Source organism: Myceligenerans cantabricum, assembly GCF_054777735.1.
On sequence record NZ_BAAHAJ010000011.1, the window covers coordinates 1 to 57671 of the forward strand.

Annotated in this window: 53 protein-coding genes and 1 pseudogene (1 of these 54 running past the window's edge); 20 read left to right on the forward strand and 34 right to left on the reverse strand. The window is 70.0% G+C overall.

Going from position 1 to position 57671, the window contains the following annotated elements:
- The first annotated feature begins 122 nt into the window (after nt 1-122).
- The 3 genes from ACYU96_RS14590 (at nt 123) to ACYU96_RS14600 (ending at nt 2490) form a co-directional block, all read left to right on the forward strand.
- Nucleotides 123-854 carry a class F sortase gene (locus ACYU96_RS14590; protein ID WP_460754863.1) on the forward strand — a complete coding sequence of 244 codons (732 nt, stop codon included), beginning with the start codon at nt 123-125 and terminating at the stop codon, nt 852-854.
- Between the two features lie 68 nt (nt 855-922).
- Complete coding sequence (locus ACYU96_RS14595) at nt 923-1090, forward strand: hypothetical protein (protein ID WP_460754867.1); 168 nt, start codon at nt 923-925, stop codon at nt 1088-1090.
- Entirely contained in the window at nt 1087-2490 is a 1404-nt protein-coding gene (locus ACYU96_RS14600) for a cryptochrome/photolyase family protein (protein ID WP_460754870.1), read from the forward strand. Before ACYU96_RS14595 ends, ACYU96_RS14600 begins: the two co-directional genes overlap by 4 nt.
- Before the next feature lie 81 nt (nt 2491-2571).
- Here ACYU96_RS14600 and ACYU96_RS14605 read toward each other — a convergent pair whose 3' ends face one another.
- From ACYU96_RS14605 to ACYU96_RS14635, 7 genes are read right to left on the reverse strand one after another with little or no spacing between them, the layout of a single operon-like run.
- Complete coding sequence (locus ACYU96_RS14605) at nt 2572-3918, reverse strand: TIGR01777 family oxidoreductase (protein WP_460754873.1); 1347 nt, start codon at nt 3916-3918, stop codon at nt 2572-2574.
- Nucleotides 3919-3932: 14 nt separating this feature from the next.
- Nucleotides 3933-4793, reverse strand: coding sequence for a prenyltransferase (locus ACYU96_RS14610; protein ID WP_460755868.1), 861 nt, complete (start codon nt 4791-4793; stop codon nt 3933-3935).
- Nucleotides 4783-5145, reverse strand: coding sequence for a lycopene cyclase domain-containing protein (locus ACYU96_RS14615; RefSeq protein WP_460754876.1), 363 nt, complete (start codon nt 5143-5145; stop codon nt 4783-4785). The genes ACYU96_RS14610 and ACYU96_RS14615 overlap by 11 nt, the downstream gene beginning before the upstream one ends.
- Nucleotides 5142-5498: a lycopene cyclase domain-containing protein gene (locus ACYU96_RS14620; RefSeq protein WP_460754879.1), complete on the reverse strand. Its 357-nt coding sequence runs from the start codon at nt 5496-5498 to the stop codon at nt 5142-5144. Before ACYU96_RS14620 ends, ACYU96_RS14615 begins: the two co-directional genes overlap by 4 nt.
- Nucleotides 5495-7078, reverse strand: a complete 1584-nt coding sequence (gene crtI, locus ACYU96_RS14625) for a phytoene desaturase family protein (protein ID WP_460754882.1) — start codon at nt 7076-7078, stop codon at nt 5495-5497. Before crtI ends, ACYU96_RS14620 begins: the two co-directional genes overlap by 4 nt.
- A complete protein-coding gene (locus ACYU96_RS14630) occupies nt 7075-7956 on the reverse strand; it encodes a phytoene/squalene synthase family protein (protein WP_460754885.1) in 882 nt (293 codons plus the stop codon). The genes crtI and ACYU96_RS14630 overlap by 4 nt, the downstream gene beginning before the upstream one ends.
- Complete coding sequence (locus ACYU96_RS14635) at nt 7953-8996, reverse strand: polyprenyl synthetase family protein (protein ID WP_460754888.1); 1044 nt, start codon at nt 8994-8996, stop codon at nt 7953-7955. Before ACYU96_RS14635 ends, ACYU96_RS14630 begins: the two co-directional genes overlap by 4 nt.
- Before the next feature lie 84 nt (nt 8997-9080).
- Between ACYU96_RS14635 and ACYU96_RS14640 the strand changes: the two genes are divergently transcribed.
- Nucleotides 9081-9629 carry a MarR family winged helix-turn-helix transcriptional regulator gene (locus ACYU96_RS14640; RefSeq protein WP_460754891.1) on the forward strand — a complete coding sequence of 183 codons (549 nt, stop codon included), beginning with the start codon at nt 9081-9083 and terminating at the stop codon, nt 9627-9629.
- 53 nt (nt 9630-9682) lie between these two features.
- Here ACYU96_RS14640 and ACYU96_RS14645 read toward each other — a convergent pair whose 3' ends face one another.
- Complete coding sequence (locus ACYU96_RS14645; protein ID WP_460754894.1) at nt 9683-11926, reverse strand: MMPL family transporter; 2244 nt, start codon at nt 11924-11926, stop codon at nt 9683-9685.
- A 188-nt stretch (nt 11927-12114) separates the two neighbouring features.
- Here ACYU96_RS14645 and ACYU96_RS14650 point away from each other — a divergent pair, with 188 nt between their 5' ends.
- Nucleotides 12115-12672 (forward strand): MarR family winged helix-turn-helix transcriptional regulator, encoded by a 558-nt coding sequence (locus ACYU96_RS14650; protein WP_460754896.1) that lies wholly within the window; start codon nt 12115-12117, stop codon nt 12670-12672.
- A gap of 63 nt (nt 12673-12735) precedes the next feature.
- On the opposite strand, the gene ACYU96_RS14655 is transcribed toward ACYU96_RS14650, so the two are convergent.
- A complete protein-coding gene (locus ACYU96_RS14655; RefSeq protein WP_460754898.1) occupies nt 12736-13299 on the reverse strand; it encodes a TetR/AcrR family transcriptional regulator in 564 nt (187 codons plus the stop codon).
- 117 nt (nt 13300-13416) lie between these two features.
- On the opposite strand from ACYU96_RS14655, the gene ACYU96_RS14660 reads away from it, so the two are divergent.
- Together ACYU96_RS14660 and ACYU96_RS14665 are read left to right on the forward strand one after the other, a co-directional pair.
- Nucleotides 13417-14925: an aldehyde dehydrogenase family protein gene (locus ACYU96_RS14660; RefSeq protein WP_460754901.1), complete on the forward strand. Its 1509-nt coding sequence runs from the start codon at nt 13417-13419 to the stop codon at nt 14923-14925.
- Nucleotides 14926-15197: 272 nt separating this feature from the next.
- Entirely contained in the window at nt 15198-15329 is a 132-nt protein-coding gene (locus tag ACYU96_RS14665) for a hypothetical protein (RefSeq protein WP_460754904.1), read from the forward strand.
- Between the two features lie 96 nt (nt 15330-15425).
- Here the strand turns inward: ACYU96_RS14665 and ACYU96_RS14670 are convergent, their stop codons facing one another.
- Complete coding sequence (locus ACYU96_RS14670) at nt 15426-15917, reverse strand: CGNR zinc finger domain-containing protein (protein WP_460754907.1); 492 nt, start codon at nt 15915-15917, stop codon at nt 15426-15428.
- 85 nt (nt 15918-16002) lie between these two features.
- Here ACYU96_RS14670 and ACYU96_RS14675 point away from each other — a divergent pair, with 85 nt between their 5' ends.
- From ACYU96_RS14675 to ACYU96_RS14695, 5 genes are all read left to right on the forward strand, one after another.
- Nucleotides 16003-16890, forward strand: coding sequence for an alpha/beta fold hydrolase (locus ACYU96_RS14675; protein ID WP_460754910.1), 888 nt, complete (start codon nt 16003-16005; stop codon nt 16888-16890).
- Between the two features lie 107 nt (nt 16891-16997).
- Nucleotides 16998-17243 (forward strand): hypothetical protein, encoded by a 246-nt coding sequence (locus tag ACYU96_RS14680; RefSeq protein WP_460754913.1) that lies wholly within the window; start codon nt 16998-17000, stop codon nt 17241-17243.
- Between the two features lie 105 nt (nt 17244-17348).
- Complete coding sequence (locus ACYU96_RS14685; protein ID WP_460754916.1) at nt 17349-19085, forward strand: FAD-dependent oxidoreductase; 1737 nt, start codon at nt 17349-17351, stop codon at nt 19083-19085.
- Between the two features lie 80 nt (nt 19086-19165).
- Nucleotides 19166-19519 carry an ArsR/SmtB family transcription factor gene (locus ACYU96_RS14690; RefSeq protein ID WP_460754919.1) on the forward strand — a complete coding sequence of 118 codons (354 nt, stop codon included), beginning with the start codon at nt 19166-19168 and terminating at the stop codon, nt 19517-19519.
- Between the two features lie 75 nt (nt 19520-19594).
- Nucleotides 19595-20551, forward strand: a complete 957-nt coding sequence (locus ACYU96_RS14695) for an arsenate-mycothiol transferase ArsC (RefSeq protein WP_460754922.1) — start codon at nt 19595-19597, stop codon at nt 20549-20551.
- Between the two features lie 8 nt (nt 20552-20559).
- Here ACYU96_RS14695 and ACYU96_RS14700 read toward each other — a convergent pair whose 3' ends face one another.
- From ACYU96_RS14700 to ACYU96_RS14720, 5 genes are all read right to left on the reverse strand, one after another.
- Nucleotides 20560-21246 (reverse strand): winged helix-turn-helix domain-containing protein, encoded by a 687-nt coding sequence (locus tag ACYU96_RS14700; RefSeq protein ID WP_460754925.1) that lies wholly within the window; start codon nt 21244-21246, stop codon nt 20560-20562.
- An 83-nt stretch (nt 21247-21329) separates the two neighbouring features.
- Nucleotides 21330-22127, reverse strand: coding sequence for a phosphate ABC transporter ATP-binding protein PstB (gene pstB / locus ACYU96_RS14705; protein ID WP_460755870.1), 798 nt, complete (start codon nt 22125-22127; stop codon nt 21330-21332).
- A gap of 154 nt (nt 22128-22281) precedes the next feature.
- The gene (gene pstA, locus ACYU96_RS14710) at nt 22282-23205 is read right to left on the reverse strand and encodes a phosphate ABC transporter permease PstA (protein ID WP_460754929.1); all 924 of its coding nucleotides are present in this window, start codon (nt 23203-23205) and stop codon (nt 22282-22284) included.
- A complete protein-coding gene (gene pstC, locus ACYU96_RS14715) occupies nt 23202-24158 on the reverse strand; it encodes a phosphate ABC transporter permease subunit PstC (protein ID WP_460754932.1) in 957 nt (318 codons plus the stop codon). The genes pstA and pstC overlap by 4 nt, the downstream gene beginning before the upstream one ends.
- Before the next feature lie 72 nt (nt 24159-24230).
- Nucleotides 24231-25199 (reverse strand): PstS family phosphate ABC transporter substrate-binding protein, encoded by a 969-nt coding sequence (locus ACYU96_RS14720; protein ID WP_460754935.1) that lies wholly within the window; start codon nt 25197-25199, stop codon nt 24231-24233.
- Nucleotides 25200-25867: 668 nt separating this feature from the next.
- On the opposite strand from ACYU96_RS14720, the gene ACYU96_RS14725 reads away from it, so the two are divergent.
- The gene (locus tag ACYU96_RS14725; protein WP_460754938.1) at nt 25868-26638 is read left to right on the forward strand and encodes a polysaccharide lyase family 7 protein; all 771 of its coding nucleotides are present in this window, start codon (nt 25868-25870) and stop codon (nt 26636-26638) included.
- Nucleotides 26639-26713: 75 nt separating this feature from the next.
- Here ACYU96_RS14725 and ACYU96_RS14730 read toward each other — a convergent pair whose 3' ends face one another.
- From ACYU96_RS14730 to ACYU96_RS14765, 8 genes are all read right to left on the reverse strand, one after another.
- Nucleotides 26714-27895, reverse strand: coding sequence for an MFS transporter (locus ACYU96_RS14730; protein WP_460754940.1), 1182 nt, complete (start codon nt 27893-27895; stop codon nt 26714-26716).
- Complete coding sequence (locus tag ACYU96_RS14735; protein ID WP_460754943.1) at nt 27892-28551, reverse strand: hypothetical protein; 660 nt, start codon at nt 28549-28551, stop codon at nt 27892-27894. The genes ACYU96_RS14730 and ACYU96_RS14735 overlap by 4 nt, the downstream gene beginning before the upstream one ends.
- Nucleotides 28548-30530, reverse strand: a complete 1983-nt coding sequence (locus ACYU96_RS14740; RefSeq protein ID WP_460754946.1) for a DUF4962 domain-containing protein — start codon at nt 30528-30530, stop codon at nt 28548-28550. The genes ACYU96_RS14735 and ACYU96_RS14740 overlap by 4 nt, the downstream gene beginning before the upstream one ends.
- Entirely contained in the window at nt 30527-32275 is a 1749-nt protein-coding gene (locus ACYU96_RS14745) for a heparinase II/III domain-containing protein (RefSeq protein WP_460754949.1), read from the reverse strand. Before ACYU96_RS14745 ends, ACYU96_RS14740 begins: the two co-directional genes overlap by 4 nt.
- Nucleotides 32272-33036, reverse strand: coding sequence for an SDR family NAD(P)-dependent oxidoreductase (locus ACYU96_RS14750; protein ID WP_460754951.1), 765 nt, complete (start codon nt 33034-33036; stop codon nt 32272-32274). The genes ACYU96_RS14745 and ACYU96_RS14750 overlap by 4 nt, the downstream gene beginning before the upstream one ends.
- Nucleotides 33037-33062: 26 nt before the next feature.
- A complete protein-coding gene (locus ACYU96_RS14755; RefSeq protein WP_460754954.1) occupies nt 33063-33881 on the reverse strand; it encodes a carbohydrate ABC transporter permease in 819 nt (272 codons plus the stop codon).
- Between the two features lie 131 nt (nt 33882-34012).
- The gene (locus ACYU96_RS14760) at nt 34013-34936 is read right to left on the reverse strand and encodes a carbohydrate ABC transporter permease (protein ID WP_460754956.1); all 924 of its coding nucleotides are present in this window, start codon (nt 34934-34936) and stop codon (nt 34013-34015) included.
- 71 nt (nt 34937-35007) lie between these two features.
- The gene (locus ACYU96_RS14765; RefSeq protein WP_460754959.1) at nt 35008-36312 is read right to left on the reverse strand and encodes an ABC transporter substrate-binding protein; all 1305 of its coding nucleotides are present in this window, start codon (nt 36310-36312) and stop codon (nt 35008-35010) included.
- Between the two features lie 121 nt (nt 36313-36433).
- Here ACYU96_RS14765 and ACYU96_RS14770 point away from each other — a divergent pair, with 121 nt between their 5' ends.
- On the forward strand, nt 36434-37585 hold the full coding sequence (locus tag ACYU96_RS14770) for a LacI family DNA-binding transcriptional regulator (RefSeq protein WP_460754961.1): 1152 nt from the start codon (nt 36434-36436) through the stop codon (nt 37583-37585).
- 48 nt (nt 37586-37633) lie between these two features.
- Nucleotides 37634-38515, forward strand: a complete 882-nt coding sequence (locus ACYU96_RS14775) for a hypothetical protein (protein WP_460754964.1) — start codon at nt 37634-37636, stop codon at nt 38513-38515.
- A gap of 136 nt (nt 38516-38651) precedes the next feature.
- Here the strand turns inward: ACYU96_RS14775 and ACYU96_RS14780 are convergent, their stop codons facing one another.
- Together ACYU96_RS14780 and ACYU96_RS14785 are read right to left on the reverse strand one after the other, a co-directional pair.
- The gene (locus tag ACYU96_RS14780; protein WP_460755907.1) at nt 38652-39089 is read right to left on the reverse strand and encodes a hypothetical protein; all 438 of its coding nucleotides are present in this window, start codon (nt 39087-39089) and stop codon (nt 38652-38654) included.
- Nucleotides 39090-39248: 159 nt separating this feature from the next.
- A pseudogene (locus ACYU96_RS14785) lies at nt 39249-39370 on the reverse strand (aldo/keto reductase); the annotation flags it as partial.
- 163 nt (nt 39371-39533) lie between these two features.
- Between ACYU96_RS14785 and ACYU96_RS14790 the strand changes: the two are divergent.
- Nucleotides 39534-40268, forward strand: a complete 735-nt coding sequence (locus ACYU96_RS14790; RefSeq protein ID WP_460754966.1) for a GOLPH3/VPS74 family protein — start codon at nt 39534-39536, stop codon at nt 40266-40268.
- 217 nt (nt 40269-40485) lie between these two features.
- On the opposite strand, the gene ACYU96_RS14795 is transcribed toward ACYU96_RS14790, so the two are convergent.
- The 5 genes from ACYU96_RS14795 to ACYU96_RS14815 form a co-directional block, all read right to left on the reverse strand.
- On the reverse strand, nt 40486-45180 hold the full coding sequence (locus ACYU96_RS14795) for a glycoside hydrolase domain-containing protein (RefSeq protein WP_460754969.1): 4695 nt from the start codon (nt 45178-45180) through the stop codon (nt 40486-40488).
- A 28-nt stretch (nt 45181-45208) separates the two neighbouring features.
- On the reverse strand, nt 45209-46273 hold the full coding sequence (locus tag ACYU96_RS14800; RefSeq protein WP_460754972.1) for a COG1470 family protein: 1065 nt from the start codon (nt 46271-46273) through the stop codon (nt 45209-45211).
- 88 nt (nt 46274-46361) lie between these two features.
- Nucleotides 46362-46973 (reverse strand): hypothetical protein, encoded by a 612-nt coding sequence (locus ACYU96_RS14805; RefSeq protein WP_460754974.1) that lies wholly within the window; start codon nt 46971-46973, stop codon nt 46362-46364.
- A 75-nt stretch (nt 46974-47048) separates the two neighbouring features.
- On the reverse strand, nt 47049-49688 hold the full coding sequence (locus ACYU96_RS14810) for a fibronectin type III domain-containing protein (protein ID WP_460754977.1): 2640 nt from the start codon (nt 49686-49688) through the stop codon (nt 47049-47051).
- Between the two features lie 277 nt (nt 49689-49965).
- On the reverse strand, nt 49966-50580 hold the full coding sequence (locus ACYU96_RS14815) for a hypothetical protein (RefSeq protein ID WP_460754979.1): 615 nt from the start codon (nt 50578-50580) through the stop codon (nt 49966-49968).
- Between the two features lie 365 nt (nt 50581-50945).
- Here ACYU96_RS14815 and ACYU96_RS14820 point away from each other — a divergent pair, with 365 nt between their 5' ends.
- Nucleotides 50946-52088: an amidohydrolase family protein gene (locus ACYU96_RS14820; protein WP_460754982.1), complete on the forward strand. Its 1143-nt coding sequence runs from the start codon at nt 50946-50948 to the stop codon at nt 52086-52088.
- Nucleotides 52089-52239: 151 nt separating this feature from the next.
- Here ACYU96_RS14820 and ACYU96_RS14825 read toward each other — a convergent pair whose 3' ends face one another.
- From ACYU96_RS14825 to ACYU96_RS14840, 4 genes are read right to left on the reverse strand one after another with little or no spacing between them, the layout of a single operon-like run.
- Complete coding sequence (locus tag ACYU96_RS14825) at nt 52240-52896, reverse strand: hypothetical protein (RefSeq protein ID WP_460754985.1); 657 nt, start codon at nt 52894-52896, stop codon at nt 52240-52242.
- Nucleotides 52893-53597: a SigE family RNA polymerase sigma factor gene (locus ACYU96_RS14830; RefSeq protein ID WP_460754988.1), complete on the reverse strand. Its 705-nt coding sequence runs from the start codon at nt 53595-53597 to the stop codon at nt 52893-52895. The genes ACYU96_RS14825 and ACYU96_RS14830 overlap by 4 nt, the downstream gene beginning before the upstream one ends.
- Nucleotides 53594-54697, reverse strand: a complete 1104-nt coding sequence (locus ACYU96_RS14835) for an amidoligase family protein (protein ID WP_460754991.1) — start codon at nt 54695-54697, stop codon at nt 53594-53596. Before ACYU96_RS14835 ends, ACYU96_RS14830 begins: the two co-directional genes overlap by 4 nt.
- Before the next feature lie 10 nt (nt 54698-54707).
- Nucleotides 54708-55220, reverse strand: a complete 513-nt coding sequence (locus ACYU96_RS14840) for a hypothetical protein (RefSeq protein WP_460754995.1) — start codon at nt 55218-55220, stop codon at nt 54708-54710.
- A gap of 679 nt (nt 55221-55899) precedes the next feature.
- Between ACYU96_RS14840 and ACYU96_RS14845 the strand changes: the two genes are divergently transcribed.
- The 3 genes from ACYU96_RS14845 to ACYU96_RS14855 all read left to right on the forward strand — a co-directional run.
- Complete coding sequence (locus tag ACYU96_RS14845) at nt 55900-56376, forward strand: hypothetical protein (protein WP_460754996.1); 477 nt, start codon at nt 55900-55902, stop codon at nt 56374-56376.
- Between the two features lie 33 nt (nt 56377-56409).
- Nucleotides 56410-57015 (forward strand): hypothetical protein, encoded by a 606-nt coding sequence (locus ACYU96_RS14850; RefSeq protein ID WP_460754999.1) that lies wholly within the window; start codon nt 56410-56412, stop codon nt 57013-57015.
- 211 nt (nt 57016-57226) lie between these two features.
- A protein-coding gene (locus tag ACYU96_RS14855; RefSeq protein ID WP_460755002.1) for a hypothetical protein crosses the window boundary here: on the forward strand, nt 57227-57671 show its 5' portion. Its footprint extends 104 nt past the window's final position; the window shows 445 of its 549 coding nt (coding positions 1-445); its start codon is at nt 57227-57229; its stop codon lies off the right edge, out of view.

Here is a 57671-nt window from a genome sequence, read left to right on the forward strand (position 1 = left end):
CGAGACCGGTGGCAGCAACACCACCGGCATCGAGCACCCGACCGCACTCGGCCTGGGCGCCCTGGCCCTGGGCCTGGGCACCGCCGGACTCCTCGCCAACCGCCGCCGCGCCACCAAGTGACATGACACCCATCAATTCCCAGCACGACCACGCACGCCGCCGCCACCTCACCGTGGCGGCGGCATGCGCCGCACTGGTCGCCGCCGGGGGCGGGGCCGTGGTGTGGGCCGCCACCCAGCAGGTGGGGCCCCCGCCGGCACCGCCGGCGGCTGTCGGCACCCCGACGAGCGACGCTCCCCGGGAGGGGACGGAGCGGCGGTCCACACCGGCTCCCTCGACGTCGCCGGCTCCGGCGACGCAGGCTCCGGACCAGTCGGCCGGGGCGAAGCCCCTGTCCGCCTCGCCGCCCACCGCGGTACGTATCCCGAGCATCGACGTCGAGTCCTCCGTGCACGGCCTCGGGCTCGACTCCGAGGGAAGGCTTCAGGTCCCCTCCGGAGCGCGCTACGACGAGGTCGCCTGGTACGACGGCTCGCCCACACCCGGCGAGACGGGCCCGGCCGTCCTGGAGGGACACGTGACCGGGACCGGCTACGCGCCCTCGGTCTTCTACGACCTCGGCAACACCCGCCAAGGCGACCGGATCGAGGTGGACCGCGCCGACGGCAGCACCGCCACCTTCGAGGTCACCGAGGTCAAGAGCGCCCCCAAGGCCAACTTCCCACGCATCGACGTCTACGGCGCGACCGACGGCCCGGAGCTCCGGGTCATCACCTGCGGCGGCACGTTCGACGAGAGCACCGGCCACCACCTGGACAACGTGATCGTCTTCGCGGAGCTCGTCGCCGGATGACGGGCCGGAGCACGCCGGAGGGTTCTCCCGCGGGTCTCCGGAGTCCGGTCTGTCCGCACGGGTCGCGGATGGTAACGCCGCTCGGGCGGCGCTATGTTGGTGGAGTGCTCGGCGGGGCCCGCGGTCCCGCCGACACCGCCGAGTTCGTCGTCCGCGATGAGGAGCTGGTCGAGCTCATGTCCGAGGTCACCGCCGGGCGCCGGCGCGGCTGCTGCGCCACCCCGGCCGCGCCATGACCGATTCCGCCGCGGTCGTGTGGTTCCGCCGCGACCTGCGCGTGGCCGACCAGCCGACGTTCCTCGCCGCGGGCCGGGACCGCCGCGCGCTGGCCCTGTTCGTGCTGGACCCGCGCCTGCTCGGACCGGCCGGCGCGCCGCGCCGGTGGTTCCTCCACGGCTGCCTGCGAGACCTGGACGAGAGCCTCGGCGGACGGCTCCTGGTGGTCGAGGGCGACCCGGTCGACGTCGTGCCCCGGGTGGCCCGCGAGATCGGTGCCGAGGACGTCCACGTCGCCGCCGACTTCGGCCCCTACGGCCGGACCCGGGACGACGACGTCGAGCGTGCGCTCGCCGAGGAGGAGCGGAGCCTGGTGCGCACCGGTTCGCCGTACGCGGTGGCGCCGGGGCGGGTCCGGTCGGGCGACGGCGGCCGCTACCGCGTGTTCACCCCGTTCAGCCGGGCCTGGGCCGATCACGGGTGGCGGCTCCCGGCGGACACCGACGCCGGCTACCTGGACTGGATCGATCCTGCGACGGTCGGCGTCGCGGCCACGGCGGTCCCCGGCCCCGACCAGGTCGCCGTGGACGCCGACCTGCCCGCGCCCGGTGAGGCCGCGGCCCGGCGGCGCTGGGAGGAGTTCGTCCGCGACCACCTCGCCGACTACGCGGACGGCAGGGACCGGCCCGGCAGCCCGGGCACCTCGCGCATGTCCGTCTACCTCAAGTACGGCTGCGTCCACCCGCGCAGCCTGCTCGCGGACCTCTCGACCCGACGATCGGAGGGGGCGGGAGCGTTCCGGAACGAGCTCGCGTGGCGGGACTTCTACGCCGACGTCCTGGACCAGCGGCCCGATTCCGCGCGCCGCAACTACGACCGTTCCTACGACGCGCTGCGGACCGACAGCGGGCCGGACGCCGAACGACTGTTCGCCGCCTGGCAGGAGGGCCGGACCGGCTTCCCCGTCGTCGACGCCGGGATGCGGCAGCTGCTGGCCGAGGGGTGGATGCACAACCGCGTGCGCATGATCACGGCGTCGTTCCTCGTCAAGGACCTCCATCTGCCCTGGTGGTGGGGTGCGAGGCACTTCATGCGACTGCTCGTCGACGGCGACCTGGCCTCGAACCAGCACGGCTGGCAGTGGGTGGCCGGCAGCGGCACCGATGCCGCCCCCTTCTTCCGGGTCTTCAACCCGGTGCTGCAGGGCGAGCGGTTCGACCCGGACGGCGCCTACGTGCGTACCTACGTCTCCGAGCTCGCCGACGTGGCCGGCAAGGCCGTCCACCAGCCCTGGAAGCTGGCCGGGGGCCTGCCGACCGGATACCCGGCACCCGTCGTCGACCACAAGGACGAGCGCCTGGTGGCGCTGGACCGCTACGAAGCCGTCCGAGAGGCCCGGCGCCACCGCGCGGCGCCCTGACGGCGTCCTCGGCCGCCGGGCGGGCGCCCGGACGGCTCCGCCGCCGGACCGCCGGGACCGTCCGTGCGGGCCGGGTGCCGCTCAGTGGCGCGCTCCGGCGCGCTCCCGGCCGAGCAGGTGCCGCAGGGCCGGTTCCAGCGTGGCGTGCCGGAACCGGTGCCCCCGTGCGAGCAAGGCGTCCGGGGACACGCGCTGGCTGGCCTCCGCGAGCTCGGTCGCGCCTTCCTGGCCGAGCAGCAGCCGCGGCCCCAGCGCGGGGACCGGCAGCACGGCAGGCCGGCCGAGGACGCCGGCCAGCGTCCGGGCGTAGGCGGCGTTCCGCACCGGCTCGGGCGCGACGGCGTTCACCGCACCCGACAGCCCGGTGTCGTAGAGCGCTCGGTGGTAGATGTCGACGAGGTCGTCGATCCCGATCCAGGACTGCCACATCCGCCCGTCGCCGAGCCTGCCGCCCAGGCCGGCGGCGAACAAGGGGCGGAAGAGCTGCAGCGTCCCGCCGCGCGGGGACTGCACGATCCCGGTCCGCACCTGGACCACCCGCAGCCCTGCGTCAGCGGCGGTCGACGCGGCGTTCTCCCAGTCCGCGACGACGTCCGCGAGGAAGCCGTCGCCGGGCGCGCTCGCCTCGTCCAGCACCTCGTCGCCACGGTCCGAGCCGTAGTACCCGATGGCCGAGGCGCAGACGAAGACCGCCGGCCCGCCGCGGGTGCGCCCGGCCAGCTCCGCGAGCGCCCGGGTCGGCCCGATCCGGGAGTCGCGGATCGCGGCGCGGTGCGACGCGTCGAACCGGCCCGCTATCGAGGCGCCGGCGAGATGGATCACGGCGTCGACGCCCTCGAGCAGGTCCTCGGCGGGGGCCTGCGGGTCCCAGCGGCGCTGGTCGGGTCCTCGCGGACGGCCGCGCACCAGCCGCACGACGCGGTGGCCGGCGGTGGTGAGGTAGGCGTCGAGGGCGCTGCCGACCAGGCCGCTGCTGCCGGTCAGCGCGACGACTCCTGGCTGGTCGCCCTCGTTCCGGGCCGTGGCCTGCGCCGTGAGGTCCAGGGCGAGCTGCCGGTGCCGGTAGGCGAACATGCTGCGGATCAGGGCACGAGGGACCGGGGTCTCCACCGTGTCGGTGACGCGGGTGCGGTCCCCCTCGTCACGGAACTCGTGGGTGTGCCGCCACGGCATCACCCAGCGGAGCGGCGCGGAGACCAGCTCGTCGACGAACCGCTCCGGGGGCCGGCAGCCCGAGTGGCGGGCCACCCACCGCAGGCCGAGCGGCAGCCGGAACACGGCTTCGCCGTCGTGCAGCGACCGGGCCTCCCGGACCACGTGCAGCGGGAGCCAGGGCGGCGTGAGCCGCTCGACCGCGCCGGGCCGTTCGTGCCAGGCGAAGACCTCGGACCGCGGGTGCTCCACGACGCTCGAGAATGTCTGTGGCATGAGGATCCTCCACGCTAGGTGTCGACGATCATGGTGGCGATGAGAAGCATGGTCACGGCGGCGCCCGCCGCGTAGTTGATCCACAGGAAGTGCCGCCACCCGCCGTTGGCGCGTGCCGAGTCCTCGTCCCGCAGGCGCGCGTAGGGCAGGGCGAGGGCCAGGTAGGGCAGGGCGAGCAGCCCGGCCAGGCCGACGGGCCAGCCCGTCGTGGCGACGAGCAGGCCGGCGAGGATCCACGCGCCCATCGCGAGCCGCACGGTGCGGGCCGCGCCGAGAGCCGTCGCGATCGAGGAGATTCCTCCGGCGCGGTCGGGCACGACGTCCTGGACCGCCCCGAAGGCGTGGCTCGCCATGCCCCAGAGGAAGAAGGCTCCGAGCACCGCGAAGGTGTCGGGTGCCGGGGTGGCCTGGGCCAGTGCCAGTCCGTAGACGGCCGGGCTGACGAAGTGCGTGCTCGAGGTCAGGGAGTCGAGCACGGGCACCTCCTTGAACCGGAAGGGCGGCGCGGAGTAGGCGACGAGCGCGAAGAGGCTGGCGGCGAGCACCGCCCACGACGACGGCGGCCCGAGCAGCACCAGCGCGACCACGAACGGCGCACAGGTCACCACCGACGCGAGCAGGACCAGGCGGTGGCGCCGCGGCGACAGCAGCGCGCCCTCCACCCCGCCCTTGCGCGGGTTGGAGAGGTCCGACGCGTAGTCGAACACGTCGTTGACCCCGTAGAGCGCGAGGTTGTAGGGCACGAGGAAGAACAGCGTCCCGACGACGAGGGCGACGTCGATCTCGCCCGTCGTCAGCAGGTACGCCGCGGCGAACGGGTAGGCCGTGTTGATCCAGCTCAGGGGACGCGACGCGCGTGCCAGGTCAGCGAGCACGGCCACCCCCGGAGCGGGACCCGAGGTACGACCAGAGGGCGGGCAGCAGGATGACGGCGGCCAGCGGGTACGCGAAGTCCTCGACGGGCGCGAGCCCGATCCGGACCCCCGAGATGTGCTCGTCGGCGTAGCCGAACAGCCCGGTCGCGATCATCACGTTGTCGAACACGGCGGTGAGCACCAGCAGGGCGACGCCGGCCGGCCCGAGAGCCCGCCAGGACGTCGTGCGGACGCCGGACCTGGTCGTGCCGGGAGCCCGCGGGCCGGTGCCACGGGCCGCGGCGAGGCGCGCGACGACGGCGGCGAGGCTCGCCACCGCGAGGAAGACGAGCGTGAGCAGCAGGTAGGTCATCGCGCCTCGTTCTCTCGCGGGCGTGTCCCGCGGATCAGGTCGGCCCGGTCCACGAGCCGCTGGGCTCCCACGGCGAGCACCATCGTCAGCTCGCAGAGGAACACCAGGAACACCAGCTCCTCGACGGGCAGCTCGGGCGCGAGCAGGAGCCCGGTCATGTACGGCCTCGCGCCGACGAGGAAGATACCCAGCCCGATCCCCGCCAGGTCCCAGGCCAGGAAGAACGCGGTGCCGATCACGAGGACGGCCGCCGCGCGCGCCGGGGCCTGCCAGCAGAAGAGGCGGAACCTCCGGTCCACGGCGAGCACGCCGGCCGCGGACACCAGCAGCACGGCGAGGTAGGTGAAGCTCATCGGGCCTCCGGCTCCGCCAGGGGTCCGGCGCTCGTGTCGCCCCGCAGCCGCTTGAGGACCAGCTCGGCGCTGATCAGGCACATGGGCAGGCCGATCCCGGGAATCGTCGTCGCGCCCGCGTACAGCAGGCCGGAGACCCGGGAGGAGGCGTTCGACCCGCGGAACATGGCGCTCTGGCGCAGCGTGTGCGCGGGCCCGAGCGCGCCGCCGCGCCAGGAGCCGAGGTCCCGCTCGAAGTCCGCCGGGCCGACGGTACGGCGGACCACCACCCGGTCGGCGAGGTCGGGCGTGCCCGTCCAGGCACCGATCTGCGCGATCGCGTCGTCCACGATCTGCTCGACCCTCGGGTCGCCCGCGCCGCCCACTCCCCCGGCACCGATGGTGGTGTCGGCCGGCACGGGGACGAGCACGAACAGGTTCTCGTGGCCGGGCGGGGCGACGTCGTCCGTCGCGCTCGGCCGGCACACGTAGAGCGAGGCGGGGTCGGGCACCGCACGACGCTTCCCGAAGATCGCGTCGAACCCGCCGCGCCAGTCGCGGGCGAACAGCAGCGAGTGGTGCGCCAGCCCGGGCAGCTCGCCCCGCACGCCCAGCATGGCCAGCACCGCGCCGGGCCCGGGGTCGCGCCGCTCCCACCAGCGCTCGCTGTGGCTGCGGTCCGCGGGACCGAGCAGGTGGTGCTCGGTGACGTGCAGGTCGGCCGTCGACACCACCACGTCCGCGGGCACGTGCCGGGTGCGTCCCGCGGCGTCGGAGACCTCGACGCCGGTCGCGGCGCCGCCGGCCACCGTGATCCGGTCCACCCGTCGTCCCACGTGCAGCCGCGCACCCGCACGGCGCGCGACCCGCGCGGTCGCGTCGACCACGGCCGCGAGGCCGCCGCGCGGGTACAGGACGCCCTGGGTCACGTCGAGATGGCTCATCAGGTGGTACATGCTGGGCGCCGCACGCGGCGAGGTGCCGAGGAACACCGCGGGATAGCCGAGGATGCGGCGAACCCGGTCGTCCGTGGTGTGCCGCGAGACGAAGTGGTCCAGCGACTCGCCGAGCAGACGCAGCAGGCGCGGGGCGCGGCGGAGGACGTCCGGGGCGAGCAGCGGGCGCGGCGAGGCGAACGTGGCGTAGAGGAACCGCTCGGTGGCGATCCGGTAGGTCTCGGCGGCCGAGTCCAGGTAGGCCCGCAGCTTCGGGGCGGACGGCGGGTCGAGCGCGAGCAGTGCCTCCCGTGCGCCGTCGGCAGGCAGGTCGAAGGGCTCGGGCTCCCCCTCGAAGAACACCCGGTAGGAGGGGTCGAGACGCACGAGGTCCAGCTCGTCGCCCGCGGTCGTGCCGAGCAGGCGGAAGAAGTGGTCGAACACGTCCGGCATCAGGTACCAGGACGGCCCGGTGTCGAACCGGAAGCCGTCCTTGTGCCACCGTCCGGCCCGTCCGCCGAGCTCCTCACGCGCCTCGAACAGCGTGACCTCGGCACCCTCGCGTGCGAGCAGTGCCGCGGACGCGAGGCCCGAGATGCCTCCGCCCACGACCACCACGCGCCGTCCGCGCACCTCGGCAGCGCCGACGTCGTCCCCTCGTTTCATCTCCTGCCTCTCCCTGCCCCGGCCAGTACCGCGGCGACGATGCGGAGCTTGACGGCGGCCGGCACGGAGACACGCTGTCCGCGCAGGTCCGCGGCAGGAGTGTCCCGCAGCCGGTCGTTGAGCTCGGTGAACAGTCCGGCGGCCACGGCGGTGGCCCGGCGCGGACCCGGCGGCAGCAGCGGGACGGCTGCCCGCGCCGCGGCCAGGTCGGCCTCGATGTCCTTGACGATGACCGCCTTGTGCTCGTCGTCGAGCCCGTCCGGGGTCATGCCGGGGAAGTAGGTGCGGCCCAGGCGGTCCTCGTCGTCGCCGAGGTCGCGCAGGAAGTTGATCTTCTGGAACGCGGCGCCCAGCCGGCTCGCCCCCTCCTCGAGCCGCTCGCGCACCGCGGGGTCCGCCGGGCGGCCGTGCAGGAACGCCCGCAGGCACATCAGTCCCACGACCTCGGCGGAGCCGTGCACGTACGCGCGGTACTCCTCGTCGGTGAGCGAGACCACCGGGTCCAGGTCACGGCGCATGGAGGCGAAGAACGGGCGCACGAGCTCCTCGTCGATGCCGACGGTCCTGGCCGTGACGGCGAAGGAGTGGACCACGATGTTCGCGCTGAACCCGCTGTGCACCGCCTCGAGCGTCTCCGCCTCCAGCGCGTCCAGCGTGCTGCGGCATCGGGCCGGGGGGAGGCCGGCCTCGTGCGCGGGCCCGTCGACGACCTCGTCGGCGACGCGCACCAGGGCGTAGATGTCCTCGATCATGGCGCGCACCGAGGCCGGCAGCAGGCGGGTGGCCAGGCTGAACGAGGTCGAGTAGGCGCCGAGCACGCGGGCCGAGGCCAGGTGGGCCGTCTCGGAGTACAGCGCCAGGGAGGACGACGGTTTCACGACTCACGCTCCGCGAGGGTTCCGGCGAGCTCGGCCAGCGGCCGCCGCAGTCCGGCCGGCAAGGACGTCTCGCCGATGGTGGTGACCGCATCACGGCGCATGAGGTCGATGAGGTCGACCGTCGCGTCGCGCGCGCCGCTGGTGACCAACGCTGTGCGCAGCGCCTCGGCGCCGGTCTCGTCGAGCTGCGGGTCCCCCCACAGGTGCTGCACGGCCCGCCATGCCGCATGCTCCTCGGCGAAGGCGACGAGCAGGGTCCGCTTGCCCTGGCGCAGGTCACCGGTCGCGCTCTTCCCGGTGCGCCGGCTGTCGCCGAAGACGCCGATCAGGTCGTCGCGGAGCTGGTAGAGCACGCCGAGGGCGATGCCGACCCGCTCCAGCTCGGCGGACGCCCCGGCCCCGGCGCCGGCGAGCGCCGCACCCGCCCGCAACGGTGCGGCGAACGAGTAGCAGGCGGTCTTGTTCTCCATCATCCGCACCACCCGGTCGGGTGTCGCCGACGCCGCACCGAGCCCGAACGCGACGTCGTCGTGCTCGCCCGCGGCGGCGCGGAACAGACTCTCGTCGACGATGTCGGCGAGCCCTGCGCGCCGCTCCGGCCCCACCCGCGCGACGAGTGCGTGGGCAGCGCCGAGCAGCAGGTCGCCGCCGAGGATCCCCGAGGCCTCGCCCCAGTCGGACGCGCCGTCCGGCGACAGGCCCGCCGCGCTCGCGTCGGCCGCGAACTCGGCAGCCACGGTGGGGCGCCCTCGTCTCCTGAGGTCGCGGTCGATGATGTCGTCGTGCAGCAGCAGTGCGGTATGGAGCAGCTCGAACGCCGCGGCCGCGGTGGTGGCGTCGTCGGGGCACGGGGCCCCGAAGGCCTGATGGGCGTCCAGCAGGAGCCGGGGGCGCAGCCGCTTGCCCCCGCGGCTGGCTCGTTCCAGCCGCCGCCACAGCCGCGCGTAGTGCTCTCCGAGCGGGCCGGCTCGCTGGATGCGATCGGCGAACAGCTCGGCAAGGACGACGTCGACCGCGTCCCTGGTGAGGGTCTCGGTCATGGTTGCGGTCCCCTCGGGTAGATTTTTGCTAGCCAGGCTATATTTAAGCATAGCAAGTATTCGCCGCACGGATAGGATCTGGACGTGGTCCCTGAACAGGTGCCGGACGAACCTGTCGAGCCGTCGATGCTGGACCCTCGCGTGCTGGACCCCGATCAGGAGATCGTGCGCAGATCAGACCTCCAGGACCACGACGTCGACCAGGTGGTACGGCTCCTGGAAGGCCTCCGCCGCTGGCGGGAGACGGAGCGGCGCCTGCAGGAGGCGTCGCGGCGCCACATGGGACTCGGCGAGACCGACATGCAGACCCTGCAGTTCATCATCACCCTGCAGACCCAGGGCCGCCTGGCGACGCCCGGCGCCATCGCCGCACACCTCGGCATCTCGTCCGCCTCGACCACCAAGCTGCTGGACCGGCTGGCCGCCGACAACCACCTGCGCAGGCTTCCCCACCCCGCCGACCGGCGCAGTCTCGCGATCGAGGTGACCGAGGAGACCGCGCGCGCGGCGCACCTGGCAGTCGACCGCAGCCATGCCCACCGCTTCGCCGCCGCCGCGCGGCTGAACCCGAGGGAGAGGGAGATCGTCGTGCGCTTCCTCGATGATCTGGCGGCCACGGACGAGGAGCCGTAGCCGGGACCGCGAGGGCGCGGCACGCCGCGAAGCGGCGCAGCGGAAGGCCCGCCCTACCGTGGCCCGCGAGCGAGCCGTGAGGGCCACCAGATCGCCCGGCCGACGTCGTACGACAGCGCCGGGACGAGCAGCGAGCGCACCACGAAGGTGTCGAGCAGCACGCCGAACGCGACGATGAACGCGAGCTGCACCAGGAACAGCACCGGGATGACCGCCAGCGCGGTGAAGGTGGCTGCGAGCACCAGGCCGGCCGACGTGATGATCCCGCCGGTCAGCCGCAGCCCGCGCAGCACGCCCTCGCGGGTGCCGTACGCGATCGACTCCTCGCGGACGCGGGTCATGAGGAAGATGTTGTAGTCGATCCCGAGCGCGACCAGGAAGACGAACCCGAACAGCGGCACAGCGGGGTCGGCCCCGGGGAGGTCGAGCAGGTCGTCGAACACCAGCCCCGCCACGCCCATCGCGGTGCCGAAGGACAGGACCGTGGTGAGGATCAGGAGCACGGGCGCGACCACGGAACGCAGCAGGAGCATGAGGATCAGCAGGATGACGACCAGCACGGTCGGCACGATGACGGTGCGGTCGCGGATCGACGCGTCGTTCGTGTCCAAGTCCGTCGCGGACTCACCGCCGACGACGGCCTCGGGAACGGTCTCGGCGTAGGCCGCCCGCAGGTCGCGGATCGTCTCTTCCGCGGCGGCCGAGTCGGCGGCGTCCGACAGCGTGCCCTGGAACAGCACCGCCCCGTCGGACGTCACCGGCTCCGGGACAGGGGTGCCGGGCGGGCCGGCGGCCTCGATGCCGTCGGCGGTCACCGGGGCGATGCCGCTCGGGGTGTCCGCGGTGACCGCGACCGAGGCGATCCCGTCCTCGTCCAGCAGGACCTCGGCCGCGTCCCGCAGCTCGTCCTCGGGAACGACGACGTAGGCAGGACTCCCGGACCCGGCCGGGAAGTGCTCGGCGAGCCGCTCCTGCCCCGTCCGGGCCTCGGAGGCGCCGAGCACGAGCTCGGACTGCGGCACGCCGGAGGCCTGGAGCTGGGTCACGCCCACGCAGCCGACGGCGAGCAGCAGCGCGGTGACCATCCAGGTGACGCGCGGCCGGGCGCGCACGAGGCGTGCGACACGGCCCCAGAGGCCGCGGTCCTCGCCACCGGCGCCGGCCGCCTCGGGGTCGTACCGGGGACGGCGGGGCCAGAACGCCGCGCGGCCCATGGCCAGCAGCAGCGCGGGCAGCAGGGTGAGTGCCGCGAGCATCGCGAACGCGATACCGATCGCCGCGACCGGTCCGAGGGTGCTGTTGGAGCGCAGCTCGCTGAGCAGGAGGCAGAGCAGCCCGACGATGACGGTGCCGCCAGAGGCGAGCACGGGTTCGAACGAGCCGCGCAGCGCTCGCGTGGTGGCCCTCCACCTGGCCGGGGTGTGCACCAGCTCCTCGCGGTAGCGCGCCACGTACAGCAGGGCATAGTCGGTCGCCGCGCCGATGACGAGGATGAAGAGGATGCCCTGGGTCTGTCCGCTGAGCAGCAGCACGCCCTGGTTCGCCAGGTTCCAGACGACCAGCAGCGCCGCGCACAGAGCGAACATGCTGGTCATGAGGACGGCGAGCGGCAGGAGCAGCGAGCGGTAGACGACGATCAGGATGACCAGCACCGCCGCGAGCGCGACGCCGAGCAGGATGCCGTCGATCCCGGCGAACGCGGTCGCGAGGTCGCTGGAGAATCCCGCGGGGCCCGTGACGTACATGTCGACGCCGTCGGGCAGGTCGGCGGCCAGGGCGTCGCGCAGTTCCGTGGTCGCCTCGCCGAGATCGACGTCGCCGGACAACGGGACGAACGCCTGGGCCGCCACTCCGTCCTCGGACGGGATCGCCGGGGAGACGTCGCCGTCCACCACGTCGAGGGCACCTGCCGCCGTCAGACCGTCACCGATGATGGTGAGCTCGTCGTCGCTGAGGTTCTCCGGCGCGACGAAGACGACGACCGCGGGGATGGCGTCGCCCTCGGTGAAGCCGTCGAGCCGTTCCTGCACCTCGGTGGCCTCGGCCGTGGTCGGCAGGTAGGCCGTGCGGTCGTTGGAGGAGACCTCGTCGATGCGGCCGAACAGGGGGCCGCCGAGGCCGGCGGCGGCGACCCAGACGAGAATCAGCAGCGCCGGCAGCAGGACACGCAGCCAGCTCGGCACGCGGGAGCGCGTGCCGGGCGGCCCCGGGGTGCCGGGCGCCGACGCGGGCGGTGCGCCGGACGAGGCGTCCGACGACGAAGCGGGCGGGTCGATGGGCGACGGTGGCGGGTTCATCAGGTCCTTGGAGCTCGGCAGGCGCGTTCCCCAGCCGTCACGCGGCCGGTGGCGAGAAGATGAGACGGCGCGGGAGCAGCGCGAGCCGAGTCGTTCGCGGCTCGTCACTCGTCACTCGTCCGACCCATTTTGCTAGCCAGGCTATATTCAAGCACATGACGCAGTACCGGAAAGTCTAGAATCTGAGGGTGGAGTTCCTACCCGTGCCGCCCACGCCCGAGCCGTCGATGCTCGACCCCCGCGTGATGGATCCCGACCAGGAGCTGGTCGAGCGAGCGAGCCTGGACGACCAGGCCCTGGATCAGGTGGTCCGCGTCCTGGAGGCCCTGCGCGGCTGGCGCGAGACCGAGCGCCGCATGCGCGAGGCCGCGCAGCGCTACATGAGGCTGGGTGAGACCGACATGCGGGCGCTGCGCTACGTCATCGCCATGCAGAACCACGGGCGCGTGGTGACGCCCGGCGCGATCGCCGCGCACCTGGGCATCACCACCGCCTCGACGACGAAGCTGATCGACCGGCTGGCCGCCGCCGGCCACGTCCGGCGGTTCCCGCACCCCACCGACCGGCGCAGCGTCGCGATCGAGGTCTCCGAGGAGACGAGGCACGCCGCGCGGGAGTCCGTGGGGCGCGCGCACGCCCGGCGGTTCGACGCCGCGGCCCGCCTGACCCCGCCGGAGCGAGACGTCGTCATCGGCTTCCTCGAGGACCTGGCGCGCTCCGCCCCGGACGAGAACCAGGCACCCTGAACCGCCTCGACCAGGTCGCCGGGGCCACGGGCGCTCCGGGTGCAACGCCCTGGGTCAGTACAGCTAGCCAGTCCGTGGATCAGGACGGTAGCGGAGACCGTCCAGCAGCAAGGACACCGCACGGGAGGCTGTGCCGGAGTCACTTCCGGGGAACGGGACGCAGAGGTTCGCGATGGCGCCGAGGATGTCGAGGGGCGCGACACCGGATCGGATTGCTCCAGCCTGCGCAGCGTTGTCCAGGAGCATCTTGAGAACCGGTCCGGCCTGGGAGTGGAAGTAGTCCGGAAGAGCCGAGTAGGCGGGATCACCGGAGTGCAGGGCGGCGGCGAGGCCACGCTTCGTCTCCAGGAAGGTGCGGTATCGCTGGACCCAGAGCTCCAGCGCATCACCGGGCTCGTTCTCTTCGGCGATGACTGCCGCGACGGCCACGCACTCGTCGAGCTCATGGCGGAAGACCGCTGCGATGAGGTCCGACCTCAGCGGGAAATGACGATACAGGGTCGCGGTACCCACTCCGGCGCGAGTGGCGATATCACGCACGTGCACGTCCACGCCCGCCTCGGCGAACGCCTTCTTCGCAGCGGCGAGCAAGGCGTCGACGTTCCGGCGCGCGTCGGCTCTCGGCATGGGCGGGTCTCTCGTCGACGGTTGATAAACGGGACAGTGTTCCATATAGTCATATGGAACATGGTCCCGCTTGAATCATCGCACGGCGCTCGGCTGAGCACCAGCAAGGAGACTGTCATGCACACCCCACCCGCCTCCATCCCGCCCGTCGCCGAGCGGGAACGCGCGAACCTCCCCGCGTTCGTGCAGGCTGACGAGCACCTCCTGCCGATCGGGGGAAAGCGCACAGCTGCGGTCTCCGGCCAGACGCTGCCGAACACCGATCCGGCCACCGAGCTGCCACTGGCCCGTGTACCCCGTGGCGGAGCCGCCGACATCGACGCCGCGGTCGCCGCTGCGCGCGCTGCCTTCGCCGACCCCGCATGGTCGAGGCTCTCGCCGGACTCCCGCGGCCGAATCCTGAACCAGATCGCCGATGTCATCGAGCAGAATGCTGACGAGCTCGCGTCGATCGACTCGGCGAACATGGGTGCCCCTCGGACGCTGACCGGAGCCATGCTCACGGATGCCAGTGAGACCTTCCGCTACTACGCAGGCTGGCCCACCAAGATCTTTGGAACCAGTGTTCCGCTCGGCGAGGACCGTGTGGCGTACACCCGCAAGGAGCCCCTCGGCGTCGTCGGCATCATCTGGGGATGGAACGGCCCCATGGGCCAGCTCCCCGGCAAGCTCGCCCCGGCTCTCGCAGCAGGCAACACCGTCGTGCTCAAGCCCGCCGAGACCGCCTCGCTGAGCACGCTGCGACTTGCGGAGCTGCTGGAACAGACCGACCTGCCCGCGGGGGTCGTGAACGTCGTCACGGGGCTGGGGCCCGAGGCGGGCGAGGCACTCGTCACGCATCCGGGGGTCGCCAAGATCGCGTTCACGGGCTCGACCACCACTGGCAAGCACGTGCAGGCCGCTGCGACACGGAACCTCACGCGGGTGACGCTGGAGCTCGGAGGCAAGTCGCCGACGATCGTGTTTGCCGACGCAGCCCTCCGGCCGGCGGCGCGTGGCGCGGCGGCGGGATTTCTCGGCAACGCCGGCCAGGCGTGCGTCGCAGGGTCGCGAATCTTCGTGCAGGAAGACGTCTACGACCAGTTCCTTCCCCTGCTGCAGCACGCCATGACCACCATCTTCACCCCCGGGGACCCGTTCACACCGGGCACGGTCGTCGGGGCGCTGTCGACCAGCGCCCAGCTCGACCGGGTGAGCTCCTACGTGGACACCGCCCTCGAAGAAGGCGCGACGATCGCGATCGGCGGTACACGGTTCGGCGACCACGGCTATTTCTTCACCCCGACGCTGATCGACGACGTGACACCTGACATGCGGGTCGTGCGCGAGGAGATCTTCGGGCCGGTCGGCGTCATCACCACCTTCACCGACATCGACGACGCGGTCACCAAGGCGAACGACACCGAGTACGGCCTCGCTGCCGCGGTCTGGACGACCAGTCTCACCACCGCTCACCGCATGGTCGCCTCGATCGAGGCCGGTACCGTCTGGGTGAACACCTGGGCGGAGATGAGCACGGGGGCGTTGCCGTTCGGCGGGTACAAGCAGTCGGGTATCGGCCGCGAAGGCGGTCTCGAGGTCCTCGACGCGTACACGCAGTCCAAGACCGTGCGCATCGCACTCTGACCTGACTCGATGCTCGCCTGAGCAGCCGCAGCGCCCAGGCCTCCGGGGTGCTGCGGCCGGCTCCGGCGGCGGGTACGGCCGGTCGGCCGCGAGCGGGCGGTCGCGAGTCCTGCCTGGGCGCGATCAAACCGTTGCGGGCCGGGCAGGTACGAGGCGCCCCTCGACCTCACGACGCCCGGACGCTGGACCGTCACGCTGAGCGCGCGGACCTCCAAGTACGAGAACCCCATCGTGGACATCCCCGTCGAGGTGACATCGCGAGCGTCCCCATCGTGGCGCGGCTGGTGCGGGCAGGTACCCGGAGCCTGCTGGGCGTGCTCGCCGTCGGCGTCCCGTGCCTGCCGCCCGCCGCCGCGCACGTCCTGATCGAGACGGTCGAGCCGAACGGCGACGGCACCGCCTGACCGCTCCCGGGAACGCCGCGGCCACGAGGCCGCCGGGACGGGGAAGGCGGCACCGCCCGGTCCGCACGACGACGTCGTCGTGCGGACCGGGCGCCGTCAGGCCCCGCCCCGCGTGCGCTCGTAGTGGCGGCGCGCCTTCATCCGGTTGCCGCACACGGCCATGGAGCACCACCGCGCCCGGTTCGGCTTGCTGTGGTCGATGAGGAACCGGGCGCACTCGTCGTTGGCGCACGGGCGCAGCCTGCCGGGGCTGCCTCGCCGCACCGCGTCCCAGGCCAGCACGGCGCGGACCGCCGCGCGCCGCGCGTCGCTCACCTCGACCGTCCACCCGATGCCCTCGTCCGTGACGACGGGCCGTCGGCGGACGCCCTCGAGCAGCGGCGCCAACGCGTCGAGCGGGGCCTCCTCGCGCACGAGTGCCTGCAGGACGTCGCGCGCCTCCCTCGTGGCCCTCAGCTCCGCACCCGAGCCCGTGCCGCCGCGGGCGCGCAGCCACGCGGGCGTCAGGTCGTCCTGCTGGGCGCCGTCCACGACGGGGGTGCTGTTGAGCAGGTCGAGCAGGAACGTCTCGTCGGCCGCCTCGTCCACCACACTAACCTCCAAACGTCACTTGACAGGTTACACGAGGACCTGGTTCGGTTCTAACCACTACAACCCATCAAAGGAGTTAGATGTGAACGCCGTCCATCACCGCTACGCCACCGTCGGGGACCACCGGCTCTTCTACCGGGAGGCCGGACCGGCCGACGCACCCGTCCTCCTGCTGCTTCACGGATTCCCGACCAGCTCGTTCATGTTCCGTGAACTGATCCCCCGGCTCGCCGGCCGCTACCGCGTGATCGCCCCGGACCATCTCGGGTTCGGCCTGTCCGACGCCCCCTCCGCCCACGAGTTCGGCTACACGTTCGACGCCCTCACCGACCTCACCCAAGGACTGCTCGCCGAGCTCGGCGTCACGCGGTTCGCCGTCTACGTCCAGGACTACGGCGCCCCCGTCGGCTGGCGGCTGGCGCTGCGCGACCCGGACTCCGTCACCGCGATCGTCACCCAGAGCGGCAACGGGTACGAGGCCGGTTTCGTCGAGGAGTTCTGGCGCCCCGTCCGCGCGTACTGGCAGGAGCAGACGCCGGAGACGGAAGCGGCGGTCCGCGGGGCACTGACCCTGGAGGCCATCCGCTGGCAGTACCTGCACGGCGTGCCGGACGAGACGCTGGTCAGCCCGGACACCTGGGGCCACGACCTCGCACTGGTGTCCCGGCCGGGCAACGACGAGGTCCAGCTCGCGCTGTTCGGCGACTACGCCACCAACCCGCCGCTGTACCCGCGCCTGCACCAGTACCTGCGGGACAGCCGCGTACCGGTCCTCGCGGTCTGGGGCCGCCACGACGAGATCTTCGGCCCCGCAGGCGCGGAGGCGTTCGCCCAGGACGCCCACGACGCAGAGATCCACCTGCTCGACGGCGGCCACTTCCTGCTGGAGAGCGCCGTCGACGACGTCGCCGGGCTGATCGGGGACTTCCTGGAGCGCCGGCTCGACGCCACCGCCACCACGCGACCCTGAGGGAGCCTCGGGCGGCCCTTCCGGCGTGGTCGCCGCACCCCCGGAAGGCCGCCGCCCGGCCGGGCGGCGATTCGATGGTCCACGCCGCCGCCAGGCATGCTGTACCCATGCCGAAGACCTTGCCCTCGGGCCCCACGGTGATCGACGACGACAGCGAGGTGCGCTTCGTCGCCGGATCCGACCAGTTCGCGATGCGCCTCAAGGACGGACACCTCCACGTGCGCGCCATCGACGCCGGCGGCGCCGAAGCGCAGCTCGCCGTGATTCCGACGTCACGCAGCACCCTCAACCTGCAGATCGAGCACTCCGTCGCGCCCGGGCCGGTCGACGTGGACGGTCCGACGCTGCGCTGACGGTCCGCACCTCACCGTCTCCGTCCGGGCCTCCGTCCGACCCGTCGCACCCAGGGCAGGTTCGGCGCCGTTGCACCCTGTATCGAAAACTGTCAATATAGAGTTATGTCGATACAGCGGAGCCTGGCAAAGACCGAGAAGCCCACGGACGGGGTGCGAGAGCTGCGGGTCGTCGTCGTCGGTTCGGTCGCGGCCGGGACCTCGGCGGCCGCGAAGGCTCGCCGGAACACCGAGTCGGCCCGGATCACGGTGTACGAGCGCGACCACGACATCTCCTACTCGGGCTGCGGGCTGCCGTACTTCGTGGGCGGCGAGGTGGAGCGGATCGACCAGCTCACCCCGCGGGACCCGGCGTGGTTCGCGGCGCGTTACGGCGTCGACGTGCGTACCGGGCACGAGGTGGTCGCCGTCGACGCCGGGGCCCGCACCGTGACGGTGCGCGACCTGGCGACAGGCCACACCTTCGAGGACGACTACGACGAGCTCGTGCTCGCCACGGGCGTCCGCCCCGTCGTCCCGACCATCCCCGGCATCGACGCGCCGGGCGTCTTCCCGGTTCGCACCCCGTCCGACGCGCGAGCGATCGACGCATGGATCACGGACCGGGGTGCACGCCGCGCCCTGATCATAGGAGCCGGGTACATCGGACTGGAGATGGCCGAGCAGCTCACCTCCCGCGGCCTGGAGGTGACCGTGGTCGAGGCGCTCGACCATGCGATGCCCCGGATGGACCCTGACATGTCAGCCCACGTGGACGCCGAGCTGCACGCGCACGGCGTCGGCCTGCGGCGGTCGACGACGGTGACGGGTATCCACTCCGGCCGGGACGGCGTGACCGGCGCGGACCTGCGGGAATCCGGCACCGTCGGCCCCGTCGATCATGTGCCCGCCGACCTGGTGATCGCCTCGGTCGGCGTGCGCCCCGCCACTGAGCTCGCGCTGCAGGCCGGTGCCGAGACCGGGCCCACGGGCGCGGTCGCCGTCGACCGGCGGCAGCGCACCAGCGTGGAGCACGTCTGGGCAGTCGGTGACGTCGCGGAGTCGTTCCACGTCGTCACGGGCGATCCGGTCTGGGTGCCGCTGGGGTCGACGGCGAACAAGACCGGCCGGATCGCCGGCGACGCCATGACCGGCGGGCCGCTGGAGCATCGTGGCATCCTGGGCACGTCGGTGGTGCGGGTGTTCGACCTGGGCGTCGCCCAGACGGGCCTGACCGAACAGCAGGCCCGGGCCGCCGGGTACGACGTCGAGGTGCTGCACAACATCAAGCCCGACCGCCCCGAGTACCTGGGCGGCCGCCCGCTCACGATCAAGGCTGTCGCGGACCGCGCCTCGGGGCGGCTGCTGGGCGCACAGGCGATCGGGGCGTCGGGAGCCGACAAGCGCATCGACATCCTGGCCACCGCCATCACGTTCCACGCCGACGTCGCCGACCTGTTCCACCTCGACCTGGCCTACTCCCCCACCTACGCCACCACCAAGGACCCGGTGCACTACACGGGGATGGCCCTCACGAACGCGATCCACGGCCAGGCACCGCTGATCACTCCCGCCGAGCTGGACCGCCGCCGCCACAGCAGGGAGAAGATCCAGGTCGTGGACGTTCGCTCGGCCAAGGACCGGGCAAAGTCGGCAGTCCCCGATTCTGTGCACATCCCGCTGGCCGAGCTGCGCACACGCGCCACCGAGCTGGACCCCACGCTGCCGACCGTCACGTACTGCAACAAGGGAGTCACCGGGAACGCCGGGCAGAACGTGCTGCGCAACCTGGGGTTCACCGACGTGGCCAACCTGTCCGGCGGCAACCAGAACTACCAGTCGCACGCCGCGACGCGCGGATAGGGCCAGGCGTGCGCGTGCGGCACCCGGTCTCGCGCCGGACAACCGATAGATGATGATGCATCGCACGGTATTCTCGGCGGGTGAGCAACCCTGCCGCCCGGGCCACGCCCCCGAGCCCGGAACCGGCCCGTGGCGTCCAGCCGGCGCTCCGGTCCGCGCTGAGCCGGGAACAGGCCGAGGGGACGGCGGCCCTGCTGCGCGTGGTCTCGGACCCCACACGGCTGCAGCTCCTCTCGCTCATCCACCACAGCGAGGAAGGACGCGCACGGGTAGCCGACCTGACGCGCGTGCTGGGGCTGCGGCAGCCCACCGTGTCCCACCACCTCAAGGTCATGAACGAGGCTGGTGTCCTGTCTCGCGACCCGGTGGGACGCGAGGTCTGGTATGCGATCGTGCCGGACCGTCTGGACGCCATCGCCGACCTGCTGCGTTGACCAGCGCCATGACAGGCGTCGTTGCTCATGACCATCCGGGTACGACATGATCGCGCCCACTGCCGAGGAGCGCGTGTGACCGACCTCGACCTGCTCGCCGCCCAGACTGCGACGATGGCCGATCCCGACCGCCTGCGCCTGTTCGCGCTCGCCCTCACCGACCCCGCCGGACAGCCGACGGCGAAACAGCTCGCCGGACCCGCCGGCTCGGTGGAGGCCGTCGTCGAGCATCTCGAGGCGATGGCCGATGTCTGGCTCCTGGCACGTATCGGCAGCCCTGATGCACCTGGATACCGGCCCACGCCGGACGCGATCGTACGGTTCGGCGGGGCGGCGATCGGAACGCCGCCCCGTACGGGCGCCCCCGTGACGGAACCGGCCGACCACCAACATCTGCTCGACAGGATCATCGACGAGCTCACCGACCGATTCGCCGACGCGTTCGGGCGCGAGACGGTGAGACGCTTCGTCACGGAGAGCTACACCCTCCTTGCGTCCCGCGCTTCCGTCCAGCAGTTCCTGCCCGCGCTCACGGCCCGCTTCTCGGCCGACCGCCTCACTGCGCTCGCCACCCCGTACGCCGACGGTGTGCGCCATGACATCGGGGCGCCGTCCAGCCTCGCCACGCAACCCGACGTGCTCTTCGTCTGCACGCACAACGCCGGACGATCCCAGATCGCAGGCGCCGTGCTGCGCTCGATGGCGGGCGGCCGCGTGCGTGTCCGCACTGCGGGTACCGCACCCTCCGGCCCGCTGGACCGGGGTGTACGGGCCGAGCTCGACCGTCGTGGCCTGGGCGGACTCGCCGAGCTGCCACGACCACTGACGGACGAGGTGGTGCGTGCTTCCAGCGTGGTCGTGACGATGGGGTGCGGCGACGCCTGCCCGGTTCTGCCCGGACGGCGCTACCTGGACTGGCCGCTCGACGACCCCGCCGGGCAGCCGCCCGCGAAGGTGCGGCGCATCGTGGACGAGATCACGGAACGCGTCCGTGGGCTCCTCGACGCGATTTCGCCGTCCGAAATCTCATAGTTGTACGTCTATGTTTTCGAGGAGAACTCGGCCGCCCCCGCGACCACGGCCGAGTCCAGCCGGTATCCCACACCTCGTACGGTGTGCACGGCTCCCGCGATCCCGTACGACTCGAGCTTGCGACGCAACCGGGAGACCGCGGCGATCAGGACGGCCTCGGGATCTGCGGAATCCGGCGCCACCGCACGCCTGAGGAGGTCGCGCGGCACCACATGGTCGGCCCGCACCGCAAGTCCGTGCAGCAGGACGAACTCGAGCACGCTCAGGTCGATGCCGTGCCCGTGAAGGTGCACGTCCAGGGTTGCGGCATCGAGGCACAGCGCGCCCACACGCACGACCGGTGGGGGCAGAGGGGCGGGGCGGACCTCGTGGAACGCTGCCGCGACCGCGTCGGCCGTATAGGGCCGCGTCAGGAGCGGACGTGCGCCGGCGACGATCGCGGGGCCGATCGTGTCCGTCTCCCCCGCCGCGTGGGCCACGACAACAGGGATGTCGAGCTCGGCGCGAGCCGCGCCGACGACCGTGACGAGCAGATCCGTACCGAGCGCGGCCGACAGCACCAGCACGTTCATGCTTCCCGCGTCCAGGCGTGTGAGTGCTCGCAGCACGTCCGCGTAGACGTGCAGACCGATACCCCGCTCACGGAGCCGGGCAGTGAGGCCCCCTTCGTCGCGCAGGTCTGGATCGACCAGCACGACGACCCCTTCAGCAAGTTGATTCCGGTGACGCGGAACGGCGGGCGCACGCTCCGGCATGATCGCGACCATGTGTCTTCCTGTCAGCCGAACCGGCCCGAGATGTAGTCCTCGGTGCGCCGGTCGGTCGGGCTCTCGAAGATCTTCGTGGTCCGGTCGAACTCGACCAGGGCGCCGGTTCGGTCGCCGGTCTCGCTCTTCTGCTGGACGCTGAAGAAGGCCGTGCGGTCCGAGACCCGTGCCGCTTGCTGCATGTTGTGGGTCACGATGATGATCGTGTAGCGGTTCCTGAGCTCCGCCATCAGTTCTTCGATCTTCAGTGTGGCGATGGGGTCCAGGGCGGAGCACGGCTCGTCCATGAGGACGACGTCGGGCATGGTGGCGATGGCGCGGGCGATGCACAGGCGCTGCTGCTGGCCGCCGGACAGGCCGTTGGCGTTCTGCTTGAGCTTGTCCTTGACCTCGTCCCACAGCGCCGCGCCGGTCAGGGCCTGCTCGACGAGGTCGTCCATGCTCTCGACCTTCATGCCGGTGACCCGGGGGCCGTAGGCGACGTTGTCGTAGATCGACTTGGGGAACGGGTTCGGCTTCTGGAAGACCATGCCGATCCGGCGGCGTACCTCGATCGGGTCGACCCGGTCACCGTAGATGTCCAGACCGTGATAACTCACGGTGCCGGTCACCCGCGCGGTCGGGATCAGGTCGTTCATCCGGTTCAGGCACCGCAGCACCGTTGATTTTCCGCATCCCGACGGGCCGATCAGGGCAGTGATCTCGTTCTTCCCGAACGACAGGTCGACGTCGGTCACAGCGTGGAAGCTGCCGTAGTGCACGTTGAGCTTGTCGGTGACGAACACCGGCTCGGGCGGAACGTCCACCATGCTCGCGTCCCGGGTAGCGAGCTGCGTCTCGGGCACCGCACCGTGGCGGGCGTCCTGGCCGGCACGGGGCTGGGCGGTCCGGGTCAGGCCTGGCTCGCTCTGGTCGGTTTCGGTCTGGTCGGTCATGGGAGGCAACCTCTTTCGGGAGTCCGGTTCACGATTCAGGCGAGAATCGCGCCCGGAGCCAGATGGCGACGGAGTTCATCAGGAGCAGCAGCGCGACCAGGACGAGGCAGCCGGCGGCGGCGAGGACACGAAACTCTTCCTGCGGACGAACGACCCACTGGAAGATCTGGACAGGAATGGCCGTGTAGCGGCCGTCGAACGGCCCGTTCGGGAGGAACTGCACGAAGGTCGTCGCCCCCACCAGGAGCAGCGGAGCCGTCTCGCCGATCGCTCGGGACATCGCCAGGATGGTCCCCGTGAGGATCCCGGGGACGGAGGTGGGAAGCACCTGGTGCCACACGGTCTGCCATTTCGTGGCGCCCAGCCCGATCGACGCCTGACGCAGCGTGCTGGGCACGGCACGGATCGCCTCGCGCGCCGCGATGATCACGGTGGGCAGGACCAGCATGGTGAGCGTGAGCGAACCTGCGAACGCCACCGGTCCGAGCGCCAGAGGCGATCGCACGACGAAAGCCAGTCCCAGGATGCCGAAGACGATTGACGGGACCGCGGCGAGGTTCTGGATGACGACCTCGATGGCCCGGTTCCACCACCGGTCGTTGTCCGCGTACTCCTCCAGGTACAGCGCTGCGCTCACCCCCAGAGGGACCACGGTGACCAGCACGCCGACCATGATCCACACCGTGCCGACGATCGCGGGGAGGAACCCTGCCGTGTCCAGGTTGATGGTCGACGGCATCTGCGTGAACAGGTGCAGGTCCAGCCGCGGCCACCCGCGCCACGTGACGTAGGCGAGCAGCGTCACGAGCATGGCGACGCCCAGCACGATGCACAGCAGCAGGACGGCCCGGAACAGTTCACCGGGGACGTCGACCCCTCGCTTCTCCAGGCGGATCGAAGTGTCCCGCACCTCTCGGACCGCGGTCCGGGTGCGTACTGACTGGCGGCTCATTCGTAGACCTCTCGGAACTTCCGGACCAGGGCGATGCTGATCAGATTGACGATCAGGGTGATCACGAACAGCAGGGCACCGACGGCGAAGATCGAGTAGTACGTGGTCGTGCCGTAGGCGATCTCGCCGGTGGAGGTACGGCCGATGAAGGCCGTCATGGTGAACGCGCCGTCGTTGGGCCAGATCGACAGGTTCGCGATGGCTCCGGCGGCCAGGAGCACGACGATCGTCTCGCCGATCGCGCGGGACAGCCCGAGCACGAAAGAGGCGACGATCCCGGACAGCGCGCCGGGGACGACCACGCGGGTCGCCACCTGCATCCGAGTGCTGCCCAACCCGTAGGCCGCCTCACGCAGGCCACGCGGGATGGCGGCCATGGCGTCCTGCGACACCGAGGCGACGGTGGGGATGATCATGATGCCGAGCACCAGCCCGGCCGCCAGGATGAACTGCGTGCCCGGCTCCTCGCCGAGCTGTCCCGGCAGCCAGGTCCACCAGTTGTCCTTCAGCAGCGGGGCGACGAAGGCCACGGCGAAGAAGCCGTAGACGACGGTGGGGATTCCCTCCAGCACCTCCAGCAGCGGCTTGAGCACCTGGCGCGCCCGGAAGCTCGCGTACTCGTTCATGTAGATCGCGGCGCCCAGCCCGGCGGGCAGGGCGATGACGCATGAGTAGAGCACCGCCGCGCCGGTACCGGCCAGGAGGCGCAGCACCCCGAACTCGGGATCAGCCTGCGTCGGCGTCCACCGGGCGGTCGAGAAGAACTCGGTGACCGAGACGAACCTGAAGAACTCGGCCGCCGGCTCCAAGAGGGCGACGACGATACCGACGGTGATCAGAACTGCGGCGAGCGCGGCCAGGAACAGCCACGCCACGATCGCCCTCTCACCGATGCGCCGGCTCTGCGGCTCGAGCGACAGTCCAGCAGGGTGGTCGGCCGTTGAGGAAGCCATATCGAGTAGTTCCTGCCTTTCAGCGGGTACAGCCTGAGGCGCACCCGCTTGCGGGTGCGCCTCAGGCACGCATCACATGGTCAGCTCAGCGAGGGCGTCGGTGGCGACCTGCTCCTGGTCCGGGTTCAGCGGGATGAACCCGGCCGTCCCTGCGATCTCCGACTGGTTCTCGATGTAGAACTCGACGAAGGCGACGACCTCGGGCTTCTCCAGCCCGGCGTCCGAGGGGTAGAGGTAGAGTTGGCGGCCCAGCGGGTTGTAGGAACCGTCCATGACGGTCTCCTCCGACGGGGCCACGCACTCGCCGGCCTCGTTCTCGATCTCGATCGCCTCGATGGAGTCGCCCGCCTCGTTCACGAACGAGAGCGGGATGTAACCCGTGGCGCCTGTGGTACCAGCCACACCCTGGACCGCGGCGTTGTCGTCCTCGCCGATGTCGTTGTAGTCGGGCGTGATCGCGCCGTCCTCACCGTTGATCTCCTCGGTGAAGTAGCCGAACGTCCCGGAGTCGGTACCCGGGCCGTAGAGGGTGATCTCCTCGTCGGGGAAGCCGTCGCGGACGTCGGACCAGTTGGTGACCGGCTCGTCCGGGCGCCACATGGACGAGACCTCGTCGACGGTGAGGCACTCGGCCCAGTCGTTCTCGGGATTGACCGCCACGGCAAGACCGTCGTTGGCGACACCCAGTTCCGCGTAGGAGACACCGGCCCCGTCGCAGACCGCCGCCTCCTCGTCCTTGATCGTGCGGGACGCCTCGGAGATGTCCGTCTCCTGGTTGCAGAACTTCTCGAAGCCGCCGCCGGTACCGGAGACGCCGACGGAGACCTGGACGCCCGGGTGCTCGGCCATGAAGAGCTCGGCCGCGACCTCGGTCAGGGGGGCGACGGTCGACGATCCATCGATGACGACGGAGCCGGACAGCTCGCCGCCACCTTCGGTGGCTTCGCCACCAGAGGCTTCGGAGCCGCCGCACGCGGCGAGAGGGAACATGAGGCCCACGGCACCCGCGAGGGCAGCGGAGCGCTTGGGGAACTTGAACACGTGAGTGATCCCGTCTACTGGGAGGCGGGACGGATCCCGCCCATATGCCTGTCGGACAGCATTGATAGAACGGCATCTATGTGAACTCAGGATGAACCGGCGGCGAAGCCAGTACGGCAAATCGATCACGATCTATGATTCGACCGCTCCCCGTCGCCCCCCAGCGAACCCGCCGGAGGCTTCGCGGCCCGCCCAGGACCGCCTCGCGACACAGCGGTCGGCCACAGCGGCCACTGGCCGCGTGGCCCGTGCAGCCGATGTCGGCGGTGTGCCGATTGGCGACGCACGGAACCCTGATTGGTACAACGATAAACCATGATCTCCTGGTAGTGAGCGCCATCCGCTCGCGGAGGATCACCAGTCAAATCGGCTCAAGTTCGACACTCCTGCCCGAACTTCGTTGACACAGCACTCACTCCACCGCTAACTTGGCTCCATCGTTGGTGCATCGATGCACTAGCGATGGAGCCTCAGTGCCTCTCCGATGACGAAGGGAGCATCAGACTCACGGCTCCTGTACTGCGTGGTCGTCGCAGGTGAGATCACTCCGTACCAGCACCACTCCGCCCGGCCGTCCGGCGCGCCTCCTGGCGCGCCTCGGACGAACGGCGGCTCACCACGGACGACGCCGAATCCAGGGACAACAACCTGAGAGGAACCGCACGACGATGAGACTTCACCACAAGCGCGGACTCGCCGCCGCGATGCTGGCCACGGCCATGCTCGTGGGCGGCACGCTCACGATGGGCAGCAGCGCCGCGGCCGCCCCGCCCTGCGACTACCCGGCCCAGCAGCTGGACCTGGAGAACTGGAAGGTCACGCTGCCGACCGGTTCGTCCAGCTCGCCCACCGAGATCAAGCAGCCCGACCTCGAGACGTTCTCGGTGGCGCCCTGGTTCCAGGTCAACGCCAGGTGCACGGGAGTCCAGTTCCGGGCGGCAGTGAACGGGGTGACGACGTCGGGCTCCGGCTACCCGAGGTCCGAGCTCCGCGAGATGGCTGACGGCGGCACGGAACAGGCGTCGTGGTCCGCGACCTCCGGCACCCACACGATGGTCTTCCGGGAGGCTTTCAACCACCTTCCCGAGGACAAGCCGCACGTCGTCGGCGCGCAGATCCACGACGGCGACGACGACGTCACGGTGTTCCGGCTGGAAGGCACCAGCCTCTACGTCACCAAGGGCAACGACACCCACCACAAGCTGATCACCAGCGACTACCAGCTCAACACGGTGTTCGAGGGCAAGTTCGTCGTCAGCGGCGGACAGATCAAGGTCTACTACAACGGAGTCCTGCAGACGACGATCGCCCACACCAGCTCCGGCAACTACTTCAAGGCCGGCGGCTACACCCAGGCGAACTGCGGCAACTCCTCGCCGTGCAGCAGTTCCAACTACGGTCAGGTGAGCATCTACAAGCTGCAGGTCACCCACTCCTGACCTGACGCACGGTGGGCACGGAGCGGGCCCGGGCCCGCTCCGCGCCCACCGGTCTCACCCGGCACCCGCAGTTGATCATGCTCCGCCGGGGCGACCTCTTGCCCAGAGAACCGCCGCCACGACGGCACCGAGGGCGAAGAAGACGAACCACGTGCCCCGCGCCCAAGGTGCCTCCGAGCCAGCGAGCGTGTACAAGAGGCCGCCGGCCAGGTTGCCTGTCACGCCACCCAGCGCCTGTGCGAGGCCCATCGCACCGAAGTACGACGCCACGGCACGACCGTCGGCGAGCTCCGCGACGACGGCGTTCATCACGGGCTGCGACAGCATCTGCCCGACCGTGAAGACGAGCACTCCGGCGACCAGGCCCACCGCCGAGTCCCACAGGCCCATCACCGCCATACCTGTGCCCAGGGAGAGCGAACCCAACGCCAGCACCCTGGGTGCCGGAAGGCGCCGGGACATGTAGCCGGTCAGAGGCAGCATCGTGACCACCATGAACACGGCGGCGGCCGTGTAGACCGCGCCGACTCCGATCGCGCCGGGCAGCACATCCGCGGCGCGAACAGGAACCACCAGGTAGAGCTGGGTGACAAGCATCCACAGGGCAGCGACGACGACGAGATACCGGCGGAAGCCACTGTCCCGCAGCGCCTCACCGAACCGGGCGCGTCGGCTGTCTGCGGCAACGAGGGCTGCCGGAAGGCCCACCACCGTGAGGACGAACGCTGCGAGGAAGAGCCCGGCAGAGCCGAACGCCACCCACTGGAAGTCCGCCCCGGCGAGAAGCCCACCGAGCATCGGTCCGAGGACGAACCCGATGTTGGAGAACAGCTCTCGGGTCGAGTAGACCCGTACCGCGTCCCGGCCCACGGCGAGTGCCGAGTAGGCGGCATAGCTCGCGGGATGGAAGAGCGCTCCCCCGAGTCCCGCCAACACCGAGCCGACCACCAGCAGCGGGAGGCTGGAGACCGCGCCGAGCACGGCGAACCCCGCCGCGCGGACCAGCACACCGCCGGCGATCGCGCGCCGATACCCGATGCGGTCGGCGACCCACCCCGAGATCGGCATGACGCCGTTCTGGGCCGCGGATCGCAGCGCCGTCAGCGCCCCGACGACCACCACCGTCAGGCCGAGGTTCTGCAGATAGTGGTAGGCGAGCAGCGGAACCAGCATGTAGAACCCGACCGCCATCGTCAGGGTGTCGCCGTAGAGCACCCAGAGCGCGGTGCCGTGGGGCCGGGACCTCCCCCGGGTCACCGCCCGCCGTCCGCAGTGCCAGGACCCGTAGCCCGCGACGATCCCGTCGGCCAGGTCCGGACCGCGAGATATACCGGCGTCGAGAGGACGACGAACGGCGCGAGCGTGGGCAGGGCGAGTCCCGTGAACAGCACCGCTGCCGTCAGGAGCAGCAGCACGACGGTGCGACCCGGGTGACCGGCCGCACGTGCCGCCGCCGTCAGCAGCCAGCCGCGCATGGTGCCGTCTCGTTCGTGCGCCGCGGCGACCGGCACCAGCAGCAGCGTGAGCACGACGCCTGTGGCCACCGGTACCGTCGCACCGCCGATCAGGACGGCGAGCCCCGCCTCCTGCGTACCGAGTCGTGCCAGCAGGAACAGTGTGTCGACCGTGAGCAGACCGACGGCGACGCCCGCGACGATCCCCGCCCGCCAGGTACGCCGCCAGGTGGAGCGCATCTCTCGCAGCAAGGACGTCACGACGGCATCGTCGCCGTCGTCGTGCCAGGAGGCGAACGCGCGAGCGAGGGCGACGAGCACCGGCAGCAGCGTCACCCCCGGGAGTGCCAGGAGGAGGGCGACGACCCCGCCGAGTGCCAGGTTCGCAGGGACCATCAGGGCGCGAAGGACGCGCGTCTCCCATCGGGGAGGATGCTCGGGGTCCACCGTCATGCTCATTCCGCGGCGCCTACCGTGGCGCCCAGCGGCGTGACTCGTCCGGCGAAGCCCGGTCCGCGCGCATCTCCGCCCGAGGGTGTGCCCAGCTCGAGGTCGAGCGTCACCGACTCGCGGCTGCCGTTCCGTTCCAGGTGGACCGTCACCGTGTCTCCCGCCTCCTCGACGGATGTCTCGGCGTGCACGTCATCGTGCCAGGGACGCGGTTCCAGCACGGTCAGGAACCGGCCGTGCCTCACGGGCGCCGTCGAACGCCGCAGGGTGTGCAGGATCTTCTCGATGGCCAGGCTGGGTGTCGACGACGTCGGATTGGCGTGCACCGAGGTCGGGACCGACTCGACGTCCTCCGCGGCGTCCAGCGCCGCCACCAGCAGGCGTCCCGAGCCGGCGTCAGCGGTCCAGCGCCGATCGGCGTCGGCTCGCACCGGATGCTCGGTCTGCAGCAGGACCGTCCAGACGCGTGGCTCGCCGGCACGCAGATCGTCGAGAACCACCAGGTTGCCGCCCGGGGACATGACGAGATGCCGCCGCGCACGCTCCACCCCGAGCGCCGGGTGGTACATCGCCGACGTCTCGCTCACGGCGTGCACCCAGCCTCCTGCCAGCGTGGCGGTGAGGATCTCCGCCTGGTGCTCGTAGGCCAGGTCCTCGAACACGTGGTAGCGGTCCTCGTTGACGAATCCCTGCCCGTCGACCAGGACGGAGTTGTGGTGTGCCGTTCGCTTGCGCGACGAGTAGCCCTCGTCGAGCGCGAGGTAGGCGCCATGACCCAGCAGCGTGAACGAGCCCGAGTCGGGGTGGTGGTGCCCGGCGTTCAAGGTGGTCCAGCCCTTCTCCCGGCGGATGCGGTGCGCCGCGTCCCACGCCTTGTGCCCCCCACCGGGAGACGCCTTGAAGGACACCATCACGGCGTCGGCGTCCCACGAGGATCGGCCGACGACGAGGCCCAGGTCGCGGAACCAGCGACTGGCCGGCAGGCCGTACGGATCTTCGCTGGGCGCCTGCGGGTCGAACCAGAGCAGCTCCTGGTAGGCCTCGGCCCGCACCCCGGGGCGCACCCCGCTCTCGTAGGCCTCGCGCCAGAAGAAGCTGTCCGCCACCCTGTCCGCGAGCCACTGGCACTGCGGGATCCGGTACTCCGCCGCGAGCTTGTAGTACATCGCCACGGGGTGCCCGCTGCGCCGGTCGTGGCAGTCGCCGTGGTCGATGATCCGCTCGAGGTCCGGAGCGGCCTGGTAGAGGCGGTACCAGAATGTCTCGCGCAGGTAGTCGCTACGGGCGAACCAGTCGATGCCCTCCTCGGCCTTGAGCAGGTCGAGGTAGGCGACGATCCACGGAACGCCGTACCGCCAGTAGACGACGCCCTCGTTGTTGGAACCGTCCTCGGGGAGCATCGCCAGGACGGTGTCGAAGTTCTCCTTGGCCCGCTCCGTCCAGAGGGCCGCGGGCTCATGGTCGTCGCGGAGGGCATATCCGGCCGTCGCCAGGCCCGCGTAGCAGATCCAGTTGTGGTTCTGCCAGTAGGACGACGACCACCACCCGCCCTCGGACTCCACGGCGAACTCGTACAGGCGCGTGCCCTGCAGGATGAGCTTGTCGCGCAAAGCCTCTCGTTCTTCGGCCGGCAGGACGTCACCGGCCCAGGAGTACGCCTGGCCCAGACCGTGCAGCAGCCAGCCCGCGTCCAGGTCGTGGTCGGGCAGGTTGGCCCGTCCCCAGTGCGGGAAGGACAAGGACGGCACGAGCCAGCGGCGCAGCTCGCCGAGGTAGTGTTCCTGCCCCGTGAGGCGATAGGCCAGCGCCAGGTTCGCCGCTCCCGCACCCAGGTAGGTGATCGACGCCAGCGGATGCTCGGTGGGAAGGTCGAGGGAGGCCAGTCGCTCGCACTCGTCGAGGAGGCGCCGTAGCTGTGGCCTGCGCACGTCGCGGAGCTCGGCACGCAGCGTCTCCTCGCGGTCGGCGATCAGCAGAGGTCGGGTCACGATGCTCCCTCGATGGTCGTTCCCCCGTCAGGGGTGGTCAGGTGGAAAGTGACGCCGTCGGACGTCAGGTCGATGCGCAGCGGCAACGGTTCGGACGTCTGCTGGTACACCGACGCGAACACGGCGCGGGACCCCTGCGCGGTCCAGTCGGCGACCGAGTGAACCACCGCTGGATCGTCGGAAGGACCGCGGCCCGGCCTGGCTACGAGCACAGCGCCAGGCGAGGCAGCATGCGTGCCGTGCAACACGGCACCGTCGGCAGCAGTCCAGGTGGTCTCGGTGCGTCCCGGGGCGTGCCGGACGGCGAGCCCCACGGCGGGGCGCAGCCCGAGCACGATCTCGCGCGGCTCGTCGCAGTCGACGGTGACGACGTCGGTCACGACACCGTGGACCAGACGTACCGCCCGGCGCACCCGGACTCCGGGGTACGGATCCGCCGTCGTGACGACGAGGCCGGCTCGGGGGTCCCAGCGTTCGACTCGGCCCGTCGTGGGCTCCTGGTCGAGCCCGTCGATACCGACGGTGGGGTGGGCGACCGTCCGGGCGTAGTGCCCGCGACGCAGCGGGCTGGCATAGGGCGGGACTCCCGGCGCCGGCTGCCAGGGCGCGGAGCCATACAGGTACAGAGCGAGCTTGTCGTGGTGGCCGTGCGCGCCGCCGTGCGGGCCGGCGTCGACGATGGCCTGCAACGTGTCGGTGTCGTCGCGCAGCACGGCGTACCCGGCCGAGGCGAACAACGTACTCTGCCTCGTGGGAGCAGGCACCTGCACCGGTGGCCCGGAGAACCACTGCTGAAGCCGGCGATCGAGCCCGTCGTCGTCGGTGCCCAGGCGGGACCGGGCGAACCGCGCGACCGCCTCCAGACCGGTCGGGGTGAGGAGCCCCTGGGCCATCGCAGCCACCTCGAGCACCTCCTGGTGCGCGGAGACGCGGTCGTACGGGCCGTCGTGGATCGCCGGGAGGCCGCCGTCAGGCGCTGCGACCTCGGCAAGGACCCGCACCATCGCGGCAAGCCGCTCGATGGCACGGGCCGGGAGATCACCGGGGTCGACGTCCCGCAGCGCCAGCAGGTGCGCCCGGAGCACGAAGAGGTGGTAATAGGTGGAGCCCTCCCATTCCCAGCCCTCGTCGTCGATCGCGACCTCCAGGTGAGCCAGTGCGCGGCGGCTCCATGTGCCCGTCACCTCCTGCGCAGCACCGAGCGCGCGGGCGGTCAGCATCCCGGCCGCGCAGAGCCAGGCCGTGTAGTTGTTGCGCTCGTCCCGCCGCTCGTCGATGAGGACGCGGTATGACGTCTCGAAGGTGGCGTGCAGCCCCTCCAGCATGTCGTCCAGACCCGCCACGCGCGCCTCTGGCCCCAGCGCGAGCACAGCGTCGGCGATCTGGGCAGCCCACTGAGCCTCGGTGAGCGCCTGCGCGAACATCCGCCCGCGAAGCATCCAGGGCTCGGCGGACTCGTTCCAGCCCGGCCCGACCACGTCGGTGTAGACCTTCGTGATCTCATCGAGCAGGGTGACGGCGTCGGAACGACGCGCGGGGTCGTCCGCCCGGGCAAGCCGCCGCACCTCGCGGGCGTGCCGCTGGTGTTCGAGCGTGACCCACGCGGCGTCATAACGCTCGCCGGTGACGACGCACCCACGAGGACATCTGTGCCCCTCCGCGGCAGGTCCCTGCAGCTCGACGTCGTGCCCGGGGCAGACGTAGTCGTGCCACCAGCCCCCCGGCGCCGTGGGAACGATCGTCATCGGAAGTTGAGCCCCCCGTTGATGTCGAGCACCTGGCCCGTCATGTAGCCCGCGGCGTCCGATGCGAGGAACGTCGTCACGGCGGCGACGTCGTCGACGGTGCCCGCACGGCCGAGCGGGATGCCCGCCACGATGTTCGCCTGGGCCTCCGGTGGGGTGAAGGCGTCATGGAAGGGAGTGTCGCCGATGAAGCCGGGGGCGAGAGCGTTGACCGTGATGCCGTCCGTCGCGAGCTCCTTCGCGAGCCCGCGGGTGAACCCGACCACGCCGGCCTTCGCCGCCGCGTACGCGACGGAACCCGGTCCGCCGCCGTTCTCGGCGGCGAGAGATGCCATGGTCACCACCCGGCCGGCATCGCTCACCTGCAGGTGCTCGATGGCGGCACGGGTGACGTAGAAGGTGCTCGACACGTTGACGTTCCAGACCTGCGCCCAGTGCTCGTCGGTCATCTCGGCCACGGTCGCGCGACCGACCAGGTGACCGGCGTTGTTGACGAGGATGTCCAGGCCGCCGAGTGCGCCGACGGCGGCCTCGACGAGGGAGCACGCGGCGAGCGGATCGGTCAGGTCGCTCTTGACGGCGACGCTGCGGCGTCCCAGCGCCTGGATCTTCTCGACGATGTTCGCCGCGGCGTCGGCGCTGTTCGCGTAGTGGACGGCGACGTCCGCGCCGGCCTCGGCGAGCGCGAGAGCGAGAGCGGCGCCGATACCGTGGCCACTACCGGTGACGAGCGCGGTACGCCCGCTGAGTACGTGCTGCATGAATCCTCTTTCGTGGTTCGTCGAGCTCATTTGATGCCCGAGTTCGTGAATCCCTGGATGAAGTACTTCTGCGCCATGACGAACAGGAGCACCATCGGGACGGTCGCCAGGGTCGTACCGGCCATCAGGTAGTGCCAGGACGTGTTGTCGAGCTGTTGGAAGACTGCGAGCCCCACCTGGATGACCCGCAGTTCGTCCTTCGAGGTGACGAGCAGCGGCCACAGGAAGTTGTTCCAGCTCTCCTGGAAGGTGAGCAGCCCGACGGTCGCGACGGCAGGCTTGATCAACGGGGTGTAGATCTGGGCGAAGATGCGGAACTCGCCGAGGCCGTCGATGCGCGCCGCCTCCTCGAGCTCCTTGGGCAGCGACAGGTAGAACTGACGGAAGAGGAAGATCGACGTGGCGCTGAGACCACCTGGAATGATGAGGGCCCACCATGAGTTCAGCCACCCGATGCCACCTTGACCGAAGATGTCGTTGCCCCCGAAAAGGGGCATGAACTTGACGATCAGGAACTGCGGGACGATCTTCGTGTAAGTCGGGATCATCAGCATCGCCACCAGCGAAAGGAAGACGATCTCCCGGCCTCGGAAACGGATGCGGGCCAGCGAGTAGCCTGCCATCGAACCGATGACCAGCGTGATGAGTGTGTGGCCCGTCGCGATGATGAGGCTGTTGCGGAAGTAGATGTCGAACGGCGCGGCATCGAGTGCCTCCGAGTAGTTCGACCAGTGCCATTCCTGCGGGAAGAATGTCGGCGGGAACTGCGCGAGCTCTGCCGGTGACTTCACCGAGGTGAAGAGCATCCACACGAACGGCACGATCATCGTGATCGATCCGGCCATCAGGAGCACGTGCAACGTGACGCGCTGTCGGCGACGAGCGGCCCTGCGCCGTCGAACCGGCTCCGCGGGTAGCGCGTCGCTGAGGCCGGACCCCTCCGTGGCGCCCCGTTGTCGTGGTGTCATGAGCGCCATCAGTGCTCCTCTCGGGTCATGCGACGCCCGACGAGCGTCATGAGCAGCAGGAAGAGGAACAGGACGACGGACTGCGCCGAGGCCATCCCCATGCGGAACTCCTCGAACGCGGAGCGGTACACCTCGTAGGTCATCATCGTGGTCGAGTTGGCCGGGCCGCCGTCTGTCAGGACGTAGACCTGGTCGAACACCTGGAAGGCATTGATGATCGAGATCACCAGGACGAAGAAGGTGGCCGGCTTGAGCATCGGCAGAGTGATCGCGAAGAACTTGCGGACGGTCGAGGCTCCGTCGACGGACGCCGCCTCGTAGAGGCTCTCGTCGACGTTCTGCAACGCTGCGATATAGATGAGCATCTTGATACCGATCCCCTGCCAGGCTCCGACGAGGATGACCGACCACAGCGCCCAGTCCGGATCGGCGAGCCAGGCCTGCCCGGGGATTCCGACAAGGCCCAAGAACGCGTTGAGCAATCCCTGCTGCGGGTTGAAGATCCACAGCCAGACCATCGCGATCGCCACGGTCGCGGTGACCTGAGGCAGGAAGAACGCCGTGCGATACCACTTCTGCAAGCGCAACCCCTGGTTGAGGGCGACGGCGATGACCAGCGCGATCGCCATCGATACCGGGACGGTCCAGAAGGTGTAGACGATGGTGTTCCAGGTCGCCTTGCGGAACACGGGGTCCTGGACCAGCTCGACGTAGTTGCCGAGACCGATCCAGCGGGGCGGGGAGAACACGTTGTAGTCCGTGAACCCGAGGACCAACGTGGCGGCGACGGGAATCGCCGTCCACAGCCCGATGTGAAGGAGAGAGGGCGTGACCATGAGCCACCCCGTGCGCCGGAGCTTGCGCTCCGCGGGTGAGTATCGGCTTCGCCCGGGCGCGATGACCTGCCGGGCGGGCGTCTCGGTGCGTGACATGTCTCCTGCTTCGGTCGGAGGAGGCATCGGGGCGGGACAGCCCGCCCCGATGCTCCAAGCCGGTGCACTCGCTAGCGGTCCATCGCCGTCTGAACGAGAACGGCGAGGTCGTCGAGAGCAGCCTGTGGTTCCTCCTGGCCGAGGAGCGCGGACTCGATGGTGGGTGCGAAGTCATCGCGGACCTCGAGCCACTCGGCGGGCCCGCCTTCTCGCTTGGCGTGCTCCAGGTTCTCCATGGAGAACTGGACGAAGCGGTTCGATTCCACGTACTCGGAGTCGAGAAGCTCGGTGAGGGCGGGGACGTTTCCACGCTGTTCGTTGGCGGCGAGCGCCGGCTCCGGGCTCGCCAGGAACTCCAGGAGCGCCTGTGCCGCCTCCGGGTGCTGCGACGTCGCCGAACGAGTGGCGAGCGTGCCCCCGAAGAACATGCCGGGGACGTCGTCCTCGATGAGGAACGGCTCAAGGTTGTCGAGCATCTCCGGATCAGCGGCGAGACCTTGGGTCCAGAGGTTGTTGTGTGCGATCCCCATCGCTGCACGGCCGTTGAGGAGCGGGTTCACCGCCTCGTCCGTCGACGAGAAGCCGATGTCCTCGACCTCGTGCTCATTGATGAGGTCGGTCATCAGCTCCAGCGCGGCGACGCCCTCCGGGCCGTTGAACGCCGGTTCCGCGAGCTCCTCGTCGAACAGGTCCCCGCCGGCGGAGAAGAGCATCGTCTCGAAGACCTGACGGGAGTCGAGCGACAGCATGTCGAAGCCCGCGCGCTTCAGCGTCCCGTCGTCCTCCCGGACGGTGAGGGCTTCCGCCATCTCGGTGAGCTCTTCCCACGACTGCGGCGGTGCGTCGAACCCGGCCTCCTCCAGGAGGTCCATGCGGGCGACCCCGTAACGGGTGTCGAGCATGATCGGCACGGCGTAGACGCCGTTCTCCCAGGTTCCCGCGTCGACGATCTCCGGGGTGTACGACTCCAGCAGCACCTCCTCGGTCAGGCCGAGCTCCCCGAGGTCGGCCAGAAGCCCTCGCTCCGCGAAACCTTCGATCCAGCCGACACCCATCATCATGACGTCCGGCACCGCACCCGAGACCGCTGCCGTCGCCAGCTTCTCGTTGAGGTTGCCGTAGGTGGTGTAGTCCACGGACACCGTCACGTCCGGGTACTCCTCGTAGAACTGGGGCAGCAGCTCGTCCTCGAGAAGCTCCTGTCCTGCGGTGCCCTCGAAGATCGGCGTGAGCAACGTGATGTCCCCGGCCACACCTCCCTCCGCGGTGTCCGCGCCGGTGCCCGTACCCGAGCTGCAGGCCGAGATGCCCAGTGCGAGAGCAGCGATGGCGCCGGCGCACGCGATCCGTCGGCGGCCCTGACTCTTGGTGATCATCATTGATCCTTCACGTGTTGTAAGCAGGTTCCCGTCGGCCGCGTCGGCAACGGGTGCGGTGTAACGATGCACCAAGATAGCCACGGTTCTCCTCGGCGTCAACCACGCCGTCGCAAAGGGTTTGAACACCGACCGGGACTCCGCGACCGAGCAAGTAGTCCGGGTATCTGGGCTACGATGCTGCATCGATGCACATCCGTGCGTCACCACTGCTGATGTTGGAGGAAACGTGGCACGCGTGACGATCCAGCAGGTTGCCGCAGCCGCCGGAGTCTCGCCCAGCACGGTCTCGAATCTGTTGAACGGCCGGACGAACCGGATGGTCCCGGCTACCAAGGAGCGCATCGACCGCGCGATCGCAGATCTCGGATACCGGCCGAACCGCGCAGCGCGCCAGCTGCGCACCGGCCGGACGGAGACGATCGGACTCATCGTCCCGTCGGTCGGAAACCCCTTCTGGGGGGCGTTCGCCCGCGAGCTCGAGGTGGCGGCACTCGCCGTCGGGTGCAATGTGTTGCTGTGCAACAGCGAACGCGATCCGAGCCGGGAACGGCGGTACGTCGAGGAGCTCTGGGAGGACGGCGTGCGCGGGATCGTCCTGTGCTCCTCGCTGCCGAACCTGGACCACCTCGCGGACATCGTCCAACGCGGACTCCGGCTGGTGACGTTCGACCGGCCCGCACAGCCCGGGGATCCCGAGCAGGTCGTCAGCGTCAGCATCGACAACCACGTAGGTGGCTTTCTCGCGACCTCCCATCTGACCGACCTCGGCCATGAGCGGCTGGCCTTCGTGTCAGGATCGCTCGCGTCGGTCAATCGCACCGGACGGTTTCGAGGCTTCTGTTCCGCTCTGGAGGCAGCGGATCTTGACCTCGCAGCGATGCCGACGTGGACGGCCGGGAACACGGCGGCGTTCGGAGACGTCGAAGCAGCACAGGTGGGTCGACAGGCAGCCCACGATCTCTTCTCCACGGCGGGGGAGACACCTACGGGAGTCGTCGCGGTCAACGACATGACCGCTCTCGGTTTCTGCCGCGGCTTGCGCGACCAAGGACTACGAGTCGGGCGGGACGTCTCCGTGGTGGGGTTCGACGACATCGTTCTCGCCGACCTGTACGACCCGCCGCTCACCTCGGTCCGCCAACCGATCGCGCGGATGGCAAAGCTCAGCCTCGGCGAGGTGCTCGATGAGGGTGACCATGAGACCGGCCGGTCCGTGCTCCTGCGGCCGGAGCTCGTCGTGCGCGAATCCACGGCTGCGCCCCGCGGCTAGGCTCCGGCTGACCGATGCGGACAGCTTCACTCCGGAAGGGCCGGCGCCATGAGCGAGTACCAGTACTACGAGTTTCTCGCGGTCGACCGGCCGCTGACCGCCGAACAGCAGGCCGCGGTGCGAGCGCTGTCGACGCGCGCGCAGATCACGGCGACGTCGTTCCTGAACGAGTACCACTGGGGTGACTTCAAGGGCTCTCCGGACGAGCTGGTGCGCAAGTACTACGACCTGCACCTCTATCACGCGAACTGGGGCGCGCGGCGTCTGATGCTCAAGCTGCCGGCGATCACGTTGTCGGGTGTGGACCTCGACGCGTACCTGGTCGGCGAGCACATGGACGCCCGCCGGTCGCGGAAGAACGTGATCCTGGACCTGAGCTCCGACGTGGAGGACGGCTACTGGGACGACGACGAAGAATGGACGCTCGGGGCTTTCGCTGCGGTCCGGTCCGAGCTGATCGACGGTGACCTGCGGCCCCTGTATCTGATCTTCCTCACCGCGATCGGGGTGTGGGCCTACGACGAGGACGCTTTCGACTACGCCGACGAAGACCTTCAGGAACCGCCGGTCCCGGCAGGGCTGGGCGAGCTCTCCGGAGCCCAGCGGACACTGGTCGACTTCCTGCGCCTGGATGCCGACCTTCTGGCCGAGGCGGCGAGCAAGAGCCCGCCACGGACCGACGTCGGACAATCTGACCTGCGCGAATGGATCGCGAGCATTCCGGTCAAGGCCAAGGACGACGCCCTGGCCAGGTTGCTGGCCGGCGATCATGCTGCCGCGCGGGCCGGGTTGTTGCGCCGGCGCGAGGGCGCGGTGACCGGTCGCGCCGCGGCAGGGACACGAACGATCGGGCAGCTGCTCGACGACGCCGCCAAGCGCAGGACGACGCGTGAGGAGGGTCACGCCCCAGGGACCGACGACGCTCGGTGATCCTCGTCTGCCGCCTCGGCAACGGCTTCACCAGCGCGATCAGCCGAGAAAGCGTCACCCCTGAGGCCGATGACGTGCTCCGCATCGCCGAGGAGGCCGATCCGCTCATCGCTGCGACCCCGGTCTTCGCCTTCTTTCAGGCACGCACACTTCCGGTCGGGGTGTTCGCCTCTTCCGGCGACTTCGACGGCACCATGCTCCTCGACCCGCGGGTCCACATGTCGAAGATCCCCCTCGTGTACCCGAGCACCTCCCCCCGGCCGCGCACGTCGGCGACGCAGAAACCCCGCCGACGGCCGGCGACGATCCCCGTGACGCCTTCGGCCCTGGTGACGCCGCTCGAGTGCATGAAGAGCTGCTCGACCTCGTCCCCGAGCGTGCGTGCGACGGCGTCGATGTCCTTGGCCTCGACAGCCCGGATGAACTCCTTGCCGGTCTCCAGCGTCGAGCGGACGACACGATGCCGGTCACCGTGCACGACGGACGGCTCGACCTCCTGGCGCGGGACAAGCGTGCGGCCGCGCTGCTGCCACCTCCTGACGGGACCGGCCCCTTCGCCCGCAACCTGGTCCACCAAGCGTTCACGGGCACCACTCTCACCTGCCTGCTCGGCGACCAAGGAGATGCACAGTTCCACGGACGGACGGGTCAGCTTCGACATCGAGCTCCTGCACGACCCGGAGCGAGACCACTGGGTGATGCTCTGCACGCGCCACGACGAGGCCTGACCCGCTCCCTGGGCCAGCAGCCAAGCCAGGGCGCCGAAGGTGTTCTGATCGGCGTCGCGGGATCGACCCGGTGCAGGTAGTACAGGTCGATGCGGTCGGTGCCCAGGCGCCGCAAGGACCCTTCCACGTCGCGGCCGGGCGACCTCGGCCGCTGCGCCGGCCTCGCCAGAGGCTCCCACGCCGAAGCGCCCCCTCCACGGCGACGTCACGAGCAGCCCTGCTCCCCGCCCGTCAGAATGGCTCGTGCGGCGGCGGGAGTTCCGCATCACGGCTACGGAGAGGCACGACCGATGACGCAGAACGCGAACGAAGCGCTCGGCGAGGCCGGGACACCACGGGGACCGATCCTTGCGGAAGACCTCCTGCTCCTCCTGTTCCAGCCGAACGGCGGTCTGCGTCGCGGCACCGGGACCATCGCGGGTGAGAACACGCTCTTCTACACGCTTGCGGGTGCGGTCCTCGCGGATCTCGGGCTCGGCGAACACGTGCGCACCGAGCCCGGCAGGGGCGGGACGACGCGTGTGGCAGCGATCGAGGACCGCCCGCCCGCGGACGACATCCTCCGGTCGACGTGGGACCACCTCTCGGAGAAGCCGCGCGGCGTCCAGACGACGCTCGCGGCGATCGGGACCACGCTGCGCGGCCCGCTGCTGGACAGGCTGGTCGAACGCGGCGACATCCGCCGGGGCACCCGCAGGACGCTCGGTCTGTTCGACTCGACGGTCCTGGAGGACGGCGGAAGCGGGCGACGCGCAGGGCTCGTCGCGGATGTCCGCCACGTGCTCGTCGACGGTGCGGAGCCGACGGCCCGTGTCGCCGCGCTCACCGCGCTGCTCTCGGGAAGCGGAACCCTGCCCTGGTTCGACGAGGAGATCCCGTGGACCACGCCCGTGATCACCCGGGCCAAGGCGCTCGAGCAGGGAAGCTGGGGAGCCGGAGCCGCCGCCGAAGCGGTCGCGCGGACCGTCACCGCGACCATCGTCAACAACGCCGTCGTCGCCGCGACCGTGCTCCCGCGAACCTGAAGACCCTCAGCCAAGCCGTCGGGCCAGGAGAGTCATGCCCGGCAACAACTTGTCCGGTACGGAAAACGGGTCGCCAAGCTGAGCGATCGCACGGGTAGGGGGGGACGACAGCGAGGTAGGGGCGAGTGCTCAGGTAGGGGCGTGGGGAGCGCCCCCTGGCGCCTACCTGAGCACTCGCCCCTACCTCGCGGTCGTGCGTGCCTGCCCGCGTGATCGCTCAGCCCGCAGCCGGGTAAGAGGCCGTCTTGTCGGCCGTGACCGTCTCGTCGCCGACCTGCCCGGTGATGGTGACCTTCACCCCACCAGCCGGGATCGACGCCTGGCGCGAGTTCATCGACACGTTCGCTGACGCTCCCGGCTGCACCGCGGTGAACGACCTGGAGCCATAGGGTGTCTCGACCTCCAGGTCGAGGGCGGCGTCCGCACCGTTGGTCACCGCGACGGATACGTACTGCTTCCCCGCCAGGGTGCGCGTCGTGGCGGACACCACCACCTGCCGGACGGCCCTCCACTCGAGCTGCCCCGCCGCGGCGTCGAGCACGCGCCGCGCCTCGTCGACCTCGTCCTGCGCCGGCTGGTCGGTGACGGCGATCCGCTTCGCCTCGCCGAGCGCGGCACGGAAGACGGCGAAGTCGATGGAGACGTACCGGTCCTCGCGGTCGAGCAGCGGTTCGGCGTCGTCGATGGCCGTGTTCAGGCCGGTGAGGTCGGCCTCGGGGACCTCCTGCGGTTCCGGGCCGAACTCGTACCACTGCAGGTTCGCGACGTAGTTGAACTCCTGCCCCGCGACGGCATCCGCTCGCATGACGACGATCAACGTATGCGTGCCCGAGACCGGCTCGTCGAGCTCCGTCGTCGTCTCCACGTAGTTGCCCCACCCACCGGTCTTCGGCAGCGCGACGGTTCCGACTCTCGCCGTCTCGCTCACCTCGTCGAGGTAGAACTCGAGCCGGCGGTTGTCGCCCACCCGCTCGTCGCGGGTGGATGCGCTCACGGTGACCTGTGTGAGGGGATCCGGACCGAGGTCCCGGGCGTCGTAGGTCAGCCGGCCACCGTCCCAGGTACCGCCGACGTTGCCGGCGGGGGGTTCACCGCCTTCCTTCTTCAGGCCGTTGCCGTTGTCGGCGTCAGAGGTCTCGGCTTCGATCCGCACCGGTTCGGCCGTCTCGGGGCCGTCTTCGGCCGTCTTGAGGAACTGCACCCGGTCCACGTTCGCGACCCACGAGTTCGGTTGGGTCGGGTCGGGCGTACCGCCGAAGACGAAGTAGATCCGGTTCGATCCGTCGAGCGCCTCGGGATCGTCGATCGTCGCCTCGGCGGTGACGTAGTCGTTCCACCCGTCGGTCGTCGCCAGATCCACCCTGGCGGCGACGGGGCCGTCCACGGCGCCGACGCGCACCTCGACATGCTCGTCCGTAGCGCTGTCGTCGGGATGGTTGGCGTAGCGCAGCTTGACGCGCTTCGGAAGCTCTTCGCCGAAGTCGATGCCGTCGTACGCGATCCAGGAACCGACCTGGACGCCGCCGATGTTGCCGTTCTCGGGGCTCAGCCGGCCGCCCGAGGAGTCGTCGAACTCCTCCGCCTCCAGCACCCGGTAGGGCGTACCCGTGATCTGCAGGGCATCCGCAGTCTTCGTGAGCCTGTTGAGCGCCGCCCGGAGGTCGTCGTCCGAAGCCGCCTCGTTCGCGAGAGTCTCCGTCGCACCGTCGCGGGCCGTCTCGAACGCGGAGAAGGATGCCGAGGAGTACGCCCCACGGACGACGAGCTCCGCCTCGGCAAGCAGCGCGCTCAGCTTCTCGCGCCACCGCTGATCCCGTTCGATCACGACGGTCGCCAGTCCCGAGATGCCGTCGCCGCGGACGCTCGCCGCCGCCGTCCCGTCGAAGGCCGCGTCGACGAAGTCCAGGCTGAACGTCGCGCGCTGCGCGTCTCCGAGCGAGCCGGTCAGCCGGAGCGTCACCCTGTGCGCGTCGTCCGGGATCGCGGTCGCCGCCACGCCCGCGGGGAGACCCGGAAGCGTCAGGGCACCGTCTGCGACCAGATCACGCCCGTTCGTCTCAGCGAAGCGTGCGCCGCTCAGCGTGAGCGTCGCGGAGACGTCGACCTCACCGTCGGCCGCCGCCTTGAGCCGGGTCGGGTCCATGCTCAGCGTCGCGTCCTCGAAGACCACCTTGAACTCGAACTCGCGCGTGCCGTTCGAGGGCGCGCGCGAGAAGGCCTCGTCCGAGATGGCCACCGTGAGGTCGTCGATACCGTCGAGCTCCCCGGAGCGCTCCGCCGAGCCCTCGAGCGACAGCCGCACGCGGCGGTCTCCCGTGCGCTCCGCTCCGAGGGTCAGCCCGGCGGGCACGTTGTCGGCGGTGATGGCACCCGAGAGGTTGTCGCCGTCCGCACCTGCGAACGTGCCGTTCGCGAGCCTCAGGTCGATGCTGTTGCCGATCGATCCGTCACCGGCCTGCGCCTCGGCGAACGTCCGCGACGACACCGAGATCGCGCTGATCGGGTCGTAGACCGAGCTCGGCAGCTCGTCGCTCAGCGACGGTGCCGCGACCGAGCCGGAGGCCCAGCCCGAAACCTCCTCCCCCATCCGGAAGCTCAGCTCACCTCCGGCGGTGAGCTGGTCGTACGTCAGCCAGGTACGTTCGAACGCTTCGCCGTTCAGGCGGGCGGACTGGATGTAGTAGGCCTCGGGCGACACTCCGTCCGCGGAGATGTCGAACGTCCGGCCGGAGGGATAGCTGATCCGCACGTTCTCGAAGAACGGCGTGCCGATCTGGTACTCGTCGGATCCGGCGGCCACGGGGAACAGCCCCAGCGCGGCCGCCACGAAGGTGGACGACATCGTTCCGGTGTCGTTGTCCATCGTGGGCAGGAAGCCCTGCGGATCGTTCCGGAACACCTTCGTCTTCACGGGCGGGGTGAACTCGCCGCCACCTGAGGGCGCCTCGTGGGTGCCGCCCGTGGCGATGTAGCGGTTCCACGTCTCCTTCGTATAGATGCTCCGCACCCAGTGCTGGGTGTTCGCCGGGGCGCCGACGTAGTTGAACAGGTACGGCGCCTGCAGGTCGATCTCGTTCGCGTTGGCGTGCAGCATGCGCTTGCCGTCATCGGGCGACTGCTCGCCGAACATGAAGCTGAGCGCCTCCCGCGCGGTCTCCTCGCCGCCCATCTTGTCGATGAGCCCGCCCATGTCGGCCGCGGCGTACCAGTGGTACTGCCACAGCGTGCCCTGGTAGAGGTTCGCGGCCTCGAACCGCTCGGGATCCGCGTCGACCCAGGCGCCGTTCGCGTCCTTGGGGAAGATCAGCCCGGTCGTGGTGCCGTCGGCCAGGGTGACGGCGTCCGGCTTGAACAGGTTCGTCCAGTTGGCGGCGCGCAGGCGGTACTCCTGCGCCTCGTCAGTCTTCCCGAGCGCGTCCGCGATCGTCGCCATGGCCCAGTCGTCGTAGGAGGTACCGAGCGTGTCGTCGACCTCGTTCGCGACGTAGCCGCGGCGCGCGTTCCCCTCGTCGGCGTAACCGCCCTGCGACTGCGAGACGAGGGCGGGCCATGCCTGGGCGAGACCACGCGGCTGCGCGCCCTTGGCGATCGCGTCGGCGACGACGATCGAGGCGCGCTCGAACCGTACGGTGGGCACGGAATGGGTGACGTTCGACAGAGAGCCCTGGCCGGTGCTCGCGAACGATCCGTAGAGATCGACGACCGACTGTGCCATGTCGCGGAACACCTCGGGGTATCCGATCGCGAGGATCTCGTACTTGCGGAAGTCGTCCCAGAATCCCCAGCCGTCATAGTGCGTGTAGCCGTCGGCCTGGTGCACCTCGCCGTCGAGGCCGCGGTACGTGCCGCTCGTGCTCGTCGCGTTCACCGGCGTCCCGAACATGCGGTACAGATGCGTGTAGAACAGCGTCTGCAGCTCGCCGTCGGGGTCGCTCGTCCCGGAGGCCGTCACGGCGAGCCGACCGAGGATCTCGTTCCATGCGGCCCTCGTCTCGTCGCGCACCTGCTCGAAGGAGCGGTCCCCCATCTCGGCGGCCAGATCGGCCTTCGCCTGCTCGACGCTGAGGGGAGAGACGGCCACCGTGAGCCCGACCTGCTGCCCCGCGTCCACCTCGAAGTCGACGATCGCGCCGATGTCGGTGCCGTCGCGGTGCGGTTGCTCTGCGAGGCCACCGGATCCGCCCCACGTGCGCACGCCCGCCGCCGGTGCGGTCGACTCGACGTAGTAGTACATCTGGTAGTCGTAGCCGTTGAAATGGCCGGTGAAGTCGCCCGAGAGCGCGACACGCCCGTCGTCCAGCGTCTCGTAGCCGAGCGTGGCATCCCTGCGGCTCGTGAAGTTGTTGCGCAGGTCGACGACGAGAGAGGCGGTTCCGGCCGCCGGGAAGGTGAAGCGGTCCTGTCCCGTGCGCACGTCGGTGGTCGCCTCGGCGAGGATCGCGCCGGCTTCGGTCTCGAGGTCGACGGCGTAGTACCCCGGCTCGGCCACCTCGTCCGCGTGGCTGTAGTCCTTCGCATACGTGCCGGTTCCCGGACGACTGGTGTACTCCTGATACGTCGGCACGACGAGGAGGTCGCCGCCGGCGCCCGAGCCGCCGACGCCGTTGAGGTTGGTGTGCGTGAAGCCCGCGATCTGGTCCTCGGCGTAGTCGTAGCCCGAGTGGGAGCGGCCCGACGTCGTCATCGGGTTGATCTTGACGATCGAGTTCGGCGCTTCCGCACCGACGAGGTCCTGGCCGAAGTCGTCCTCGGTCGAGACGAAGGGGTTGACGAGACCGGCGTAGTCGGCCTCACCCGCCGCCGCGGCGGCGGAGGGTTCGGTGCCTGCGGAGACGCTGGAAAGACCGGCTCCGATCAGCGCGACGGCCGCGACTTCGGCGACCAGACGAAGGGGACGAGATACGAGGGACATGACCAGTGGTTCTCCGGATCGGGTGGTGTCAGCTGTGGTGGTGCCGGACGGGGACCGCAGTCGTCGCGTCTGGCGCGCGGGCCTCGGCGCGGGCCTCGGCGCGGGCCTCTTCGCGCGCTTGCGCGACCAGCTCCTCGGTCCGTCGCCGATCGCGGCGACGACGCCAGATGGCCCAGGTCGTCAGCAGCGCCGCGAAGATCAGGACGAGGATCTGCGGCCAGGGCATGGCGAGCACTCTCGTGTGCGCGCTCCCGCGCTCGGCGTCGTCGAACGAGAGCTCGTCGGAGACGGGCAGTGGCTGTGCCGCCACACCCACGTCGTAGACGACGAGTGGCCAGGCGTCCGAGAAGCGGACGGTCCCGTGCCGTGTCTCCCCCGGCGCGATCTCGACGACCTCCTCGCCTCGCAGGGTGAGCTCCCCGAGGCCGAACGGGCCGGACAGGGAGACCTCGGGCCGAGCGTTCAGACGGGTGTTCCCCGTGTTCTCGAGCTCGTACTCGACTCCGACCGCGCCCGCTTCGAAGGGATTCGCGTCGCCCGTGTAGGACGCCGATGCCGCGAGGCCGAGCGACGGTGCCAGCTCGCCCAGCACGCGCGTCATCACCCGGAACCCCACACGCGACTCGACCCCGACCTCGCCTCCGCCTGTCGAGTGCACGCTCGCGGCGACGCCGGCGGCGTGGTCGCCCGGCTCGGCGTCGTCCGGGACGGCCACCGTGAACGGCACGACCTCGGCTGCGCCTGCCGGCACCGTCACGCTCCGCGGCAGCTCGATCCACGTGCCGGCGGCGACCGACTCCTGGTCCGAGGGAAGTATGTTGAAGCGGCCCTCGTCGGTGAAGTACCCGTCGGCGGAGGACAACCGGAACTCCACCGCGTTGTCGCCGCGGTTGGTGACGACCATGTGCTCGGTACGTGACTGGCCCGCGTCCCCCGCCCACTCGACCCAGGCACGACCGTCCTCGCCGGTCTCGTCGCCCGGGCGCACCGACCACGTCACGGCGTCGTCCTCTGCGGCGGCGGCAGGCACGGCCACCAGCACCGAGGCGGCGACGAGCGTCAGGACGGCGAGCGGGGCGAGCGGGTTCTTCACGAGGCGGGCTCCTGGGGTCGGGGCGGATCGACACGTACCGGGCGGGGAGCCGGAGGCGTGCTCCGGTCTCCCCGCCGGCACGACGCCGTCACTCGAACAGCGACAGCGTGATCGTCGAGGAGTAGCTGCCGGCCGCCACGTCCGCCGGGACCGCGAGCTCCAGGTCCGCGACCGCGCTGAACCTGCCGCCCCCGGCGTTGGCGTCCGCAGACTCCGCGAGGTACAGCAGCTCCTGGTCGGCCAGACCCGGCTGAGACGGAGCCACATCCCCGCCGACCTCGACGAAGGGCTCCCCCTCCCCTTCGCCCTCGACGAGCTGTGGCGACCAGCCGAGGTGGCTCGCGTCGATCGTGTTCTCGCCCTGCTCGTCGTGGAAGTCGCTCGCCGTGCCCATCACGTACCAGAAGGCGCCGTCCGGGATGTCTTCCGGTGCGCGGGTGTCGGTCACCGTGACCTTCGGCAGCGTGCCCGTGAAGACACGTTCCAGATCAGTCGATCCGCCCTCCGTGAGGACGGTCGAGTCGCTCTCGACCGTCATCGCGAGGGATCCCGGTCCGGTGAGCGGCTCGATCTGGACGCCGACGTCGACGCCCTGGGTGTCCTGCTCGTCGTCGGCCATGGCCGCCGACCCTGCCGACGCCAGCAGGGCGACGCCGAAGGCGATCGCGCTGCCGCGCAGCATGAGGGAGTTCTTGTTCACGTTCGTTCTCTCCTGGTTCCTGGTTCTCTCTTCGCGAGGCCGCACGGCGTCGCGCACTGATTCGGGCGCGATCGCTCAGCCGGCAGCCGGGTACGAAGCAGTCGTCGAGGTCGTCACCGTCTCGCTGCCGATCCGGCCCGTCGCGGTGACCGTCACGTCGCCGCCCGGGATCGCCGCCTCACGGGAGTTCATCGAGACGCTCGCCGACTTCCCGGGCTGCACCGCGGCGAACGACTTGGATCCGTATGCCGTCTCCACCACGACGTCCAGCGGGACGCCTTCGTTGTTCGTCACGACCGTCGACACGTACTGCTTGCCCGCCAGAGTGCGCGTCGACACGTCCACCGACACGTCCAGGTCGGTCGTCGCTTCCGCCTTGCTGAGCACGACCTCGTCCACGACGCTGTTCACCGGACTGGCGATGCCGTTGGCCTGGCTGCGCAGGGTGCGCACCGCCAGCGTCTCGTCGGTGACCTCGATCGCCGAGTAGTTGCGCACCTTCTCCTGGTTGATCACCGAGGCGAACCACGCCTCGGGTGCACTGGTGTCGTAGTACTTCGAGCCGCTGGCGGAGTTCGCCGTGATGTACAGCACCTCGCCGTCCTCGGCCTCGACGCGCTCCTGGCCGGCGACCTCGGTCGAGTCGGCGAGCTCGCCGTCCTTGATCAGGTAGCTGCGCGTGTAGTTGTGGTCGTGCCCCATCAGCACCATGTCGAAGCCCAGCTCCGAGATCTTCGCCGGCATGCTGTCGCGCCGGTCGATGATGTCACCGTCGTTCGTGTGCGCGGCCACCGAATAGATCGAGTGGTGGAAGGCGAGCACCTTCCACCTGGCCCGGTCTCCCTGCTCCGCGACGACCCTCTCCATGAAGGCGTTGTGGGAGTCGAAGTCACGGCTGTTCGAGTTGATGTTGAGGAACAGCACGTCCTTGTAGAGGAACCAGTAGTCGCCGCCCGACGACGAGCCGTTGGACGCCGCGCCGGATTCCAGGTCCTCGTTCGGCACGTTGAAGTGCTGCTCGTACGCCTTCGACCCGACGTCGTGGTTGCCGTTGGTCACCACCATCGGGACGCTGCGGACCTGCTCCGGCCTCAGGAAGGTGTCGTACTCGGCCTCGCTCGGGGCGGTGTTGACCTGGTCGCCCGCCGAGAACAGCATCTCGGCGTCCGGATAGGTCTGCGTCGCGACGTTCAGCGTGTCGATCCAGCCAGCCTCGTCGCGCGCGAGGTTTCCGGAGGCGCCCACCTGGGGGTCGCCGAAGAACAGGAAGGAGAAGTCGCCCGAGAAGTCCTGCGTGCGGAAGGTGTGGACGTCGGACCAGCCGGTCTCCTCGCTGCCGACGCGGTAGGCGTACTGCGTGTTCTCCTCGAGGCCGTCGAAGGTGGCGTCGCGGAAGAACTCACCGCTCGTGGTCTCGCCGCTCTTCGTCGCCTCGACCGTGCGGGCCGATGGGGGGAAGACCCCGTCGACGACGTCCGCCGCCTCCGCGAGCTGCGCACCTTGCGGCACGTCGACGTTCGAGTACCAGGTGAGGTTACGTTCGGCCTCGGTGGCGCCGACGTGGAGGGCGAGGTCCGCGATCTCCGGTTCGGCTGCCGGGCCCGTCGGGGCCAGCGACATCAGGTCGAAGTAGATGTCGCTGCTGGTCTCGCGGTCCTGGTACAGCGCGACGGCGATGGTGTTCCCACCGGGCTCGAGCGCGTCCACCGGGATCGTGAACGTGCTGGTCAGCGGGTCGCCATTGCTCGCGCCGGCGTAGGTCAGGTTCTGGTTCGCGGCGTCGTCCACACGGTCGTCCACGAACCCGGCGACCTTCTCACCGTTGACGTAGACGCGCGCGGCGTCGTCGTAGGTCATCTCCCCCCGCAGCGACTCGAGCTGCGCGAGCTGCACGTCCGAGATCTCGAACTCGTTGCGGAGGTGGTAGGTCGGGACGGTGTTCTGTGAACCGTCCAGCGTGTACCGCAGCAATGTGTTCGCGACGAAGCCGCCACCGAGATCCGCGGCGCCCCGCTTCGATCCGAAGGGTCCCACGGCCTCCGTCCACGCGGAGTCGTCGAAACCGGCCGTGGTCCAGGACAGCGAGCCGTCGCCGGACGGGTCCGTGCCGTCGTCGGAGTACTTCCAGGCGTCGGCGGTCGTGAGGAACGTCTCGGGCAGGGGCTCGGGGCCGAACTCGAGGTAGTCGATGTTGCCGACGTAGTTCGGGTAGCTCGCGCTCTCGCCCGGCTTCGGGTCGACATGCATGACCACGATCACCTTGTGCTCGCCGGAGACTTCCGTCAGCAGTTCCGTCGTCGTCGCGCCGTACGAGGCCCAGTCGCTGCCCGTCGTCTCGAGCGCCATGGTGGCGGCCTTGTTCTCGTCGCTCTTCTCGTCGAGGTAGACGTCGACCGACGGGTTCACCCCACTGCGGCTCTCGTTGACGACGTACCGCATCGTCAGCGTGGACAGCGGTGTGGCCCCGAGGTCGACACCGTCGAACCAGATCTCGGCGCCGTTGTAGGTGTTCTTCACCCGCGACCCGCCCGAGGCGCCGCCATCCGACTCGATGCCGGTGTTCATCACCCGGCCGTCGACCACGTCGCCGTTGTTGTTGCCCGTGTACGTCTCGGCCTCGATGCGGACCGGCGTCACTCCGGCCTCCGCAGGAGACGCCGTGGAAGTCTCGTCGGCCGCCGTCGCGGGAAGCGAGGCGGCGAATGCTCCCGCCACCAGCGAGAGGAGGGCGAGGCCGGCGAGCCCACGCCGCCCCTTCCTGTTCCTGCGCGAATCCGCGACCGGAATCGGCGAAGCTTTGGTCATCAGCAAGAGGTCACGCGCCAATCTTTGGTTCCGTGCAGCAAGGATGAGAGCGCATCCATGACGCCCGTCGCCACACTGCTCACACCAGATGACCCGGTCGAGACGGCCCGGTGAACACCAGGTGCCGCGTAGCGGAAGGAATGACGAAACGCTGTCCTGCGCGATGTCGACGCGCCGGCGCGAACACTCAGCCGAGGCGCAGGACAGCACCGGTCATGCCGTCGTGGATGCTCGCCAACCCCGCTTCGAACGCATCCTCACCGCGTTCCTCGGTGATGGTCGCGTCGTCGAGCTCTCCGTCAGGGCCGGCTGCGGATCCACGAGAGGTCGCACCGTCCCAGACCACGGCGGTGACGTTGTCGGTCGGCTCGGCCAGCTGCGCGCCGACGATGAGGAACTGCTGGTCGAGACGCTGCGCGCTCTCGAAGCTGAACACGTCCACGACGCCGTCCCCCAGGCCGACGATCAGGTCCGGCTGCGCGCCGAGAGCGCGATCAAGGGCCGCGCCGACCGGATCCGCACCCTCCTCGTCGACGGAGAACTCCCGCAGGTTCGCACCGTTCGCGGAGGCCACCACCCTGACGGCCGACAGCAGGGCCGCGGAGCCCGCGGAGGTATCGGGGACGACCGCGGCGATCCGGTACCCGTCCAGACCGGAGAGGGACGCAGGCAGCGTCGCCTCGACCGTTCGTCCCGGCTCCGGCACGATCTCGTATGCGACGCCCGTCGGCTCAGGCACCACGTCGGCCTCGCTCACCGAACACCCCGACGACAGCACGGCCAGGGCCAGGGCCACGAGCATCGCAACTCCATATCCGGCTCGCCCATGCTTCACCACGGCAGTGAAGCCCAGCACGATGACGCGCCGGTAGCCACCAGGTGTCCGGCCGGCGAATGCGCTCTCGGGTGCAGGTCAAGTCCCATCTCTTGGATCGGCAGGTGCCCGACTCGCTCGCCGGGCCGATCGGCCACGGCGGTCGACGGTGGGCCGCGCATGTACTCCTGCGGGAGTACGCGTCACCTCCGGTGGGAGGACGCGGCCACCGGCGCCCGCTGCCATCGTGGTGGACACCAGGCACTCACCGGAGGTCTCCGGGCGGGTACTTGCGGACCAGGGTCGTCAGCCTTTGGTTCACCGCACAGCACAACACCGGAGCACATACAGACATGAAACCGATCGAGAACAACCCGACGAAGCTGTTGATGGGGCGTCGCAACTTCCTCGCTCGCACGGCTGTACTTGGCGCCGGCGTGGGATTGTCCGCGACGGTACTCACGGGATGCGACGACGACCAGGAGGTCCAGGACGTCTCGCTTCGTGACCAAGATCTGAAGTTCATCGGTACGGAGGAGACCTTTTCGACTCCCGAGCTGTTGGCGCTGAACTCCATCAACGAGGATCACATAGCGTTCCTCGAGGAGACGGGTCTTTCGGATCTCGGTGAGCGCCGCATCGGTGACATGGACAAGGGGGGCCTCGACGTCCAGATTCTCTCCGCGCACACGCCGTCCGTGCAAAACATCCCGGGGCAAGAAGGCGTCGACTTCGCCCACCGTCTCAACCGGCAGCTCGTGGAAGGGCCGATGGCCAGCCATCCGGGCCGATTCCAGGCTTTCGCGACCTTGCCCTTGCAGAGCCCGGAGGCGGCCGCGGACGAACTGGAGCGCTCGGTTCGGGAAGACGGTTTCCTGGGCGCGCTGACCAACGGGCACATCGGGAGGAAATACCTCGACCACCCCGACTTCGAGCCCGTCCTGGCGCGTGCCGAAGCGCTCGACGTGCCGATCTACCTGCATCCCGGATATCCGGCTGACGAGATCTTCCAGATCTACTACAGCACGACACGGTCGGAGTACACGAACGACTACCAGGACTACATCTTCAGTGGGTCCGGGTATGGCTGGCACCAGGAGGTGCTGACCCAATGCATCCGGATGATCGCGTACGGGGTTTTCGACAGGTTCCCCCACCTGAAGATCATCATCGGCCACATGGGCGAAGGCCTTCCGTTCTACTACGAGCGGATCGCCGGAGACATGGGAGATCCGACCAAAGACTCGCTCAAGAAGCCCTTCGAGCAGTACTTCCAGGACAACTTCTGGTTCACGACCAGCGCGTTCTTCCAGGATGAACTGCTCCATCTCCTGCTGAAGTACATCAGTGTGGATCGAGTGATGTTCGGAACCGACTATCCCTTCGCAGGCATCAAGGAAGGGACCGACTGGTTCCGAGCAGTCGATCTTCCGCGTGAGGACAAGGAGAAGATCGCGTTCCGTAATGCCGAGAAGCTGTTCGGCATCAAGGTCTGACGCATCGGCTCCGCACCGACGGCACTGCGCAGCCGAACCCGTAACCTTCGGTCGCCGGGACGCCGCCCGGAACGACGACGTGGCGGGCGGTCGACGATCGCGGTGTGCCGGATCACCTATGGAACGACCATTCCACCGTCTCTCGGGAGAGTCACCGGTTCGGCTCGATCGGGAGTACCTCGCCGGCGTTCAGCCTCTCGCCGCCTGCGGCCTTGGCCTCGTAGGCGGTGTCGAGGTTCCAGAGCTCGGCGAGGTCCTCGGCGTCATCCGTGGTGTAGCCATCACCGAGAAACCTGTCGACGGCAGCCTGCTCGGCGACGTCGGCCACGTGGCTGCCCGGTTCGAACGGCAGCTTCCTGCCGTCGAGCATCATCTGGCCGGCCTTCGCCTTGGTCTCGACGGGGTCAGTGCCCCACAGCTCCTCGAGTGCCACCTGGTCCTCCGCGGTGAACCCGGCGCCCCAGAACGCGTCGTACTGCTCCTGCGTGTAGTGCGCGCCAATACCGAGACCCGTCGCCTCGTAGACGACCTGGGAGAACGCCGGGCTGGCCGCGGCAGCACCCGCGGCGGCACCGGCGACGAGGCCCGAGGCGGCAAAGCCGATCCCCACGACGCGGATCACCTTCGCACGAGGACGCCGCGCGCCGCGAGGGCCGGCGGGTGAGAGCTGATCGGCCACCAGACCGGCGATCCGGTTCGCGGCCTCGGCGGTCGACGCCGCGGACGGCTCCCGGGAGCGCAGCGCGGCGGCGACCCGCGCGACGACCTCGTCGTCCGAGCCAGGACCCGCTGGACGGTTCTCGTTCATCGTGTCTCCATGGATTCGGGAAGGACGCGCCGCAGCGTGGCCAGGGCGCGAGAGGCATGAGAGCGGACGGTCACGGCCGTGGTGCCGAGGACCGCGGCGATCTCGGGGTCGGACAGGCTCTCGTAGTAGCGCAGGACCAGAACGGTCCGCTGACGTCTGGGGAGGTCGGCGAGCAGCTTCCACATCGCGTCGCCGTCCGCCACTCCTTGCGCGGGGTCGCGCTCCTGGCCCGCGTGGGTCGCGAGCACGTCGTCGGCCGCGGGGCGGATGGTACGCACGTGCCAGCGGCGTCGCCAGGACAGGTGCTCGTTGGTCACCATGCGCCGCAGGTACAGGTCGGGTCGGTCCATCAGGGCGATCCGTTCCCAGCGCACGTGGGCGCGCAGCAGCACCTCCTGCACCAGGTCGGCGGCGGTGTGCTGGTCGCCCACCAGCATCGTCGCGTACCGGAGCAGGCCCGGCAGGAGCGCGCGGACCAGGCCGTCGAGGTCGCTTCCCTCCGTGTGCTCGCCGCCTGCCGTGCGCTCGCCGTACCGGGGAGGGACACCCTGTCGCACGCGCCCCGCGTCCGACGGCGACCGCATGCTCGCCGCCCCCGGCGACCTGGGCAGCGGGATGGCACCCGCCGACGACGTCGTGCGGTCCCTCGGCAGGCGGTGCGCCCCGCCGGCCGGCTGGTTCACGGCTACCGACGTGGTCATGCGGCCTCCAGGGCGAGTGCTTCCAGCGCGGCGGCGGGGTACTCGAGCTCCGCGGGCCCGGGGGCGGGCACCGGACGGTCGTCGAGGCACCGCAGCAGCAGCCGCTCGACCAGAGCCGCCCGGTCGACGATCGCGGCGGCGTCGTCGTCCCCGGGAAGGATACGGACCTCGACGGTGTCGCGGACCGGGCGGAGGGCGACCAGCTGGGTGAGGTTGATGTCCGAGTACTTGGTGAGCTTGAGCGCCCGGGCCTGGCCGGCGAGGTCCTCCCAGGGCCGGCTCGGGTCGCTGTCGACGAGTTCGAGCAGGTCCGCCGGGAGCGGCGCGAGCCGCTTGCAGAAGTGGTTGGTCTTCAGCGCTGCCCACAGCGGGTCGCGCCAGAGGGCGAACAGCCTCACGAGGTTGGCGAAGGCCGAGGTCCGGCGGAACGGCGCGCCGTCCACGTGCAGGTGTACGGCCGCCTCCACGGGCACGGTGAAGCCGAGGTCGCGGGCCGGGGTCAGCAGCTCGTCGAGGGCGGCGCCGTGATCGGTGGCCAGCGGCGGCGTGATCACCTCGCACGGTCGCTCCCGGCCGCCGGGCAGTGCCATCGCGACGGCGATCGTGGCGCCGGTCGGGTCGTTCACCCGTGCGGCGCCGCGCAGCAGCTCCACCTCGCTGCCGAACAGCTCGGCGACCGGGCGCAACGCCTCGGGCAGCGTCACGTCGGGGTCGACGTGCCGCTCGATCAGCCGCAGCAGGCGTGCGTCGTCACAGAGCACCCGGAACCAGCCGTCGGCCACCGGAGCTCGCGGGGCGGCGGTCAGGCCGGACTCGATCGTGACGTCGTCGACCAGCCGGGCGACGGGACGGCCGCCGTCGCCGACGACGTCGAACGCCGGCGAGAGGTGCCGGAACACGCCCACCCCCGGCACCGTCGACGGCTCGCTGTCGGTGTGGAACGACCGGCGCACGCTCCCCCTGGTCCGGGCCGCGAGCGCGTCCGCCAGCACTCTCCGGTCGCTGCCGGGAGGCGCGAGCAGCTCGATCTCGAATCCCGTGCGCAGGGTGAGGACGTCGATGGTTCTCTCCTTCAGGAGGGTCTCCGGTGCCGAGGGCATGTCGGACGGGTCAGCCCTGCGTCTGGCCCGACGGCTCGATCGGGAGCTCCTCGCCGGCGACCAGCTTCTCACCGGCGGAAACCTTGGCGTCATAGGCGCTGCCGAGGTCCCAGAGATCGGCGAGCTCCTCGGCGTCGCCGTAGGTGTACCCCTCGGCGAAGAACGTCGTGACGCTCTCCGGGACGTCCGGCGCCGCGTGGGTGCCGGGCTCGAACGGCAGCTCCTCGTCGTCCAGGATCATCTGGCCGGCCCGCGCCTTGGTCTCGCTGAACTCCGTGCCCCACAGCTCGTCGAGCGCCACCTGGTCCTCCGCGGTGAACCCGGCGTCCCAGAACGCGTCGTACTGCTCCTGCGTGTAGTGCGGGCCGATGCCGAGGCCGGTGGCCTCGTAGACCGCCTGGGAGAAGCCGGCGTTGGCGGCAGCCACACCTGCGGTGGCGCCGAGGACGAGGCCGGAGGCGGCGAGGCTGATCCCCACGAGGCGGATCGTCTTCGACGGGGTGTTACGGATGCTGCTGGTCACGTTGGACCTCCAGGTAGTCGGAAGTGCTTGCACCCTGACAACGCGGCTCGCGGCCAGGATGTGGAGTCGGTCGTGCAAGCAGTTCACGCTCGTCTCGTGGAACGGCCGTGCGCGTTCGTCACGCTTCGGCGCGGAGCACTTCGCAGGTCAGGTCTTGCCGACCCAGCACGAGCCGTGCGCCTGGACCTCCACCGGCCCGAGCTGGTGCGCCAGGTCCTGCACCGGCAGGGCGTCTACGCGCAATACGCCGAGGACGAGGACGGGGACGGAACCCTACGTGACCGTGTCCCGACCCAGGAAGAACGGCGGGCCGCTGAACTGGAAGTCACCCGCGTCGCCGATGCCGCGTGTTCGTGCGGCAGAACTTCGTCCAGGCCGTGGCTGGCCGCCGCGCTGCCGACTACTCGATCAGGGGGATGGGTTCGCCCATGTTCACGTACGTGCCACCGATGCGTGTGCAAGGTTCACCAGGATCATGACATCTTCTTTCGGCAAGCACACTTAGGTAAACTCCGGCCATGATGCCGCAATATGGACTGTTCGGACACCGGAGGTGGTTTCAAGGATAGAGCGAGTACGTGCCAGGAACCCGCAATCACCCGTACACGGCATACCGACGTCGCGCCGCAGGAGGAACCTGTGGACCACGCTGACCGCTTGCGCTGCGGCGGTGGGGTTCGTGGCGAGCGCGGCGGTCCCTGCGTCTGCCGCCTACTACGGCGGCGGGATGAACTCGCGGTCGTTCTGCGTCCAGAACCCCTCGGTCAACCCGACGTGGCTCTCGCCGATCAACAGCGGGCGCAACCGTTGGAACAACCCCAGCAGTTTCCCTGGCAGCATCAGCGTCTACTCAGGGTGCACGAGCACCCTGCGAGTCGGGTCCTACGGTGGAAGCTGGCTCGGCCTCTACAACCCGACGGTCACCGGGTACCAGTTCGACATCCGGCTGGACAGCGCGAACCTGAACAGCCACATCAACGCGAACGGGTACGCGTTCTCGAACGTGGTCAGGAGTACCACGGCGCACGAGTTCGGACACTCCCTACGGCTGGGCCACTCGAGTGCGTCGAACCTGCTGATGAGCCGCTCCCGGAACCGCAACGTCATCCAGGGTCCGCAGACGAGTGAAGTCAACGAGTCGAACAGCTACTACTGATCGGAGTCCGACGTGGATACACCATTGCGACGAGTGCTCGCTACCGGCGTGGCCCTCACCGGCATGCTGGCCATGAGCGCGTGCACGCCCGCGCCGGGAACCGACCCCGCACCTGGCTCGACGGTGCAGATCCAGGCCGACTACCCGGCATACGACACCAGCGGGCTCGTCGACGAGTCCACACTCATCATCGAGGGAACGGTCACCGCAGCCGAAGCAACGGTCCAGCGGCCACGCTTCGAGGGCGACATCCCAGAGGAGAACCCTCTCCTCGGCCTCTCCGAGGAAGAGAAGAAGCAGGCTCTCGAACAGGACGACGCGGTAGCGGCAACCGCCGTCACGGTGCGTGCCGACGTCGTGCACCGCGGCGAGGTCGAGCCGGGCCAGGAGGTCACGATCGTCCTGACCGGTGGCACGATCGACGACATGACCTACGTCGTCGACGGCGAAGCCAGTCTCGCCACCGACGAGACATACCTCCTGTTCGCCGCCGACAGCTTCGACGGCGCCTTCACGGTTCTCGGCGGGGCCGCCGGCACCTACCTCGCATCGGACGGCAACACCTTCACAGCCACCGAACCCGAGGCCGCCCCGACGAGGCAGTTCACCACCACGGAAGTGGCCGCACTCGTCAAGTAGTACTCACTGAATGACTGACGACCTACACCGTCGACCACGTGAGGGGCGTGCTGTACCGCACCGGCGCGCCCACAGGACGGTAATGACGTACCTGCTGGCTGGATGCACGGCCAGGGCGATGTCCCCCCGCTGGTAGACCCAGCGACCCGGGCCATGATGCTCTGCACGGTAGGTCCGCTGAGGCGCGGCGATCGTCTCCAAGATCTCCAGGGTGGACACTGCTCGCAGGGATGCCTTCGTGCGGACGTGCGGGCCGATCCCCGCCACCCGAGCGTCGACGACAGCGCAGAACTCATCGATCAAGCCTCTCGAAGAGGGCCTCGTGCCGACCGGCACGATCCCAGCTGCCGGCAATCCCGACATCGTTGCGATACCCGAACAACCTCAGGTGGTCGAGGACGTCCTTGCGTTTCCATCCCGCGGCAACGAGTCGCCCCGCTTCCCGGCGTGCCTGCTCAAATCCGCGGTACGGCTCGTTCGTGAGCCACGCAGCGTCACCCGGACCGGGCCGCTGAACTGCTTCCAGCAACTCCTGGCCAACATCGGTCGGCTTCTGCCTCGACCTGTCCTGGAACCCGCCGCGAGCCTTGACAACGGCAAGGCCGTCCTCATCCTCATCACCCACACCCAGGTCACCGTCATCGACCGCGCCACCC

Bases quoted from the DNA above. Each gene is read 5' to 3' on its own strand.
- ACYU96_RS14775 (WP_460754964.1), top strand. From the start codon at position 37,634: ATGAGCGAGTACCAGTACTACGAGTTTCTCGCGGTCGACCGGCCGCTG.
- ACYU96_RS14825 (WP_460754985.1), bottom strand. From the start codon at position 52,896: ATGAACGAGAACCGTCCAGCGGGTCCTGGCTCGGACGACGAGGTCGTC.
- ACYU96_RS14620 (WP_460754879.1), bottom strand. From the start codon at position 5,498: ATGAGCTTCACCTACCTCGCCGTGCTGCTGGTGTCCGCGGCCGGCGTG.
- ACYU96_RS14745 (WP_460754949.1), bottom strand. From the start codon at position 32,275: ATGACGATCGTTCCCACGGCGCCGGGGGGCTGGTGGCACGACTACGTC.
- ACYU96_RS14590 (WP_460754863.1), top strand. From the start codon at position 123: ATGACACCCATCAATTCCCAGCACGACCACGCACGCCGCCGCCACCTC.
- ACYU96_RS14605 (WP_460754873.1), bottom strand. From the start codon at position 3,918: ATGCCACAGACATTCTCGAGCGTCGTGGAGCACCCGCGGTCCGAGGTC.
- ACYU96_RS14820 (WP_460754982.1), top strand. From the start codon at position 50,946: ATGAAACCGATCGAGAACAACCCGACGAAGCTGTTGATGGGGCGTCGC.
- ACYU96_RS14660 (WP_460754901.1), top strand. From the start codon at position 13,417: ATGCACACCCCACCCGCCTCCATCCCGCCCGTCGCCGAGCGGGAACGC.
- crtI (WP_460754882.1), bottom strand. From the start codon at position 7,078: ATGAAACGAGGGGACGACGTCGGCGCTGCCGAGGTGCGCGGACGGCGC.
- ACYU96_RS14685 (WP_460754916.1), top strand. From the start codon at position 17,349: ATGTCGATACAGCGGAGCCTGGCAAAGACCGAGAAGCCCACGGACGGG.
- pstC (WP_460754932.1), bottom strand. From the start codon at position 24,158: ATGGCTTCCTCAACGGCCGACCACCCTGCTGGACTGTCGCTCGAGCCG.
- pstA (WP_460754929.1), bottom strand. From the start codon at position 23,205: ATGAGCCGCCAGTCAGTACGCACCCGGACCGCGGTCCGAGAGGTGCGG.
- ACYU96_RS14765 (WP_460754959.1), bottom strand. From the start codon at position 36,312: ATGATCACCAAGAGTCAGGGCCGCCGACGGATCGCGTGCGCCGGCGCC.
- ACYU96_RS14835 (WP_460754991.1), bottom strand. From the start codon at position 54,697: ATGCCCTCGGCACCGGAGACCCTCCTGAAGGAGAGAACCATCGACGTC.
- ACYU96_RS14600 (WP_460754870.1), top strand. From the start codon at position 1,087: ATGACCGATTCCGCCGCGGTCGTGTGGTTCCGCCGCGACCTGCGCGTG.
- ACYU96_RS14795 (WP_460754969.1), bottom strand. From the start codon at position 45,180: ATGTCCCTCGTATCTCGTCCCCTTCGTCTGGTCGCCGAAGTCGCGGCC.
- ACYU96_RS14725 (WP_460754938.1), top strand. From the start codon at position 25,868: ATGAGACTTCACCACAAGCGCGGACTCGCCGCCGCGATGCTGGCCACG.
- ACYU96_RS14595 (WP_460754867.1), top strand. From the start codon at position 923: ATGGTAACGCCGCTCGGGCGGCGCTATGTTGGTGGAGTGCTCGGCGGG.
- ACYU96_RS14815 (WP_460754979.1), bottom strand. From the start codon at position 50,580: ATGCTCGTGGCCCTGGCCCTGGCCGTGCTGTCGTCGGGGTGTTCGGTG.
- ACYU96_RS14755 (WP_460754954.1), bottom strand. From the start codon at position 33,881: ATGGCCGGATCGATCACGATGATCGTGCCGTTCGTGTGGATGCTCTTC.
- ACYU96_RS14615 (WP_460754876.1), bottom strand. From the start codon at position 5,145: ATGACCTACCTGCTGCTCACGCTCGTCTTCCTCGCGGTGGCGAGCCTC.
- ACYU96_RS14830 (WP_460754988.1), bottom strand. From the start codon at position 53,597: ATGACCACGTCGGTAGCCGTGAACCAGCCGGCCGGCGGGGCGCACCGC.
- pstB (WP_460755870.1), bottom strand. From the start codon at position 22,127: ATGGTGGACGTTCCGCCCGAGCCGGTGTTCGTCACCGACAAGCTCAAC.
- ACYU96_RS14790 (WP_460754966.1), top strand. From the start codon at position 39,534: ATGACGCAGAACGCGAACGAAGCGCTCGGCGAGGCCGGGACACCACGG.
- ACYU96_RS14760 (WP_460754956.1), bottom strand. From the start codon at position 34,936: ATGTCACGCACCGAGACGCCCGCCCGGCAGGTCATCGCGCCCGGGCGA.
- ACYU96_RS14735 (WP_460754943.1), bottom strand. From the start codon at position 28,551: ATGAGCATGACGGTGGACCCCGAGCATCCTCCCCGATGGGAGACGCGC.
- ACYU96_RS14645 (WP_460754894.1), bottom strand. From the start codon at position 11,926: ATGAACCCGCCACCGTCGCCCATCGACCCGCCCGCTTCGTCGTCGGAC.
- ACYU96_RS14635 (WP_460754888.1), bottom strand. From the start codon at position 8,996: ATGACCGAGACCCTCACCAGGGACGCGGTCGACGTCGTCCTTGCCGAG.
- ACYU96_RS14750 (WP_460754951.1), bottom strand. From the start codon at position 33,036: ATGCAGCACGTACTCAGCGGGCGTACCGCGCTCGTCACCGGTAGTGGC.
- ACYU96_RS14680 (WP_460754913.1), top strand. From the start codon at position 16,998: ATGCCGAAGACCTTGCCCTCGGGCCCCACGGTGATCGACGACGACAGC.
- ACYU96_RS14655 (WP_460754898.1), bottom strand. From the start codon at position 13,299: ATGCCGAGAGCCGACGCGCGCCGGAACGTCGACGCCTTGCTCGCCGCT.